We start from the raw sequence: 57,047 nt of genomic DNA, 5'->3' as shown, positions 1-57,047 counted from the left end.
GAGCAGCTCGACCGGCAGCCGGCCACCCCGGCCGCCGACATGTACGCGCTCGGCGTGCTGCTCTACTACTGCCTGACCGGCCGGCTGCCGTACGACGCCGCCAGCACCACCCAGTTGCTCGGCGCGCGCCGCCGCCGGCCGCCCCGGCCGCTGCCGGAGGTCCCCGGGCTGCCGGCCGAGGTGGCCGAGCTGTGCGAGCGCTGCCTCGACTCCGACCCCGCCGCGCGGCCGACCAGCCCGATGGCCGCGCTGCTGCTGGCCGAGGCGGTCGACGCCCGCATCTACGTGCCGATGACCGTGGTGCTGCCCCGGCAGCGGATCGGCGAGGTGTCCCCCTGGACCGGGCGGGCGGCCGCCGAGGCGACCGAGGCGATGGCCCTGGACGCCGCCACGAGCGGGCGGATCCGCTGAGCGTACTGCGGTTTCGCCCGTCGGCGGTCGGGAACGCGGGCCGGTGAGTGACGGGAGGAACGCGATGCCGGATCCGAGTTCCTGGCTGGCCGAGACGGCCACGGCGACCGCGGCGGGCGGTCACGTACGCACCGACGACGGCGGTCTCTCCTCCGCCCTGGCGTCCCCGCTGGCGCCGCACTGCTCCGGCCTGACGCCGGAGCAGCTCCTGGCCGCCGCGTTCGCCTCCTGCCTGCACCACGCCGCGGTGGAGGCGGCCGGCGAGATCACCGACGAGGCGCACACCGTGCAGGTGACCGCCGAGGCGACGCTGGGTCGCGACGACGACGGCCGCTACCGGGCCGACGTGCACGCCGAGATCTCCTCGGCCGGGCTCACCCGGAAGCAGTTGGCCGAGCTGGTCGCGTACGCCGACCGGCTCTGGCCGTTCACCAGCGGCGATCCGAGCCGGCACCGGCTCACTGTCACCCCGGCCGAGAACGGCCGGCACTGAGCGCTCGGCTCACCAGCGGAAGCCGGCGGTCACCGCGCGGTGGTCGGTGTCCGGCGTGTGCACCACGCCGGCGGCGGTCGGGGTGAGCCCCCGGTAGAGCACGTGGTCGGGGCGGGTCACCGGCACCTCCGCCGGCCAGGTGAAGCCGAACCCCTGCCCGGCCTCGGCCTGCGCGTCGCCGAGCAGTCTGGTCAGCGGGTCGAAGACCCGGTCGGTGGTGGCCGTGTTCAGGTCGCCGAGCACCACCAGCCGGTCGGCCGGGTCGGCCCGGACGATGCGGGCCAGCGCCGCCACCGTCTCGTCGCGGGTGGTGGTGTGGCCGGCGCGGGCGGAGCCGAGGTGGACGACGTAGACGGTCAGGTCGCCCTGCGGGGCGGCCACCACGGCGCGCAGGGCGCGGTCCCAGCCCAGCCCGGTGTCCACGCCGTGGGTCTCGCGGATCGGCCAGCGGCTCCACAGCGCGACGGTGGAGACCGCCGTCCGGTGCGGGTAGCGGCCGGCCAGGGTGGGCGCGACCCGTGCCCCGTCGTCGACCTCCTGCAACCCGATCAGGTCGGGGGCGCCGGCGGCCAGCGCGCCGACGGTGGCGGCCGGGTCGGGGTTGCCGGCCCGCAGGTTCTGGCTGGCCACCCGCACCGACGTGCCGTCGGCCCCGGCCGCCGGGGGCAGCCAGGCACGGCCATAGAGCGCGGCCCAGACCAGCGCCGGCACCAGCACCGCCAGCAGCGCCCGGCGGGAGCGGCGCAGCAGCGCCGCGAGCCCGAGCAGGGGTACGCCGAGACCGAGCAGCGGGGTGGCGCTGTCCACCAGGCTGCCCAGGCCGTGCACGTTGGGCACCGCCCGGTGCCCGACCAGGAGCACGGTGAGCAGCACGGCGCAGGAGATGACGATCGTGCCCCGCCGGCCGGCGCGCTCACCGGCGGGCCGCTCGTCGACCATCTGCTCCGTCACCGTCCGCATCGTATCGAGCGGCCGGGCACGCGGTCCGCCCGATTCCGCTACCGGCACACCCCCCGGGCTGGCGCCGGGTCACGTGCCACCACCCCCACCCCCACCCCCACCCCCACCCCCACGACAGGCCGGGCTGGGGGGCAGTGGTGGCTGAGCGGTGATCAAGAGGTTTGCGTCTGCCGGTGGGCCGTGGCGGACGCAAACTCCTTGATCACCGCCCTCGGCGGGCCGGATCGATCACGTGGCCGGGCGAACCGGCGGGTCCTCCCCCGTTCGGAGGAGGGCGCCGCGGCCGGCGCGGTCGCGGAAGGCGTGCCCGAATTGGCACTCCGAATCCGGCACGACCGACTTTACCGAGACGAGTGGCTCGCTCGGTTCATGATCGGCTGACGGTTATGCCGCCACGGATTCCGGCAAACTGTGGCGCATGCCACCAACCACCCCGATGGCAAGCGCCGAGAACCTTTCTAGCCTCGGCGGGTGCATCCCGACCACGCCGACCACCAGTCATCGCCCGCGAACCGCCCGGTTACCCGAACGATCGACCCGGCATCGGCCGAACGGCGGGTGGGGCGGCACCGCGCCCCCGAGCCGCCCCGACGCGGCGCGCCACGCACCGTCCCCGGCCGGATCGCGGTGGCCACCGGCGTCACCTGCTGCCTCGGCCTGATCGGCGTGGTCGGCGTCGGCGAGGCCGGGCAGCCACCCCGGGACGTCCACGAGGCGCTCGCCGAGCGGGCCGCCGTCGAGCAGCGCGCCTCCCGCGACTTCACCCGCGCCGTTCCGCCGGCCGCCGTTCCGGCGCCGCCCGCCCCGATCGCCACGCCGAGCCCGACGCCGGCGGCGAAGAAGCCGCCGAGGAAGGTGGTCCGCCCCCGGCACCCGCGCCCCGTCGCCGGCCTCGACCAGCGACAGATGGACAACGCGAAGGCCATCGTCGACGTCGGACGGGACATGCGGCTGCCGCGCCGGGCGATGGTGGTGGCGGTGGCCACCGCCATGCAGGAGAGCGACCTCTACAACCTGGCCAGCGACGTGCTGCCCGAGTCGTTCGACCAGCCGCACCAGGGCAGCGGCTCCGACCACGACTCGGTCGGGCTGTTCCAGCAGCGCCCGAGCAGCGGATGGGGCACGGTCGCCCAGCTCATGCGACCGGCGTACGCGGCCCGCGCGTTCTACACCGCGCTGGCCGACGTGCCGGGCTGGGCGGACATGAGCGTCACCGGCGCCGCCCAGGCGGTCCAGATCTCCGCGTTCCCCGACGCGTACGCGAAGCACGAGAAGCGGGCCACCGCGGTGGTGGCGGCGCTGTCCTGAGGCCGGAGGCCGGCTCAGCGGCCGGCGGCGGCGGTGGGGGTGTCGGCGGGCACCCGGGCGCCGGCGAGGATCTCGTCGACCCGGGCCTCGTGGCGGCGGCGGGCCAGCAGCGCGGCCTCGAACTCGCGGCGCGCCCGCACCGCCTCCGCGTACGCCTCATCCCGCACCCGGTGGGCCTCCGCCCGCGCGGCGTCCAACTCGGCGCGGGCCCGGGCCAGCAGGTCGGCGGCCTCCCGCGCGGCGGCCGACGGGCCGTCCAGGGCGGCGCCGTCGACCGGCGCGGCCCGACGCCGGAGATAGTCGCAGAGGTGCCCGGCGTCCAGCCGGATCCGGTCCCACTCCCGGCCCGCCCCCGCGGCGCCCTCCGCGCGCGCCGCCAGCCGGCGCAGCCGGAGATCCAGCTCGTCCAGGCAGGCATCCACCTGGCGCCGGTCGTAACCGGCCTCCACCACCGAGAACCTCATGCTGTCGCCCCCCAGGCAGCCGGCGTGCGTCCCCCACCGACGATCCTGCGGGGCGGGCGGGACCGCCGGCGGCCGTTCGCCGGAAATGTTCAGCATCCGGAGACCGGGACGGGCGGGTCGTCAGGAGTGCTTGGGGAGCACGACCACCCGGCCGAAGAACTCGTCGATGCGGCGCACCACGTCGTTGAAGTCGTCCAGGTCGATTGGCTTGGTCACGTAGGCGTTGGCCTGGAGCGTGTAGCTGCTCACCACGTCCGTGTCGGCGTTGGAGGTGGTCAGCACCACGATCGGGATGCTCCGGAGGTTCTCGTCCCGCTTGACCTCGCCGAGCACCTGCCGCCCGTCCATCCGGGGCATGTTGAGGTCGAGCAGGATGACGTCCGGTCGCTGCGCCTCGGTGTGCCGGCCCTCGCGACGGAGGAACTCCATCGCCTCCTCGCCGTCGGCGACCACGTCGATGACCTTCTCGACGTCCGACTCCTCCAGCGCCTCCTCGATCATCAGGACGTCACCCGGGTCGTCGTCCACCACCAGGATGCGGACGGGGCTCGAACTGGGCTGACCCATGGGGCTACCTGCTTCGTCTCGAGGAGGGCACCGGCGGCGCGGCCGGCTGCTGGCGGGGAAATCTATCCGATCAGGAGCTGCCCGACGGCGTCGGGTCGGCCGAGGCGCAGTCGTGGCGCAACACCTCGGCCAGCCCGGTCACCTGGAGCACCCGGGCCACCCGGCCGGTCGCCCCGGTGAGCCGCAGCCAGCCGCCGTCGGCGGCGACGAGGTTGTCCCCCCGGACGAAGGCGGCGATGCCGGTCGAGTCGCAGAACGTCAGGTCGGTGAGGTCGAGCAGCAGCTCGCGTCGGCCGTCGGCGACCAGCCGGTCGATCTCGGCGGTCAGCTCCCCGGCCGTGCTCAGGTCCAGTTCGCCGGCGAGCCGGAGGCGGGTGACGCCCCGGTCCGGCTGAGCGGACGTGACGCTGAACGTCACCGGGCCCCCTCTCGCTCCCACCGCAGGCGAATCCTTGCAGTGCAGCAAGTATAGGGGGTGTCCGGCGCCGAACGGCTCAGCGGCCCGCCGTCGCCGCCACCCGGCCACCCACCACGGCCCGCCCCCGCTCCAGGAAGCCGGCCGCGCGGGGGAAGTCGCGCAACTGCTGTCCATAGTGGTCGAGCGTGAGGCCGACCGCGCCCGCCGGCACGCCGCGGCTGACCAGGATCTCCACCAACCACTCGACGAACTCGACGAACAGCGTCCCGTCGTCGACGTAGAGCGCCGCGGCCAGGAAGTCGACGATGTAGCCGAGGTCGCCCACTGTCGAGTCGAGCTGCGCCGGCGTGTAGTCGGCCACCGCCGGCACCCGCTCCCGCAGGTCGGCCAATGCGCTGTCGATCAGCTCGCCCCGCCGCTTGACCAGGCTGGCGTACTCGTCGTCGGCGAGGTGGTCCAGCCGTGCGGGCGGCGTCGCGCGCAGCGCCCGGTCGTCGGCGACCAGGTCGGCCGCGGCCGGCGCGTCCGGCGCCCACGCCACGCCGAGCACCCGCGCCCAGCGGCCGTCCGCGCCGAAACCACGCCCGCCCACCACCACCGGCACGTCGGACCGGCGGCACGCCTCGATCATCCGGTGGGCGTGCGGCAGCCGCATCGGCAGCGCGCAGGCCAGCGCCACCGCGTCCGCGTCGTACCGGTGCAGGTAGGACACCAGGTGCGCGGCCGGCACGCTGGCGCCGAGAAAGACGACCTGCCAGCCGCGCAGCCGCAGCACCTCGGCGACCAGCCGGGCCGGCAGCGCGTGCCACTCACCGTCCATGCAGGCCATCACGATCCGGCCGCGGGTCGGACGGGGATCGGCGTACGCGGCGACCGCCGCCACCACCCGCTCGCTGATGTGGGTGGCGGCGTGCTCCTGGGCGACGCTCCACTCGTTGCGCGCCCACCGCTCGCCCACCTCGGCCTGCGCCGGGGCGACCAGGTCGAGCAGCACCCGCTCGGCCGGCACGCCCGCCTCCAGCAGCCCCCGGGCCACCGCCACCGCGCCCTGCTCGTCGGCCTCGGCCAGGCACTCCAGATAGCCGCCGAAGGCGTGCGCCGGGCCGGCTGCGGTCGTCGCGGTCACTCGGGCAGCTCCCTCGTCGGTTCGGCACTCGTCGGGCCCGGCACCGCGTGCAGGTGACGGGACGCGCGGCCGGCCGCGCCGGTCGCCCGCAACGCCAGCACCGCGATGTCGTCGTGGTCGCCGTGGGCGAGCCAGTCACAGGTCACCTGCTCGACCCGCTCGGCCAGCGCCGGGGCGGGCATCCGGTGACACCCGGTCACGGCGGTGAGCAGCCGGTCGGCGCCGAACTGCTCGTCGCCGCGCCACCCACCCCGCGCCTCGGTCACGCCGTCGCTGTAGAGCAGGCAGGTCTCGCCCGGCGCCAGGTGCACGGTGGCCTCGCCGATCCGCGGATCCGGCACCACGCCGATCAGCATGCCGCGCAACGGCACCACCTCGACCTCGCCGGACGCGCGCAACACCAGCGGCGGCAGATGACCGCCACCGGCCAGCGTCAGGGTCAGCCCGCCGTCACGGTGCGGCCGGGCCACGCCGAGCACCATGGTGGCGAACCGGCCCTGACCGTGGGCCTGGGTGGTCTCCAGCAACGCGTCGTTGAGCAGCTTCAGCAACCGCCCCGGCTGCGTCTCGACCCGGTGCAACGCGTGCAGGCACTGACGGAGCTGACCGGTGAAGACGGCCGCCTCCACCCCCTTGCCCGACACGTCGCCGAGGAAGAAGACCGAGCCGCCGTCGGCCAGTCGGTGCGAGCCGTAGAAGTCGCCGCCGATGCGCAGACCGGCCTGCGCCGGCCGGTAGGCAGTGCCCCACTGCACCCCCGCGGCCGCCGCCGGCTCGACCGGCACCAGGCTGGCCTGCAACGTGTCGGCGACCTCGGCCTGGTCGCGGTAGAGCATGGCGGTGGTCAGCGCCGCACCGGCCCGGGCCGCGAACGCGCGCACCAGGTCGACGTCGGCCTCGTCGTACCAGCGACCGGCCCGGCGGGCCACCAGCAGCACCCCGGCCGGGGCGTCCCGGCCCGGCAGCGGCACCACCCGGGCGGTGGCGCCGGCCACGTCCAGGCCGGGCAGCCAGCCCGCCTCGGCGGCCTGCTCGACCAGCCAGTCCAGCGCGTGCGGCTCGACCCCGTCGAGACCGGCCTCGATGGCCGCGGGCAACGCGGCGGCGGGCAGCACGCCGCTGTCCACGGCGGGCACCTCGTCCTCGGCGCGTACCGCCCGCCACCAGCGGGCCCGGCCGGAACGCGGCGCCAGCACCAGCACCGCCACGTCGGCCACCGTGGGCACCGCCAGCCGCGCCACCGCGGCGGCGGCCCGGTCGGGGTGCAGCGGGTTGCCGAGCTTCTCGCCGACCACGGCGAGGAACAGCGAGCGGGCCCGCTCGGCGAGCAGCGCGTCCGCCCGGCTGACGCTCTCGGTGACGTCCTCCACGTACCAGCAGCGCCGGGCGTGGGAGAGCGCGACCGGCCGCAGCCGCAGCCGCCGGCCGTGGTGGGTGAACTCGAACCGGCCATCGCCACGCAGCGCCGCCACGCCGGTGGCGGCCAGCACCTCGCCCGGCACGACCTCGGGGACGAGCCGCTCCGCGACCGGGCTCACGTGCCGCACCACGCCGTCGGCGTCGCAGACGATGAGACCCTCGCGGAAGTGCTCCACCACCTCGGACCAGTCGGGGACGGCCGGCGCGTCGCGGTCGGGAGCCAGCGGTGGGAGGGCAGACGCCGGGGGAGCGTCGGCGGACCACACCCGCGCCCGGTCGGCACTCGGCGTGGAGATCCGTCCGTCGCCCGGGTCGGAACCCCTGACGTCGGCAGCAGTCACCAGCTGAGCCCCACTCTCCTCGTCGACCCGCGTGGCGCCGAAAGCGGCGCCTATGGTCAAATCTCGTCACCCCACCCTACGCCGGTACGCCCGGAGCGCCACCCGACGGCGACCTGCGGCCGAGAACGCACGCCGAGCGGTCCGGCTCCGGGGTTGTTACGATCCGGGCGTCCCTACCGGCCGGCAGCCTGCGGAAAGGCGTGATGGTGGTTCCTCAACGGAGAAAGCCCGAAGCGACGCCGCTGAGCATCTCCGTGGACCGTTCCGACCCGAACGTCCCGGTCGTTCGCGTCGGCGGCGACCTGGCCTACGCCACCGCGGCGCCGCTGCGGGCCGAGATCGACCGCCTGCTCGCCACGCGCCCCGCCGCCCTGGTGCTGGACTTCGGCGAGCTGGTCTTCCTGGACAGCACCGGCCTGTCGGTGATCGTGCACGCCTGGCGCGAGGGTCAGCAGGCGGGCACCGGCATCGAGCTGCGGGCGGTGCCCCGCTTCCTGGAGACCATCCTCGACATGACCGGGGTGACCGGTCTGCTGGACCGCTCCCCGGTGGGCGGCCGGCCCGCGGCCGACTCCTCCGCGTCCGCCTGACCCCCGGGGGTTTCCGGACCACGGGCGACTGGGAACATGGTTCCCATGCCCTCCCCGCTGTTGACCATCGAGGTGGACCGGCGCGACGCCGGTTCCGCCCGGCTGCGGTTGGCCGGTGAGCTGGACTTCGACACCGCGCCCGAGCTCGTGGCGGCCGCGGCCGGGCTGCGTCGCGACGGTCACCAGGAGCTGTGGCTCGACTTCGCCGGCGTGACGCTCTGCGACTCCTCCGGCCTGAGCGCGCTGGTGCTGATCCACCGCGCCGGCACCGGCGCGGTGCATCTGCTCGGCCTGAACGCGCAGATCCGACAGCTGCTGGACCGCACCGGCCTGGCCGAGCTGCTCACCGCCCCGCCCCGCGCGGTGGCCGGCGACGCCCGCGAGGTGGGCTGACCGACCCGCGTCCCGCCGCCGGGCAGGGGGCGGCCCCCGACCCTGGGACCAGGGGCCGGGGGCCTGGAGGAGGGTTCAGGCGGCGGAGGCCACGGCCGACCGGCGCGGGCCGCCGTCGCGCGGCTCCCCCGCCGCCGACGCGTCGGCGTCCTCCGGCATACCGGAATCAGGCGTCTGGAACAGGTAACGGACGAAGTCTCCGGCCCCGTCGTCGTCCGCACCGGGCCACTGCCCGACGCAGTCGACGCCGACCACCTCGCGCTCGCCGCCGTCGGCACCCGCCAGCAGCGCCCAGAGCGTCACCGGGTAGCAACGGGTGGCATCCGGGCCGAGGCGCCAGCGGGCGTACCAACCGGGACGAGCGGGGACGATCTCCACGATCCGTTTCATGACGACCTGCCCTTCCGCGTGCGTCGGAAGTTGTCCGGTCCACCCGATCGTGCGGCCCCACCGGGTGAGCGCCCCTCACCCCCGGCGAGTGAAGCCGGCCGGTCCCGCGGCGTCCGTTAGCTTCCCGGCCGGGCCGGGAAGGCGACCGGCGCAGGCGCAACCGACCAGGAACGAGGTGCGACGATGCGCAAGCAGATGGAGGGCGACAACCAGCGCCGCCGGGCCCTCGCCCGCCAGGCCCGCGAGCAGGGGCGGCGGCCGAGCCAGACCGGTGCCAGCCTGAGCGCGTCCAAGCAGGTCACCTCGCTGGACCAGCACGAGCGGTCCGGCCCCCCGCCGGCCGGTCGGCACAAGCCGGACAGCACGCGGGGTGGGCCCGCGCCGCCGGCGGTCGGGGTGGCGGAGCGGCCGCGACCGCTGCCGGATCCGCCGCCCGGCCCGGGGGCCCGGCGCGGCTACCGGGATCTCGTCGACGACGTGAGCCGGCGCGCCGGAGTCGACTTCGCCGAGGCGAAGGTCGCGGCGGAGGCCACCGTGCTGGCCCTGGCCTGGGCGCTCGACGACGCGGCGCGGGAACGGCTGCTCGCGGCGGTGCCGGTGAAGCTGCACGACGTGGTGCCGGTGGACGGCATCGAGCGGCGGCAGGATCTGCCGGGCTTCCTGGCCGAGGTCGGGCGGCGCAGCCGACTCACCCCGGAACAGGCGCGCTACCAGGCGGAGGCGACGCTGGCCGCGCTCGCCGACGCGGACGCCGAGCTGGTCGGGTCGTTGCGCGTACCCGACGGGCTGCGGGACCTGCTCGCGCCGGCCGACTACGGCGGCGGCCTGGTGGGCGCCAGCTCCGCCACCGCGCCGCTGACCGAGTCGGAGCTGCGCGACGCGCTCGCCACGCTGCCCTACTGGTCCAGTGACCGGCGCTCGCTGGTGCGCACCATCGAGTTGCCCGGCGGCAACCTGGACCGGGTGCTGGACCGGCTGGACCGGCTCCGGGCCGAGGGCGGGCGCGGACCGCAGATCGGCCGGCCGGACCCGGACAACGCGGTGCTCACCGTCCGGACCCAGCAGGTCGACGGCGTGACCGCCGCGGACGTGGACCTGGCGCACCGCGTCGACGACGCCATCGACGCCGCCGGCGCCGGCATGGCCGCCGGCTGAGGTGCAAGGCGGGGGCCCCGCTTAACGCTTCTGGTAGAGGCGGGGGCCCCGCCTAACACCACAGCCGCGCCGGTAGCGTTCCGGAGGTGGAGCGCGACACCGAGGTGCTGGAGATCGTCGTGGACCCGTCCCGGCCCACCGGGCGTACGCTGCTCGCCGACGGCGTCGAGCAGTCCTACGTGGACGTGGCCGACGCCCGTCACCTGCACTTCGAGTACGTCCGGCGGATCGCCGCGGTGATCGAGCTGAGCGCGCCGCCCGGTCGGCCGCTGGCCGCCCTGCACCTGGGCGGCGGCGCGCTCACGCTGCCACGCTGGCTGGCCACCACCCGGCCGGGCTCGGCGCAGCGGGTGGTCGAGCGCGACCCGGGCGTGGTCGAGCTGGTCCGCCGGAAGCTGCCGCCGCTGCCGCCGGAGGTGGTGGTGGCGCTCGGCGACGCCCGCGACGCGGTCACCGCGGCGCCGGACGCCGCGTACGACCTGGTGGTGGGCGACGTCTACCGGGCGGCCCGGATGCCCGCGCACGTGGCGGCCGTCGAGTTCGCCGCCGAGGTGGCCCGGGTGCTCCGCCCGGACGGCGTCTACCTGGTCAACCTCACCGACCTGCCGCCGCTGGCGCACACCCGCGCGCAGGTGGCCACGCTGCGCGCGGTCTTCGCCGACGTCTGCCTGGTCACCGACCGGCGGATGCTGCGCGGCCGGCGGTACGGCAACGTGGTGCTCGCCGGCGCGCTCCGGCCGGGCCGGCTGCCGGCCCGCCGACTCGCCTCGCGGGTCGCCGGCGACCCGGTGCCCGGGACCGTGCTGCACGCGGCGGCCCTCGGCGCGTTCGCCGCGGACGCCTGGCCGGTCACCGACGCCGACCTGGGGTAACCGGCCGGCCGGGACGCCGCCGCGGCGCTGAGCCCGGGTTTTTCCGCCGACAGGACGGGTAGCCGCGCCGGATGAGCGTCGCCGACGACCGGTCCACCGCCCGCCGGACGCTGATCGTGATCGGTCTGGTGCTGGCCACCGTGGTCGGGTTGGCGCTGCTCTGGGCGACCCGGCGGGTGCTCGTCTGGGGGTTGGTCGCGGCGTTCCTCGCGGTGGCGCTCAAGCCGCTGGTCGACCGGCTGGAGCGTCGGGTACGCCGGCGGGCGGTGGCCACCCTGCTGGTCTTCCTGGCCACGTTCGTGCTGCTCGCGGCGCTGGGCACGGTGATCGTGCTGCCGCTGGCGGACGAGCTGGGCCGGCTCGCCGACCAGGTGCCGCAACTGGTGCACGAGGCGCAGGCCGGGCGGGGACCGGTCGGCCGGCTGCTGGACCGCCTGCACCTGCTCCGGTACGCCGAGCCCGGCCAGTTGCGCCGGTACGGCTCCCGGCTCGGCGAGCCCACCGTCGGGCTGGTCCGGGGCGTGGCGCAGGCCGTCGCCGCGCTGGTCACGGTGGTGGTGCTGGCGTACCTGATGGTGCTGGAGGCCCCCCGGATCGTGGCGGCGACGCTACGGCTGGTCGGGGACGGCCCGGCCGCACGGTTGCGGCGCATCGGCCGCGACTCCTCCCGGATCGTCACCGGCTACCTGAGCGGCAACCTGGTGATCAGCCTGATCTGCGGCGGCCTGACCTTCGTGGTGCTGCTCCTGCTCGGGGTGCCGTTCGCCGCGGTGATCGCGCTGGTGGTCGCCGTGTTCGACCTGATCCCGCTGGTCGGCGCCACGCTGGGGGCGATCGTCGCGGCCGGCGCGGGCTTCGTGCGCTCCCCCACCGCCGGTGTCGTGGTGCTGGTCTTCTTCGTGGTCTACCAGCAGGTGGAGAACCATCTGCTGCAACCGGTCATCATGGCCCGCGCGGTCCGGTTGAACCCGTTGACCGTGCTGGTCAGCGTGCTGCTGGCGGCCGAGTTGGCCGGCCTGGTGGGCGCGCTGCTGGCCATCCCGGCGGCCGGCATCGTGCAGGTGCTGCTGCGGGAGTTCGTCCCGGCCGGGCGGCTGGTGCTGGCCGCCCCCGCCGACGGGGAACAGACCCCGGCCGGCGGTCCGGGCCCCGGGGGCGGGGACCAGCCGCCGGCCGGCGGGTGAGTGCCGAGGTCAGGGCCGGCGGACGAGCTCCGGGGACTCGCTCTCCAGCGGCACCGCGTTGGCCGGGACGAGGCCGAGCTGCACGGCCGGCCGGGGCAGGGTCGCGTCGAGCGCCCAGTCCGCGGCGACGCGGGGCCGGTTGCCGGGCATGGCCAGCAGGTGGTAGCCGCGGGTGACCGCCTTGGCCGGGAGGCCGGACAGCGGCACGTGCAGCGGGTTCGCCGCCGCGTCCTTGCCACCCAGGTCCACCACCCAGCCCAGGTCGTGGTGCTGGTACGGCTTGCGGGTGCCCTGGCCGTACGACGCGGCGATGTTGCGCGCGGCCAGCTTGCCCTGCCGCTGGGCGTGCTGCGCCGTCATCGCGCACACCTGGCCGGGGCGGGTCGGGTCGGGCACCGCCGCCGCGTCGCCGCAGGCGAACACCTCCGGGTACCCGGGGACGTTGAGGAACTCGTCGACCACCAGCCGGCCCTTCTCGGTGCGCAGCCCCAGCTCGGCCACGAACGGGTCGGGGCGTACCCCGACGCACCAGATGAGGCTGCACGTCGGCACGTACTCGCCGTCGGTGAGCATCACGCCGTCCGGGGTGGCCTCGCCGACCGAGGTGCCCATCCGCACGTCCACGCCGCGGCGGCGCAGCACCCGGTCGGCGGTGACGGACATCCGCCGGTCCAGCTCGGGCAGCACGCGCGGGGCGACGTCGAGCAGCATCCAGCGGGGCCGGACGTTCAGGTGCGGACGCTGGGCCACCAGCCGGTCGGTGAACAACTGCCCGTGCGCGGCGACCTCGGTGCCGGTGTAGCCGGCGCCGACCACCACGAACGTGGTGCGGGCCCGCTGCTCGGCCGGGTCGTCGGTCAGCTCGGCCAGCTCGACCTGGCGGACCACGTGGTCGTGCAGGTAGAGCGCCTCGGGCAGACCGCGGAAGCCGTGCGCGTACTCGGTGACCCCGGGGATCGGCAGCAGCTTGTTGACGCTGCCGACGGAGAGGATCAGCCGGTCGTACGCGAGCTGGCCGTGCTCGCCCTCGGCGGAGCGGTAGCCGACCCAGCGGTTCTGCAGGTCCACGCGGTCCGCCTCGCCGACCACCACCCGGACGCCGTCGAGCGTGCCGGCGAGCGGCACCGAGATCCGGGTCGGCTCGACCACGCCGGCCGCGACCTCGGGCAGCAGCGGCAGGTAGAGGAAGTAGTCGGTCGTGTTCAGCAGGACGATCTCGGCCCGGTCGCGGGCCAGCCGGCGCAACGTCTTGGCCGCGTGGTACCCGGCGAACCCGGCCCCCACGATCACCACACGTGGTTTCGTCATGTCTGCTGCCGTTCCCGGGCAGACCTCCGACAAACGTCCCGGCAATCCATCCACCTCCACCGATATGGACATTCCTCGTGATCGGCGCGAGGATGCCGGGATGGGAAACCACGAGACCGCCGAGGGCCGACCCACGAGGTCGAGCCGGCGTACCTTCCTCACCGCGTCCGCCGCGGCCACCGCCGCCGCCGTCGCCACGCCGCTCGCCGCGGACCCGGCGTCCGCGGCGGCCGACGCGCCGCGCGGCCCCGGGCGACCGGCCCGGCCGCAGCCGCCGGACCGCGAGCTGACCGCGCTGCTGCGCGAGATCGACCGGGCCCGGATCGAGGCCACCGTCCGCCACCTGGCCGCGTTCGGCACCCGGCACACGCTCTCCAGCCAGACCGATCCGGTACGCGGCATCGGCGCCGCCCGCGACTGGCTCCACGCGCAACTGTCCGGGTACGCCGCCGCCTCCGGCGGCCGGATGACCGTGGAACTCCAGTCGTACGTGCAGGAGCCCGCCTCCCGGATCCCGACCGCCACCACCATCACCAACGTGGTGGCCACGCTGCGCGGCGACGTCACGCCCGAGCGGGTGTACGTGATCACCGGCCACTACGACTCCCGCGCCACCGACGTGATGGACGCGGTCGGCGACGCGCCGGGCGCCGACGACGACGCGTCCGGCGTGGCAGTGGTGCTGGAGCTGGCCCGGGTGCTGGCGAGCCGGCGCACCGAGGCGACGATCGTGCTCGCCGCCGTCGCCGGCGAGGAGCAGGGCCTGTACGGCTCGGCGTACCTGGCCGGCCGGTTGAAGGCGGCCGGCGTGGACGTGCAGGGCATGTTCAGCAACGACATCGTCGGCAGCAGCACCGCCGACGACGGCACCCGCGACCCGCGTACCGTCCGACTGTTCGCCGAGGGCGTGCCGACCGCCGAGACGCCGGCCGAGGCGAGCGTGCGGCAGTCCGTCGGCGGCGAGAACGACTCCCCGTCCCGGCAGCTCGCCCGGTTCGTCACCGACGTGGCGGACCACGGCGCGACCGGGATGGACGTCCGGGTGATCTACCGACGGGACCGCTACCTGCGCGGCAGCGACCACATCTCGTTCCTGCGGGAGGGCTGGCCGGCCGGCCGGTTCACCGAGCCCGCCGAGGACTTCGCCCACCAGCACCAAGACGTCCGGGTGGTCGACGGCGTGCAGTACGGCGACCTGCCGGAGTTCTGCGACTTCGACTACATCACCCGGGTGGCCCGGGTGAACGGCGCCGCGCTGTGGTCGCTCGCCCAGGCCCCGGGCACCCCGAAGGGCGCGATCGTGGTCACCACGAACCTGACCAACGACACCACGCTGCGCTGGCAGCGCGGCCCGGAGCCGGACCTGGCCGGCTACGAGGTGGTGTGGCGGGAGACCACTGCCGACCGGTGGCAGAAGGTGCTGGCCGTCGGCGACGTCACCGAGGTGACGATCGACCTGTCCAAGGACAACGTCTTCTTCGGCGTACGCGCGGTGGACCGGGCCGGGCACCGCAGCCCGGTCGCGTTCCCGAAGCCGGGCAGCTGAGGCGGGCCGCCGGTCAGGGTGTCGGCGGGGCGATGATCGCCCAACGCTCGTGGTCGCGCCACGCCCCGTCGACGAACAGGTAGTCCGGTGAGAAGCCCTCCAGCCGGAAGCCGAGCCGACGGGCCAGCCGCTTCGACGGCTCGTTGCCGGGCTGGATGTTCGCCTCCAACCGGTGCAGCCCGAGCGGGCCGAACGCGTACCCGAGCACCAGCCGCACCCCGGCCGAGGCGTGCCCGGTGCCGGCGTACGGGCGGAACGCCGCATACCCGAGGTAGCCGCCGCGCAGCGCGCCGAGCACGATGCCGCTGATGTTCGCGTACCCGGCGATCTCGCCGCTGGCCCGGTCGCAGATCAGGAACCCGGAGCTGTCCCGTCCCCGCATCCGGCGCAGGTACGCCGCGTAGCGCTCGGCGTCGTCCGGCGCGGTCAGCCACGGGTGGTGCAGGTCCCGGCTACGTCGGGCGGCGGCCACGAACTCCGCCTCGTCGTCGGCCCGGGGACGGCGGATGGCGACCCGCCCGTCACTGCGCAGATATCTCACGGTGCACCACTCTCACCCATCCGCCACCCCACCCCCCATCCACCCCCTCCCACCCCTCCCACCCCGCCGTCACCCCTAGATCACGCCCGGACCGGCAGGTCCACCTCGTGATCATGAAGTTGACTGCCTGGTTGTCGGCGTGCCGGCCGGTCAACCTCATGATCGGCGGATGGTGGATGAGTGGGCAGGATGGCGCCTGTCGGGGCTCTCGCTTGGCGGGATAGGCGTTTCACGCATTGGGATCGGTGGAGATCTTGGAAGGAATCGGCCCCCAGAGGGGCCTTCCGCTTCCAAGATCTCCCCGCGCTCGCCTCGGGCGGGCTCCCCGGATGGAGCACCTGGGGCGGGATGTGCGGTTTCGTCGGGTGTGGGGTGGTCGGGGTCACGGGCTCGGGGGAATCGGGGCCGGGGGCGGGGCGTTATAGCTGGCAGACCGCGTGCAGCCCGGCCCCCAGGCCGTCGACAGCCCCGGTCGGAATCACCGGCCACCGGCCCGTCGTTACACCCCCGCGAGGCCCGGCCGGCGTCGACGGAATGACCGGCCACCGGCCGTCGTTACACCCCCGAGCCGCCGAGCCCGGCCACCTGGAGTGGCCCGACCCGCGCCGACCCCCGGGCCCCGGGCCCCCGAGCACGCCACCCCCGTGGCCGCCAGGCCCACCCTTCGGACTTTCCCCCTCGCGGCACCCCCCCTTCGCCGCGTATCCCCCACCCCCCTGGGAGGCACCATCATGGCTACCACCCTGCTGCGTAAGACCGTGCTCACCGCTGCCGGTATCGCCGCCACCGCCGGCGGGATCGCCGGACCCGCCATCGCCGCCAACGCCGCCCCCGCCCAGAACACCACCACCGCCGTCGCCGACCGCAAGGGTCACGGCGAGCGGGAACTCGACGTGCGCTACGAAGCCCAGCCGAACTTCTACTACTGCGGCCCCGCCGCCGCCCGCAACGCCATCAGCGTCCTCGGCAAGAACATCGACGTCGACGCCATGGCCCGCGAGATGGGCACCACCGAGAACGGCACCAACAGCATCAACGACATCACCCCGGTCCTGAACAAGGAGACCGGCAAGCCCTACCGCTCCGTCGAGATCACCGACCGCAAGGCCGACACCAAGCAGACCGACACCCTGCGCGCCGACATCGTCAAGACCGTCGACGACGGCCGCGCCGTGGTCGCCAACATCGCCGGCACCGCCACCGACACCGACGGCACCACCCACTCCTTCGAAGGCGGCCACTACATCAGCGTCGTCGGCTACCAGAACAACGGCACCACCGTCACCATCGCCGACAGCGCCAACCCGAACACCGCCTCCTACCGCATCAGCGTCGACAACCTCGCCGACTGGATCGCCACCCGCGGCTACAGCACCCGCTGACACATACGCGACAAGGGCCCGACCCCACGAACGGGGTCGGGCCCTTGTCGCGTATCCAACGGCTGCCTGCCGGTCATCCGGCCGTCACGTCGGTGTCGTCACCCGGACGGGTCGCTCCACCACGCTGGGGCGCGTCGGACGAGCCGGGCGACCAACGGAGGATCAGCTGTGGCAGCCGAGGAGGCGACGGACCGCCCACCGACCACCCGCCCCGACGTGAGCGTGATCGTGCCGGTCTACAACACGCTGCGCTACCTGCGGCCCTGCCTCGAGTCGCTGCTGCGGCAGACCATCGGGCGCGACCGGATGGAGATCGTGGCGGTGGACGACGGGTCCACCGACGGCAGCGGTCGCCTGCTGGACCGGCTCGCCGCCCGGCACCCCGGCACGCTCCGGGTGGTGCACCAACCCAACTCGGGTGGGCCGGCCGCGCCCTGCAACCGGGGCCTGGAGCTGGCCACCGGCCGGTACGTCTTCTTCCTCGGCTCGGACGACCGGCTCGGCCCGGAGGCGCTGGAACGGCTGGTCGCCGCCGCCGACCGGTACGGCTCCGACGTGGTACTCGGCAAGGTCGTCGGGGTCAACGGCCGGCACGTCTTCTCCGACGTGTTCGCCGCCGGCAACGCGGTCGACGTGAGCCTGTTCGACTCGGCGCTGCCCTGGTCGCTGGCGAACACCAAGCTGTTCCGCCGCGACCTCGTCGACCGACTCGGGCTGCGGTTCCCGGTGGACATGCCGGTCCTCAGCGACCAGCCGTTCACGCTGGCGGCCTGCTACCACGCCCGCCGGATCTCGGTGCTGGCCGACTACGACTACTACCACGCGGTACGCCGGCTGGACGCCCGCAACATCACCTACCACAGCCGGGTCGAGCAGCGGCTGGTCAGCGTGGAGCGGCTGTTCGCGTTCGTCGCCGATCTGATCCCCGCCGGTCCCCGCCGGGACGCCGTGCTGAGCCGGCACGTCGGGCTGGAGCTGGCCAACCTGGTCGGCGACGACTTCCGCCGGCTGGACCGGGCCACCCGGGAACGGGTGCACGCGACGGTCCGCCGGCTGGTCGACGAGCACCTCACCGACGGCATCCGGGACCGGCTAGACATCGAGGCCCGGCTGCGCCTGGGCGCGGTGACCGCCGGCGGCGTCGACGAGTTGCTGGCCGTCATCGCGCAGGACACGGAACGCGGCGTACCGGCCACGGTGGTGGAGGCCGGGCGGTGGCATGCCGGCTACCCGGGTGCCCCGGCCGGGTGGACCGACGTCACCGACGTCCGCGCGGACTGGCTGGCCCGACTGGACACCGTCGAGGTGAGCTGGGCCGACGGGCAGACCGTGACGGTGACCGCGCGCAGCCCGTACCCCCGCTTCGCCGCGGAGGCCGGGCCGGTCCGGCTGGTGGCCGGCCCGGTCGCCGGCGCCACCCGCCTGGACGCCACCGATCCGACCGGGCGGACCGTACGCACCGACTTCCCGGTCGACCGGCTGCTCGCCGCCAGCGCGGCCAGCGGCCAGCGGCATCCGGTACGCGCCGACGTGGACGGCGGGCACGGCCGCGGCGGCGCGCCGGTCCGTGCGCCCCGGCTGGCCGCCGGCCGGCCCCGGCTGCTCCGGCACGGCACCCGCCTGTACGGGGTGGCGGCGACCGTCGACCCGCGCAACGGGCAGCTCGTCCTGTCGGTGGTGCCGGTGACCGTGGGGCAGCTGGTCAGCCGGCTGCGCCGTCGCTTCTCCGGGGCGGGGCGGCCGGCTCCGGCCGGTGTGCCGCCCCGGGTCGGGGTGACCCCGGCCGGGAGCGTCCCCGAACGGGCGGGCCACCACGCCGAGCCCGCGCCGGCGACGCTGGACCACCTGAGCGTCGCGTCCTGAGGCCCGGCGCGCGACCGGTCAGGGGGCCGGGCGGAGGCGCTGGTCCGGCGGCATGGGGACCTGGAGGTAGGTGGTGCCGCGCAGGTCCAGCCAGGCCCGCTCCGGCGCGCGGACCAGGCGCACCATCACCCCGGTGCACGCCGGGCACCGCCCGACCAGGCCGGGGGCGTGCGAGTAGACGTGCAGGCCGGCCATCGGGCCGGTCATGCCGCAGGTGTCGCACCGCCCGGTGGTGGCGCTCAGGTCGACCGCGAGGAGTTCCCGCAGCGGCCCGTCGAGCATGTTGCCGTCCAGGTACGACAGTTCGGTCATGCGCCCTCCTCGGGTGGTCAGCCGGTCGGACCGAACCGTTCGGTCCGCACCCGCCGCGTCGGGTGGCCGAGCCCCACCAGCAGGTCGGCCACGGTCTCCACGAACCCGGTCGGCCCGCAGACGTAGCAGAGCGGCTCCAACGCCGGCGGCCAGCCATGGCTGTTCACGTCGGCCAGCCCGATCCGGTGCGGCTCGCCCCGCCAGCCCTCGGGCGCCCGCCGGGTGTAGACGTACGCGACGTCCAGGCCCTGGTCGTCGCGGGCCCGGCGGCGCAGCTCGTCGGCGTAGATCACGTCGTCGGGGGTCCGCACCGAGTAGATGAGCCGGAACGGCGTCCGGCTGCCGGCCGCCCGGCGGGCCCGGACCATGGCCATCAACGGCACCACCCCGGAACCGCCGGCCACCAGCAGCACCGGCGCGGTCCCGTCGGTCCGCCAGACGAACCAGCCGCCGACCGGGCCGCGGACCTCCACCGGGTCGCCCTCGGCCCAGGTGTCGACCAGGTACGGCGACACCTCGCCGTCGGTCACCCGCTGCACGGTCACCTCGATCCGCTCGCCCTGCGCCGGGCCGGCGAGCGAGTACGAGCGGGCCGCCTGGTAGCCGTCCTCAGCGGTCAGGCGCAGGTCGACGTGCTGGCCGGGCAGGTGCCCCGGCCAACCCGGCACGTCCAGCACGAGGGTCTGGGCGGTCGGCGTCTCGACCCGCCGCTCGACCAGTCGGGCCACCCGCCAGGTCAGCGGCGCCACCCGGCCGCCGGCGGTCGGCGCGGTCACCTCAGTCGCCCTGGTAGCGCTGCTCGCGCCACGGGTCGCCGTAGTCGTGGTAGCCGGCCGTCTCCCAGAAGCCCGGCCGGTCGTCGACGAGCAGCCGGATCCCACGCACCCACTTGGCGGACTTCCACAGGTAGAGGTGCGGCACGAGCAGCCGGGCCGGGCCGCCGTGCTCGGCCGGCAGCGGGCCACCGTCGTACGTGTGCACCACCCAGGCCCGCCCGCCGCGCAGGTCGTCCAGCGGCAGGTTGGTGGTGTAGCCGCCGTACGAGTGCGCCAGCGCGTAGCGCGCGTCGGTGTCCACGCCGTCGAGCAGCGTGTCCAGCGAGACGCCCTGCCAGGTGGTGCCGAGCTTGGACCAGCGGGTGACGCAATGCAGGTCCACCGTGGGCGTGTCCTGCGGCAGGCGCATCAGCTCGTCCCAGGACCAGCGGTGTTCCGCGCCGGTCTCGCTGGTCAGCACGAACTCCCAGGTGTCGAGCGCCACGCGCGGCGTCGGGCCGGCGGAGAGCACCGGGAAGTCCTCGGTGAGGTACTGCCCCGGCGGCAGGTCCGGCGCGGACGAACGGGGCCGGCCCTGGAAGCCCGGCGAGACGATTCCCACCCGTCAGTCCTACCACCCCGGCCGCGCTCTTCGGGGCCCCGGGCGTTAAGCGGGGCCCCCGCCTCTACCGAAAGCGTTAAGCGGGGGCCCCTCCTTTCACTGGTGCACGACGGTGCGGTCGCCGTCGCCGCTGTTGCGGGTGGCCCGGAGGCTGGTGATGGTGACGATCACCAGGACGCCGATGATCACGCCGAGCGAGGCCAGCGTCGGGATCTCCGGCACGCCCTTCCAGATGCCGTGCGCCCAGTGCAGGCCGAGCTTGAGCCCGATGAACGCCAGGATGACGGCGAGGCCGTAGCTGAGGTGCACCAGCCGGCTGAGCGCCGCGTGCAGCACGAAGTAGAGCGCCCGCAGGCCCAGCAGCGCGAACGCGTTGGTGGCGAAGACGAGGTAGGGGTCCTCGGTGATGCCGTAGACGGCGGGCACCGAGTCGACCGCGAAGACGATGTCGGTGGCCAGCACCGCGACGACGACCAGCGCGAACGGGGTGAGCGCCCGGCGGCCGTGCTGCCGGATCGTCATCCGGGTGCCGTGGTACTCCTCGACCACCGGCATGACCTTGCGCAGCAGCCGCACGGACCGCATCTTGTTGATGTCGACCTCCTGCTCGTGCCCGGAGAGGGCGTCGCGCAGCAGCTTGACCGCGGTGGCGATCAGGATGAGCGCGAAGAGCAGGAAGGCGAAGTCGAGCGTCTGGAGGGCGGCGGCGCCGAGCGCGATGAAGATCGCGCGCAGCACCAGCGCGCCGGCGATGCCGTAGAGCAGCACCCGCTGGGCGAGCACGGCGGGCACCGCGAACGCGGCCAGCAGCAGCATGAAGACGAACAGGTTGTCGACCGAGAGCGACTTCTCGACCAGGTAACCGGTGAGGTACTCGACGCCCTGCTGGCTGCCGTAGCGGGACCAGATCCACGCGCCGAAGGCGAGCGGCAGGGCGATGTAGAAGGCCGACCAGCCGAGCGCCTCCCGGATGGAGACCTCGTGCGGCTTGCGGGTGACCAGGAAGTCCAGCACCAGCAGTGCGAGCACGCCGGCGATCGTCACCGCCCAGAGCGTGGGCGTGCCGACCGACGACAGGCCGGCGGCGGACAGGTAGGACACTTCGGTCATGGGGCCTCCTCGAACACCGTGTCATGTTCGAGGTCTCCTTCACCCACAATTTCGTGGGCAACCACCCGAGGCTCGCCCCGGGGGCTCGCCGTACTGACCGGAATGGTTCGTGGGAAGTACTCCCCTCGCGCTTCCAAGGCTAGGCCACGCGGGGCCGGACGCCAAGTCGAGGGGCGGGTGATTGCCCTGGTCAACCGCTGTGGGGGTGGTCGGGCCGTGACGTCGCGGGTTCGGACACCTAGGGTGACGCGGGTGACCAACTCCGGACCGCTGACCGGCGTACGGGTGATCGAGCTGGCCGGCATCGGGCCGGGGCCGTTCGCCGCCATGATGCTGGCCGACCTGGGCGCCGACGTGGTACGGGTGGACCGGCCGGGCGGCGGCGGGTTCGGCGCGTTCCCCGGCGACCTGCTGAACCGCAACCGGCGCTCGATCGCGCTGGACCTCAAGCACCCGGACGGCCGGGACGTGCTGCTGTCGCTGGTGGCCGGCGCGGACGCGTTGGTCGAGGGCTTCCGGCCGGGGGTGGCCGAGCGGCTCACCCTCGGTCCGCGGGAGTGCCTCGCCGTCAACCCGCGACTGGTGTACGGGCGGATGACCGGCTGGGGGCAGGACGGGCCGCTCGCCCGGACGGCCGGTCACGACATCGACTACCTGGCGCTGACCGGCGCGCTGCACGGGGTGGGCCGGGCCGGTGAGCGTCCGGTGCCCCCGATGAACCTGCTCGGCGACTTCGGCGGCGGCGGCATGATGCTGGCCCTGGGCGTGGTCGCGGCGGTGTACGCGGTGCGCGGCGGCGCGCCCGGCCAGGTGGTCGACGCGGCCATCGTGGACGGCGTGTCGGTGCTGGCCACCCAGATCCACGCGTTGCGCGGCCTCGGCCTGTGGCAGGACCCGCGGGGCGTGAACCTGCTCGACGGCGGCGCGCCGTTCTACGACACGTACGAGTGCGCCGACGGGCGCCACGTGGCGGTGGGCGCGCTGGAGCCGCAGTTCTACGCCGAACTGGTCCGGCTCACCGGCTTCCCGCTCGACGGCGACGACGCCCCGGACCGGGACGACCCGGCGAACTGGCCGGCGTTGCGGGCGGCCTGGGCGCGGCTGTTCCGCACCCGGACCCGGGACGAGTGGGCGGAGCTGCTGGCCGGCACGGACGCCTGCGTGGCGCCGGTGCTCGACTGGGCGGAGGCGCCCCGGCATCCGCACCTGGCCGCCCGGGACGTCTTCGTCGCGCCGGACGGGGTGGTCCAGCCGGCCCCGGCGCCCCGCTTCTCGGCCACGCCGACCGCGGTACGCCGGCCGCCGCCACAACCGGGTGAGCACACCGACGAGGTGCTGGCCGAGGCCGGTGTGGACGCGGCGCGGATCGCCGCGCTGCGCGCCGCCGGCGCGATCGGTTGAGCGGGCGCCGCGCCGATCTCACTCACGGTAGCTCCCACTGCGGTCACCCTCCGTGGCGGCGCGGCGCGGGCGGCGGGTGTCGCCGTCGACGCCTTTGCTCTGCAGCCATCAACGCACCGGGGCATTGAGCTGGCCGCGAAGGCGTGCGGGTGCGGCGACGGTCGAGTCGGCATCGTGACTCCCCGTGCGTGATGCGCCCGTGGCTGCAGAGCAAAGGCGGTTCCGGGGGACCGCGCCGGCCCCGGCCTTCGTGACGGAAGGTATCCGCCTTCGTCGCGACCGGATCCCGCGCCGGCGGGTGCGACCCGCGTCAGCGCCGGCGGGTGGCGGCCGGCGCGAGGGCCGGCTCCACCATGTCCCGGTAGTCGCGGGGCAACTGCACCACCACGTCGGTGAACTCGCCACCGCTGATCGCCTCGCGCAGCGTGGCGAACACCGCCCGCGCCGCGCCTCGGGCGGTGTGCTCGTCGCAGTCGGCCCGCCGAGCGACCCGGGCGACGAACTCGGCCGCCCCGAACCGCTCGGCCGCCTCGGTGTGCGGATGCGGGCTGAGCATCCCCCACAGCGGCTTCGGCAGTTGCGCGGCGAGGTCCAGCACCTCGCCGCCGGTCAGCCGCTCGGCCAGCGTCTCCAACGTGGCGGCGGTGAGTGTCGCGGCCCGGTCCCCGGCGGTCCCGGTGAGCCGGGCGACCCGGGCCACGAACGTGTGGTGGTCCATCGGTGGTACCCCCTTCGGTGCGCGCAGGGCGGCTACCCGTCCCGACGCGCCGGAAACAGCGGGAGATCGGGGGCGTGAGCCCCCGCGCTACGGGTAACCGCCGCGCGGTCATGACCCGACGACTGGCGCGAGGAGCCCGACCCATGGCGAGCTATTCGGACGTCCTTGAGTACCTGTCCGCGCTGGACTACCCGGCGGGCAAGGACGACGTCATCCGGGAGGCGGAACGGGAGGGCGCGCCGCCGGACGTGTTGCGGGCGTTGCGCGCGTTGCCGCCGGTGGACTACGCCAACGGCGCCGAGGTGGCCCGGTCCGCCGGGATCGACGCGGCCCCCGAGGTGGACCGGTCACAGCGGGCGGCACAGGCCCGCGACCAGCACGAACGCGTCGCGCAGCACCTGCGCGGCATCTGAGGCCGGGGCCGCCCGACGTCGACAGCGGCGGCCTTCGACAGGCGGGCGCCCCGGGTCACGAACCGCGACCTGGGGCGCCACGCAACACCTGGCCCTGACGGTGCGCGCCCGAACCGGGTCGCGATCACCAGGCGGTGGATGTTCGCCCGAACCGGGCGGGCATCACTGCCACGATCATCATACGACGTACCATCAGCCGAACGGATGAGATTCGGAAAAGTGTGTCCGGGGGCACGTCGCTCAGCCGCGGAGACCACCGCTGCGGTCGCGGGCCTTGAGCCGGGTGGTGGGCAGCGCGGGCGCGGGCAGCGGCGGCGCCGCGTCGTCGGCGACCGTGCCGAACCGGCGACCGGCCATCCAGTCCTCCCGCGCGGCGGCGACCTCCTCGTGCGACCGGCCGACGAAGTTCCACCACATCACCAGCGGCTCGTCGAACGGCACGCCGCCGAGCAGCAGCAGCCGGCTGCCGGGCGCGGCACGCAGTGTCAACGCCGTCCGGCCGGCACCCAGGTAGAGCAACGCTCCGGGAGCCAACGCCACCCCGTCGACCTCGGCCGAGCCGGACATCGCCAGCAGCCCGTACTCGAAGTCGGGGCGCAACCGCAGCGTGGCCGGCGCCGGACCGCGCGCCTCGAGCTGCGCGCCGAGCAGCGGGGTGTGCGCGACGGCCGGCGAGCGTTCCCCGCCGAACGCCCCGACCAGCAGCGTCAGGTCCAGGTCGCCGTCGCGCCAGCGGGGCAGCTCGGCGTGGTGGGCGAAGCCCGGGTCACCGGCCCGGGCCGGGTCGGGCAGCGCCACCCAGAGCTGCACACCGTGCATCAGCGGCGGGTGGACCAGCGGCGAGCGCTCCGAGTGGGCGATGCCCCGGCCCGAGGTCATCACGTTGAGCTGGCCGGGACGGATCGGCTGCACGTTGCCGAGGCTGTCCCGGTGCAGGATCTCGCCGTCGAGCAGCCAGGTGACGGTCTGCAGCCCGGTGTGCGGGTGCGGCGGCACCTCCATGCCCGGCCGCTGCGCCACGTCGTCCGGGCCGAAGTGGTCCACGAAACACCACGCGCCGACCATCCGGCGCTGCCGCTGCGGCAGCAGCCGACGCACCGTGGTGTAGCGGCCGAGCGGGACGTCGTGGCCCGGCAGCAGCACGCTGCCCGGGTCGGTGGCGCCGACGCCGGGTGGGAGCGTCTGCGCCGGCAGCGATTCGGTACGGTCCACCGCCCGAACTGTACGCTCAGTCCGCGGTGACGCTCACCGCGTTCGCGCCGGCCACCAGGTCGAGGTAGAGCCGGTCCGCCGCCCGGTCCCAGCCCGGCGAGCTGACCACTTCCCCGGCGGCGATGCCGGCGCGGCGCTCGTCGTACACGGCCAGTGAGCCGGCGCCGGACGCCACCCGCACCCGGGCCGGCGGCCCGCCCGGCACGGCCACGGTCAGGTCGCCGACCCCGCCCGCCATCCGCACGGTCAGCGTGCCGTCGAGCGGGGGCAACCGCAACCGGGTACGCGACGCGCCGCCGATCAGCTCGACCCCGGCGAGCCGGGCCGCGCCCAGGTCGAGCCGCTGCTCACGGACACCGCCGACCAGCCGGACCCGCCAGGTCAGCCGGGCGTTGAGCACCACCTCGACGGCGGACGGCCCGGAGCGGCCGTTCTCGGTGATCCGCAGCCGGACCCGGTCGCCGGTCACCTGCGGGCGGGGCGTCACCCCGGCGTCGTCCGGCGCGCCGATCCGGTAGAGGTCGTCGCCGAGGTCGGCGGCCCGCAGCGTGAAGCTGGTCAGGCCGTCGACCAGCTCGAAGTCGGCCTGCCGCCGGTCACCACGCGGCGCGGTGAGCGTCTCGGCGGCGGCCACCTCGGCGCCGCCCACGCCACCCGAGCCCGCGGCGTCGGTGGCCGGCGAGGGCGGCGGACCGCCGGAGAAGACCACGCCGAGGCGGGCCGGGTTGGACAGCGTGACCGCGACCGCCACCGCGCCGAGCACGACCACCAGCACGGCGGCCGCGGACAGCCAGCGGGCGGCGCCGGACCAGCGTGTGTCGGTCAGGTCGGAATCGTCCCCGGATGCCGTCATGGTCGTCCCCTCTCGCCGGTCCCCACTGGCTCATACGTCTCCGTTTCCGCCACGGTTCATTCCGGCCGCATCCGGTCGGTCGGTGATTGACAGGTCTCGACCTCCGGCCTAGGTTCAGGTCCCTACCGGCCGGTAGGCACCCGTCCCCCGGGGAGCCGCGATGCAGACCTCACCCACCCGCCGGCTGGTCGCCGCCGGCGCCGCGCTCGCGCTCGCGCTCGGCCTGGCCGCCGCGGCGCCCGCCGCAGCCACCGGTCGGGACGACGGCGGCCAGCCGCTACCCGGCTACACCATCGTCAACCCACCGCTGCCGCCGCTGGTCGTGGACGGCGCCACCACCACCGTCCGGCAGGGCGTGCACGCGCACGCCGGCTACGTCGTCGAGGTCCCCGCGAGGTGGAACGGCGACCTGGTGATGTGGGCGCACGGCTACCGCGGCCAGGGCACCGAACTCTCCCCCGAACCGCCCGCGTTCGACCTGCGGCAACGTCTGCTGACCCAGGGGTACGCCTGGGCGTCCTCCTCGTACGACCGCAACGGCTACGACGTCCGCTCCGGCGTGCGCGGCACCCGGGCCCTGGCCGACCTGTTCGCGCGCACCGTGCGGCGGCCGCACCGGGTGCTCATCGCCGGCGTCTCCATGGGCGGGCACGTCATCGGCCGCTCGCTGGAGCAGTACCCGGGCTACTACGCCGGCGCGCTGCCGATGTGCGGGGTGCTCGGCGACCAGGAGCTGTTCGACTACTTCCTGGACTACAACCTGGTCGCGCAGGCGCTGGCCGGGGTGCGCGCCTACCCGACGCCGGCCGACTACCTGACCGACGCGGTCCCCCGGATCCAGGTGGCGACCGGGCTGGCCGGCCTCACGCCCACCGGCCCGGACACCACAAACGCCCTCGGCAAGCAGTTGCGCGCGGTCACCGTGGCCCGCTCCGGCGGGACCCGGCCGGGCGCCGACGCCGCGTTCGCGGTGTGGAAGGACTTCCTGTTCGGCATCGCCACCACCGACGGGGGCGACTCCCCGGCCGGGCGCCCCGGCCAGCTCGCCACCAACCTGTTCACCCGGTACGCCCCGAACCAGCCGGTGGACCTGAACGCCACCGTGCAGCGGGTCGCGCCGGAGAACCTGCGCCAGCGGCTCTCTCCCGGCCTGACCGAGGTGCCCCGGATCGCCGGCAGGCCGACCGTGCCGGTGCTCAGCCTGCACGGCCTCGGTGACCTGTTCGTGCCGTTGCGCATGGAGCAGGCGTACGCCCGCGACGTGGCCCGGCACGGCCGGTCCCGGCTGCTGGTGCAGCGGGCGGTCCGGACCGCGCAGCACTGCGAGTTCAGCCCCGCCGAGGCCGGCGCCGCCTGGGACGACCTGACCCGCTGGGTACGCACCGGCAAGCACCCGGCCGGCGACCCGGTCACCGACCCCCGGTCGGTGGCCGCCCCGGACTTCGGCTGCCGGTTCAGCGACCCGGCTGCCTGGGCCGCCGGCACCGGCACCCGCCGGCTCTACCCGGCCTGCTGATCGTCGTCGGTCCCGTACCAGCCGCCCCGGTAGACCGTGCCCGGCCGGGGCGGCGTGTCCGGGGTGGACCGACGGGCCCGGCGGACCCGGCTCACCACGAACCAGCCGACGCCGGCCACGACCGCCAGGATGACGACGTTCTGGAGCGTGCCGACGTACGACTCGACCACGTGCCAGTTCTCCCCCAGCAGATAGCCGGCGAGCACGAACGCGGTGTTCCAGATCAGGCTGCCCAGCGCGGTGAAGAGCAGGAACACCGGCACCGGCATCCGTTCCACGCCGGCCGGGATCGAGATCAGGCTGCGGAAGATCGGAATCATCCGGCCGAAGAACACCGCCTTGACGCCGTGCCGGAGGAACCACGCCTCGGTGCGGTCCACGTCCGCCAGCTTGACCAGCGGCAACCGGCCGGCCAGGGCGCGCATCCGGTCCCGCCCGAGCGCCGCGCCGACATAGTAGAGCGCCAGCGCGCCCAGCACCGACCCCAGCGTGGTCCAGGCGATCGCCCCGAACAGGCTCATCCGGCCCTGGCTGGCGGTGAACCCGGCCAGTGGCAGGATCACCTCGCTGGGAATGGGCGGGAACAGGTTCTCCAGGGCCACCGCGAGCCCGGCCCCGGGGCCGCCGAGGCGTTCCACCAGGCCGGTGACCCAGCCGACGGGTCCCTCGCCGGCCGGCTCCGCGGCCCGCGCGGCACTCACCCGGGGGCCGGCGAGCAGCTGTGCGTTTCCGATCATCCGACCACGTTACGGGGCGACCCGGCCGACGACCACGAAAAGCGTTCAGCCGCCGCCACCACGCAGCCGGTCGTAGGCGTCGAGCAGCCGGCGCAGCGCGGCGGCGGTGGCGCCGTCGAGCTTGTCCTCGTCGGCCGCGTCCTCGATCCGCTCGTGCAGGTCCTCGACCCGCTTGGCGCGGTCCTTCACCTTGCCCCGGTCCAGCTCGGCCGCCTTCTTCCGTAGGTCGTCGGCGGTCTTGCGGTCGATCAGCCGGGCCGCTTCGGCCCGGTCCAGCAGGTCGGTGAAGCGGTCCGCGAGCTGCCGGGCGGTGACCGGCTCGGCCGCCGCCGTCGACGGCGCGGCGCGGGTCGGCGCCGGGCGGGCGCTGCTCGACGCGGGCGCGGCCGGCGGGGCGGCGGCCGGCGGGACGGTGGCCGACGGCGTCCCGGAGCGGCCGTCGAACACCAGCGCGCCGACCAGCGCGAGCAGCAGCACCACCGCGCCGGCGACCAGCACGCCGGTCAGCCGGTTCGGCGGGACCTCCGGGCGCACCGGCGGGACCGGGCGGGCCGGGGCGGCCCGCTCGACCAGCGTGGCGGGGTGCGCCACCCGGGACACCGTGGGCAGGATCGCGGTCGGCGGGTCGACCGGTCGGCCGGCGCCGAGCCGGTCGGCGACCTGAGCGGCGGTGGGCCGCCGGGCCGGGTCCAGGGCCAGGCAGGCCAGCGTCAGCTCGGCGACGTCGGCGGGCAGCCCGGGCACCCGCAGCGGCGGCACCGGGGGTCGCCGGTCCCGCAGGTCCACCACGTCGTCCCAGGTCCGCACCGGCAGCGGGGGCCGCCCGGTGAGGCTGCGGTAGAGCAGCGCGCCGAGCGCGTACACGTCGCCGGCCGGGTGGGTGGGGCCGGGATCGAGTCGTTCCGGGGCGAAGTAGGCAGGGGTGCCGGCCAGCGGTTCCCCGGCCGGCCCGGTGGTCGGCTGGCGCGGGCCGGCCGGCGCGGCGATGCCGAAGTCGAGCACCTTGGCGCCGGTCTCGGTGAGCATCACGTTGGCCGGCTTGACGTCCCGGTGCACCACGCCGATCCGGTGCGCGGCGGCCAGCGCGGCGGCGACCTGCCCGGCCGTCCGGACCGCGTCCGGCCAGGCCAGCGGCCCGCCGGCCAGCCGGTCGGCGAGCGTCTGACCCGCCACCAGCTCCATCACCAGGTACGGCGTGACCACACCGCCGGGCAGCGTGGCCTCGCCGTAGTCGTACACCTGGGTCACGTGCGGGTGGGTGAGCCGCGCCGCGGCGCGGGCCTCGCGCTGGATGGTGGCGCGCAGCTGCGGGTCGGCGGCGAGCCGGCCGGCGAGCGCCTTGACCGCGACCGGGCGGTGCAGCACCTCGTCGTCGGCACGCCACACCTCGGACATCCCGCCGAGCCCGATGCGCTCGCGCAGGACGTAGCGGTCGTGCAGCCGGAGGTCGGACGTGAACGGCGACATGATGCCCCAGTCTGCCCGCCTACCCCCGGACCGCACCAACCCGGTCCCGGTTCGTGCCGGTCGCGCGCCGGTCAGGGCTTGCGGGCCACCCCGCCGTACATGCTGACGTCGACGACGGAGGGACGCGGCTCGGGTTCGGCGTCGGCGCGCCACTCGGCCACCGAGCAGACCCCGGGCTCGACCAGCTCGAGGCCGTCGAAGAAGCGCACGAACTCGTCCCGGCCGCGCAGGTGGATCAACCCGTGCGGGCCACCGCGGGCCGCCGCCTTCGCCTCGGTCGCGAGCTGGGCCGGGAGGTGGTCGTGGGTGGCGTGCGAGGCGGCCAGGTAACTGCCGGCCGGCAGCGCGTCCAGCAGCCGGGTGACCGTCGCGTAGGGGTCGTCCGTGTCCGGCACGAAGTGCAGCACCGCCACCAGCATCAGCGCGACCGGCTCGGACAGGTCCAGGGTGCGACGCAGCTCGGGGTGGCCGAGGATCTTCTCCGGGTCGCGCAGGTCGGCGTCGAGGTAGGCGGTGGCGCCCTCGGGCGAGCTGGTGAGCAGCGCCCGGGCGTGGGCCAGCACGATCGGGTCGTTGTCGACGTAGACCACCCGGGCGCGTGGGTCCGCGGCCTGCGCCACCTCGTGCGTGTTGTCAGCGGTCGGGATGCCGGTGCCGATGTCGAGGAACTGACGGATCCCCGCCTCGGCGGCCAGGTACCGGACCGCACGGCGCAGGAACCGCCGGTTCTCCAGCGCGCTGAGCCGGATGGTCGGGAAGGCGGCGGCCATCGCGTCGCCGGACTCGCGGTCGGCCTGGAAGTTGTCCTTGCCGCCGAGCCAGTAGTTGTACCGCCGGGCCGGGTGGGCCACCGAGGTGTCGATCCGGTCGGCCGGGTGGGCCGGCGCGGTCGCCGTGCCGCTCGTATCGCTGGTCAAGGCCGCCTCCACGACTCGCACGCCACCGTTGCGGGGAGGACGTGCGTCCACTGTCTCCGGTATGCGGGTCATGGTATAGCCCGCCGCGGCGTCGGTCAGGCCGGGTAGAGCTCGTCGCGGATGCGGGCGAGCAGCTCCCGGGTGCGCTCCGGCGGCGCGGCCTCGACGCACAGCCGCTCCATCGCCTCGGCGTAGTAGTCGAGGTCGTCCCGCTTGTCGAGGTAGATCGCGCTGGTCAGCTGCTCGATGTAGACGATGTCCGGCAGGTCCTCGTCGCCGAAGCGCAGGATGCTGAAGGCTCCGCTGGCGGCCGCGTGCCCGCCCGCGGTGAACGGGACGATCTGGAGCCGCACGTTCGGCGCGGTGGTCGCCTCGATCAGCGCGTCCAGCTGTTCACGCATCACCGCGGCGCCGCCGATCGGCCGGCGCAGCACCGCCTCGTCCAGCACCGCCCACACCTGCGGCGAGTCGGCGCGACGCAGCAGCCCCTGGCGCTCCATCCGCAGGTCGACCCGCCGGTCCAGCTCCGCCGGCGTCGCGCCGCGGTGCCCGAGCAGGATCACCTCCCGCGCGTACGCGGCGGTCTGCAGCAGGCCGGGCACGAACTGCACCTCGTACGTGCGGATCATCGCGGCGGCGGCCTCCAGCCCCAGGTAGGACTGGAACCAGGCGGGCAGCACGTCGCCGTAGCGGTGCCACCAGCCCGGACTGTTCGCGTCCCGGGCCAGCTTGAGCAGCGCGGCGCGCTCGTCGGGCGCGGTGACGCCGTAGAGCGTGAGCAGGTCGGCGACGTCGCGTTCCTTGAAGCCGACCCGGCCCAGCTCCATCCGGCTGATCTTGGACTCGGAGGAGCGGATCTCCCACCCGGCGCTCTCCCGGCTGACCCCGGCGCCTTCCCGCAGGCGACGCAACTGCGCGCCGAGCAGCATGCGCAGCACCGTGGGACCACTTGTCGGTCCACCCTCGACGGGCACCGCCACCACTTGACCGCCCTCGCATCCCGGCTGCTCCCGGCCGGGTGCCCTCCCCGGCCGACGAGTAAGCATGCCATGGACCGACAGTGAGGTGAACTCCCCCGGACGGTCGAATCAGTCCCGTGTACGGGACGGCGGAATGAGGTGGTCGAAGTCCCCGTCCCGGGCGCCGAGCACGAACGCCTCGATCTCGTCCACCGTGTAGATCAGCGCCGGCCCGTCCGGGTGCCGGGAGTTGCGTACCGCGATGCCGCCGCCGGGCAGCTCGGCCAGCTCGACGCAGTTGCCACTGGGATTGCTGCGGCGACTCTTCAACCATCGCATCGGGGGCAACTCGGTCACGGGTACGCCGTTCGGGGGCGGTTTCATGGGCGTCCTTCGGGAAGAGCCAGCCGAGGCCGCGGGGAGGAGCGGTGGGTGGCGACGTCTGTCGACTGAGGAGTGAGATGCACGTGCATCTGCTATTGCATCTGCAATGGACAGCGAGCATGATAGCCGAACGTACGGTGTGCCGGGTCGCTCACGTTCGGTGACCCGAACCCGGCCCCCGGAACCCGCCGTGCGCGGCCGGGGACTGGTGAGGAGGGCGCGTGCCGGATCCGATGACCGTCGCCTCCGGCATCTCCGCCGCCGGCGCGCTGCTCTCCGCCTGGCAGCTACGGCGCCGGGCCCTACGCGCCGAGACCGAACTCGAGCTGCTCCAGGCGGAGCTGGCCGCCGAACGACACGCCGCCAGCCACGACCCGCTGACCGGGCTGCCCAACCGCCGGGCCTTCTTCCGACTGGCCGCCGCCCTGCTCACCGACCCCGCCGGCCAGCCCCTGGTGGCGGTGGTGCTCGACCTGAACGGCTTCAAGCAGATCAACGACCGCTACGGGCACGCCGCCGGGGACCAGGTGCTGGTCAGCGTGGCCCAGCGGCTGGCCGCCTTCGCCGGCAACAACCTGGTGGCCCGGCTCGGCGGCGACGAGTTCGCCGGCCTGCTGGCCAGCCCCACACCCGACCGGCGCTGGATCGAGCACGCCACCCGCCGGCTCTGCGAGGCGCTGGCCGCGCCGATCCCGCTCGGCGGGCGCAGCATCCGGGTCACCGCGTCGGTCGGGCTCGCCCCGGTGCACGGCCCCGCCCAGCTCACCGACGCGCTGTGCCGCGCCGACGCCGCCATGTACGAGGCGAAGACGCTCGGCGTCGCCCGCGCACCCCGCCAACTCGTCGCCGAGCACTGACCCGGGCGACGGTCGGGCGGGCGTGGCCTCCGGCCCGGTGGCTCAGCGCCAGCCGTAGCCGGCCCGCAGCGCCTGGCCCACCCGGTCGAACCGGGGCCGGTCCAGCACCGCCCCCTCCCGGCGGATGCCGTCCTCGCGCATGGTGAGCACCCGGTCCAGGCGGACCCAACTGGGCCGCTGGTCCCGGTCCCACTCCCCCGGCCCGAGCGACAGCCAGTGCCGCTGGCCGTCCCGCTCGCTCTGGCTGGACAGCATCAGCCCGAACAGCGTGCGGCTCTGCCGGCCCACCACCAGCACCGGCCGGTCCTTGCCCTGCCGGGGGTCGTCCTCGTAGGGCACCCAGGTCCAGACGATCTCCCCCGGGTCGGCCTGCCCGTCCGGCTCCGGCGCGTACGACAGCTCGCGGCGCTGCAGCGCACTGACCTGACGCCGGCGCGCGACCTGGGCCGGGATCGCCCCACCCGGACGGGCGGGCGCGGCGGCGCCTCCGGTGATCCGACCGAGCCGGGACGCCACGTTCCTCAACAGACCTGCCACGGCCGGCAGCCTAGCGGGTCGGCGCGCGGGGGAATCCGGTGGCGGCCCCGTCGCCCGGTCCGCCACCATGCGGCGGTGACCGTTCCCCGCCACCAGATCCGGGCCGCCTTCACCGACCGCACCCTCACCGTCTACCAGGCGTACCCGGCGGAGATCGCCGACCCGGCGCTGGCCGCCGGTCGGTTCGTGCCGCCGTTCAAGCGGGAGCGGATGACGTGGATCAAGCCCTCGTTCCGGTGGATGATGTACCGCTGCGGCTGGGCGCTCAAGCCCGGGCAGGAACGGGTGCTCGCGGTCGAGATCAGCCGGGCCGGGTTCGAGTGGGCGCTCCGGCACGCCTGCCCCAGCGGCCACGACCCGCGACTGCACCCCGACCGGGACGCCTGGCGTCGGGCGCTGCGGGCCAGCCCCGTCCGGGTGCAGTGGGACCCGGAACGGTCGCTGCGGCTGACCCCGCTGTCCCACCGGTCGGTGCAGGTGGGACTCTCCGGCGAGGCGGTCCGGCGGTACGTCGACGAGTGGCTGGTCGGGCTCACCGACGTCACGGCGCTGGCCCGGTCGGTGCACGACCGGCTCGCCGCCGGTGACGAGGACGGCGCGGCGGCGCTGCTCCCGCGGGAGCGACCGTACCCGCTGCCGCCGGCGGTGGCCCGGGCGATCGACGCCGACTGACACGCGGGACCGACGCGGGGCGGGCGGCCCGGCGACGGCCCAGGCGCGCGGTCGCGGCGGGCGGCTCGGCGACGGGCCGAGGCGCGCGGTCGCGGCGGGCGGCTCGGGCGGACGGGCCCGGCGGGCGGTCAGGCCGGGCGGCGGGCCAGCACGAGCGTGGTGCGCAGGTCCAGCACGACCGTGCCGCCGAAGCCGTCGACCGCGGCGCCGACCGCGGCACGAACCCGCCGGCGCAGCTCCGGCGGGCGGCGCAGCTGCGGCGAGAACGTGTCGACCAGGCGCAGGTAGGCGGCGGTGTCCAGCGGCACCGACCGGCGGAACCGGGACAGGCGCAGGTCGGTGAAGCAGCCGCTGTCGGCGATGTCGTCGTGGAACCAGCCGTCGACGCGGTCACCCCGGTCGTCCGGGTCGGCGGCGGCGAACGCGGCCCGGATCGCCTCGGCCTGCGTCTGGTCGACGTAGGCGTAACGGTGGCTGAGGACGGCGAGCGTGCCGCCGGGACGCAACGCGTCGTGCGCGCGCCGGTTGCGGGTGGCCGGGTCGAGCCAGTGCCAGGCCATCGCGCAGGCCAGCACGTCGACGCCGCCGGCCGGCGGCCGCCACTGCTCGAAGGCGTCGGTCACCACGTGGACGCCCGGGAAGCGTTGGGCGAGCACGCCGGCCATCCGCGCGTCCGGCTCGACGCAGGTCGTGGTCGCGCCGAGGGCGAGCAGCACGGTGGTGGCCAGGCCGGTGCCGGCGCCGATCTCGACCAGGGTGCCGGGCGGGCCGCCGTGATAGGCCCGGATCACGTCCGCGAGCTCGGCCGGGTAGCCCGGTCGCGCCTCGTGGTAGGTGCCGGCCGTCTCGCCGAACAACTGCGACATGGCCACCATCCTCCCAGATCCGGACGGTGTCGGATGCCCGTCACGCGGCACGCTCGGTCCACTCGCCTCCGGTCGCCACGATGACAGGGGGTGAGGGGGACGACAGTGGGTGGATTCCTTCAGGCGCTGGTCACGAAGCTGGCCGAGGAGCTGCTGAAGCTGCTTCTCGGGTGGCTCGCCCCGAAGGTGCTGCGGTCCGTGCCGCACCCGGCCCCGCCGGACTGTCCGCGCTGCGGCGGTTACGGCGTGGCCCGGTGGGCGCCGCGGCGGGCCACTGCGGTGTTCGTGCTCGGCCTGATCGCGTTCGGGTGGGGGTTCACCGCGACCGTGCTCGGCCTACCCGCGGTCGTGCTGCTCGTCGCGGTCGGGGTGCGTACCGCGTGGGCGGGTGACCTGGCGGCGGCGCTGCCGGCCCTGGCCGCGCCGCTGGGCCTGGCGGTGTCCGGGACGGTGATGCTCGCGGGCGCCGTCGCGATGGCCTGGTATCACCGCTTCCCGCCGCGACTGTGCCGGCGCTGCCACGGCCGGTGGCCCCGGCGGGACCGGGCGGAGTACCTGCGGATGGTGCGGTCGGTGGTGTTCGCCTGCCGGTGCGGCCAGCGCCTGCGTGCGCCGGGACGGCCGCCGGGGGTACGCGTGCGCTGCCCCCGTTGCGGCGCCGAACAGGCCGCGCCAATCGTGGAGGCACCCGACACCGGGGTTCCCTTCCGCTCCCGGAAGCGCTGAACGGGACCCCTGTCTACGCTGCCGGGCATGGACCTGCCGCACGATCTGCCCCTGTTCGAGCGCAGCGCCGTACGGCTGGTGGTGCTCGACACCGCCGACCGGGTGCTGCTGTTCCACACCCGCGATCCGGACCATCCGGACCTGGGCGTGTGGTGGGAACTGCCGGGCGGTGGCCTGGACCCGGGCGAGACGTACCGGGAGGCGGCGGTGCGCGAGCTGCGCGAGGAGACGGGCATCGTGGTCGCGCCGGTTGAGATCGGCGCGCCCACCTGGCGGCGGCGGGCCAGCTTCCGGCACCGGCAGCGCCGACACCTCCAGGACGAGGTGGTGGTGCCGGTCCGGCTGGCCGGGCCGGGGCCGGACGTGGACGGCGCACAGCGGATGGACTACGAGGTGGAGGACTACTTCGGATTCCGCTGGTGGCCGGTGGCCGAGGTGCTCGCGGAGCGCCCGCGCTGCTATCCCGGCCGGTTGCCGGAGCTGCTGCCGGCGTTCCTGGCCGGCGAGGAGATCGACGAACCGTTCGAACTGTGGTCCTGAGCCGGCGTGCCGGCGGGCACGCCAACCGGCAGAGTGGGAGGGGTGAATCCACTCCACGCACCCCTGGCCCACTACGCCGCACGGCTGCACGGCGCCGCCGGTGACACCCACCACGTCGCGTCGCCGTTGGGCGCCTGGCTGCTGCTGGCGCTCACCGGTCCGGCCGCCACCGGGCAGGCCCGGGCGACGCTGACCGAGGCGCTCGGTGTCGACCCGGACGACGCCGCCGCGGCGGCCCGGGCGTTGCTGGTCGCACCGCATCCGATGGTCGCCGCGGCCACCGCGCTGTGGGAGCGGACGCCGTTCGAGGAGCTGACCGAGTGGCGGGCCGGGCTGCCCGGGCCGACCGAGCGCGGCCCGCTGCCCGACCAGGCGGCGCTGGACGCGTGGGCCCGGGAGCGCACCGGCGGCCTGGTCGAGCGGTTCCCGGTCGACGTCGCGCCGGAGACGCTGCTCATCCTGGCGAACGCGCTGGCCACCCGGGTGTCCTGGGCCGACCCGTTCGAGGTGGCGCCAGCCGCGGAGCTGGGCGCGGAGAGCGCCTGGGCCGGCCGGTTGCGGCAGGTGCTGCGGACACCCCCGTTCGGGCACCGCTGCGCCGTGGTGGCCACCGGGCATGCCGGCGACGTCGCGGTGCACGTGGCGCCGGCGCGCGCGGGCGACGACGGCGCCGGGATGCTGGTGGTCTCCGTGGCCGCCGCGCCCCAGGTGCCGGCCGGCACGGTGCTGGCCGCCGCCCAGCAGCTGGCCGTGACCGCCGCCGCCGTGCCGGACGGGCCGGTGCCCGGGCAGCGGTCGTTGTTCGACCTGCCGCTGGGCGAGAGCCCACTCTGGACGGTGCGCGAGGAGCCGACGCGCACGTTCGCCCGGGACGGCCGGGAGGAACGCGCCACCGCCGTGCTGCCGTGCTGGTCGGCGGCGAGCCGACACGACCTGACACCGGCCGGCTTCGGTTTCGACGCGGCGGCACGGGCGCTGGGCGGGCTGCTCGGGTTGGCCGAGCCACCGTTCGAGGCGGCGCAGTCGGCGGTGGCCCGGTTCGGCCGCTACGGCTTCGAGGCCGCCGCGGTGACCGCGTTCGGGATGGTGGCCGGGCTGCCTCCGGAGGGCGTCGCCCGCGTCGCCGACCTGCGCTTCGGCCACCCGTACGCGGTGGTGGCGGTGGCCACGGACGCCGCGGGCGGCCCGTGGCACGCCCTCCCCGTCTACTCCGCGTGGGTCGCGGACCCGGCGGAGGTGCCCGCCGACGAGGCCGCGTGACGCGGCCCCGGGTCGGACGCGCGGCGGATCGGCTCAGGACGCCGTCCGCGGCCCGTACCGTTCGGCGGCACGCGCCCTGGCCTTCGCGGCCTCCACCTCGCGGTCCCGCGAGGGCGCCTTCGTCACGAGGCTGTCCAGCAGCGTCCGGGTGGCCGCGGTGACGGCGCGGACCGCCTCGTCGAACGCCGCCTCGTTGGCCGCGGACGGTCGGGTCGCGCCGCTGACCTTGCGTACGTACTGCACGGCGGCGGCTTCGATCTCGTCGTCGGTCGCGGGCGGCTCGAAGTTGTGGAGCACGCGAATGTTCCGGCACATGCCTCCACCATGCCAGCCCGCACCGACACCCCGCACCGACCGAGGCTTGACAGGCCGCCGCCGGGTGCGGCACCGTTGCTCCGACCACGCGTTCGGCGTGGCACTCCGCATGAGGGAATGACGCCTGTGATCCGGGTAGGCCGCGCGGCCGCCTGAGTGTCGACCGCGCGACGGATGACCCGTCGCGCCGCACGGCCACGGTTCGGCGGTCCGACGCATCGCCCGTCAATCGTCGTCTTTCTCATGCATCGAGGTTCTTACGTTGATCATGGATGCTCGCGTCCAACAGTGCGTCGTCGCCACCCTGTCGACGCGACCCGCGGCCCTGGAAGTGGGGCCGTTCGTGGTGGGTATCGATCCGACCACGGCCAGCCCGCACATCAACTACGCCACGCCGCGCCCGGGCGCCGCCGTCACCGCGGCTGACGTCGCCGCGCTGATCGGCGCCTTCCGGGCGGCCGGTCGCAAACCCCGCCTGGAGTACGTCGCCAGGTGCGCCCCCGGCCTGGAGACGCTTCTGACCGCCGCCGGGTTCGTCGTGGAGGCCCGGCACACGTACCTGCTCTGTGTGCCCGACAGCCTGCGGACACCGCCCGCGCCCGACGACGTCGATCTGATCGAACCGGGCACCGATGGTCAGCGCGCCGCGCTGATCGACGCGCAGAACGACGCCTTCGGCGAGCCCGCGGCGGCCTCCGCGGCGGACGTCGCCCGACTCCGGAGCCGCCAGCAGGCCGGCGGCGTGGCCGTCATGGCGGTCGCCGGGTCCGGCACCTGCGTGGGCGGCGGTGGGGCGACCCCGCCCGCCGACGCGGTGAGCGAGGTGGCCGGCATCGCCGTCCGCGAGCCCTACCGCCGCCGGGGACTGGCCGGCGCGATCACCGCCGAGACGACCCGGCGACTCTTCGGCGCGGGCACGGAGGTCACCTGGCTGGAAGCCAGCGGTGCGGAGTCGTGGCGGGTGTACCAGCGCGTCGGCTACCAACCCGCCGGTGAGCGTCTCTACCTCGCCCTGAACTGACCGACCCGACGATCAAGGAGTTCGCGTCGGCCCCGGGCTCGGGAACCGACGCGAACTCCTTGATCAACCGCGTGGGGGGTGGGGTCAGACCGGGACGGCCTCCCGGGTCTCCGCCTTGGCGGCCAGGCGCTTCTCCCGCTCCTGGGCGCCGATCAGGTCGTCCGGCAGGGAGTCCTCGACCTCCAGGTCGAAGCGGCGCAGCAACCGGATCGCGAAGCCGCCCAGGGTGATCAGGATCAGGATCACCCCGAAGCAGACGTACGCGAAGCCGATGCCGCGGCCCGGACCGGTGCCGATCACCGCGCCCACGGTGCCGGCCAGCGACCCGCCCGGGGCGAGCATCGGCTCGAACACGGCGGTGGCGGCCGGCGCGAGCACCGCGAAGCCGATCGGCAGCGTGGACCAGGCGATGGTCTGGTTCAGGCTGAACACCCGGCCGTGGAAGCGCTGCGGCACCTTCACCTGGACGATGGTCGCGTAGATCGACTGCGCGGTGGTCATCGCCATGGCCAGCCAGCAGAAGCCGATGCAGATCATCACGATCGACGCGTCCAGGCCGATCAGCACGCAGCCGATCGCGGTGCCCAGGTTGCCGATCAGCACGCCGATCATCCGGCGCTTGCGCGGCCCGCCCCAGAGCGACATCAGCACGCCGCCGAGCACCGCGCCCACCGCCTCGGCGAGCGCTACCTGCGCCACCTGCGTCGGACTGCCGAACGACAGCACCAGCGGGGTGGTGAGCACCAGCGCCGGCGCCAGGAAGATGTTGCCCAGCGCGAAGTAGCCGAGCATCAGCCGGAACCCGCGGTGCTGCCAGGAGTAGCGCATGCCGTTCGCGATGGCCACCAGCAGCCGTTCCCGGGGGCGCCAGCCGAGCAGGTCCGGGAAGCGGACCACGGCCAGCGTGAGCACCGCGACCACGTAGCTGGCCACGTCCACGATCAGGATGCCCTTGAGTTCGATGGCGGCGAGCAGGCCGGCGGCGAACGCCGGCATGAGCAGCGTGGCCACACCGGTGGAGAGCTGGGTGATGCCCATCGCGTGCCCGAGATAGCGCTTCGGCACGAGCTGCGGCACCGCCGACTGGAACGCGATCCGTTGGAACGACCCGGCCACCGAACTGAACGCCACCAGCAGGTAGATGTGCCAGAGCACCAGGTTGTCGGTCCACAGCAGGGCGGCCAGCACCAGCTGCACCGAGCCGGCCACGGAGCTGGCCAGCATCATGATCCGGCGCCGGCTGACCCGGTCCACCAGCGCGCCGGCCACCGGCAGCATGAGCACGCCGCAGATCAGCGCCAGCGCCCAGAGCAGGCCCAGGTCGGCCACCGAACCGGTGCGGTTGAACAGCCAGATCGGCAACGCGAACGCGGTCAGCGCCGACCCGGTGCTGGAGACGAGCTGCCCGATCGTGACCGCCAGGAACCGGCCCATGCTCGGCTTGACCGTGGTGGTCGGCTTGCGGTCCGCGCCGACCCGGAGCATGTCGTGCACCGCCCAGCCGGCGTCCTCGCCCCGGGCCTCCGGGTCCAGGCCGGTGAGGTCACCGGCCACCACCGCGGGGTGGGTGCGGGTGACGATCTCGGCCAGCTCCTCGGCGCGGTACTTGAGGAAGAAGTGCCCGGCCTGGTCGAGCACCACCAACCCGAGCGTGTCGCTGAGGAACTGCCACTCGGCGTACCGCTCGCGGTAGTAGTCGGTGACCGGGTCCTCGGAGCCGACCACCGAGATGATCGGCGCGCGCAGCTTCGTCGCCTGCCGGTCCAGCAGCCGGGTGAAGTACTCCTCCGAGGCGCGGGAGTCGGCCCGCATGTTGCTGATGATCCGGTCGGCCTGCTCCGGGTCCAGCTCGTCGGTGTCCACGCCCATCGACTTGAGCCAGCTCGCGTAGTGCTTGTTGCTGCGGAGCTGCTCCAACCGGTTGCGGGCGGCGGCGAACGGGCCCTTCGGCCGGGCGAACGGGAACATCGCGCCGATGTAGACGGCGGCCAGGTCCCGGCCGGCCGCCTCCACCTTGCGGGCCACCTCGGCGACGATCGCGCTGCCCACGCCGCAGTGGCCGTAGAGCGCGATCGGGCCCTCGACCCGCTCCACGATCTCGTCCGCGACGCGGGTGGTCAGCTCGTCGAACGGCACCGCGTCCTCGCTGAGACCGACGTCGTGGCCGGGGATGGCGAGCGACCACAGCCCGTACCCGGCCGGCAGCGCGTCCGCGAGCGGCTGGTAGACGATGGCGCTCCCGCCGCCGTACGGGACGCAGACGTACGTCAGCACCCGCTTGGCCACCGGGATCGGCTTGGTCAGCTCGTAGAGCAGCCGGCGCGGCCCCTCCTGGGTGGCGTCGCCGGAGATGAACGCGGCCAGGTCCCGGATGGTGCGCTGCTGGAACAGGTCCATCACGCCGACCGCCCGGCCGCCCAGCTCCGCCTTGCGGATCTTGGCGACCACCTGGGTGGCGAGCATGGAGTGCCCGCCCAGGTCGAAGAAGTCGTCGTCGATGCCGAGCGTCTCCACGCCGAGCACCTCCGACCAGATCGCCGCGAGCGCCCGCTCGGTGTCGTCGCGCGGCTCGACAAGCGCCACCGACGCCTCGCGGGTGACCACCGGCGCGGGCAGCGCCTTGCGGTCGAGTTTGCCGTTCGGGGTCAGCGGCAGCGCGTCGAGCGTGACGAACGCGGCCGGCACCATGTACTCCGGCAGCGTGTCCTTCAGCGCCGCCTTCAGTGCGGCGTGCTCGGCCGGCCCGACCAGGTACGCGGTGAGCCGCTTGTCGCCCGGGCTGTCCTCGCGGACGATCACCGTGGCCTCGGTGACGCCGGGCTGCTCGCGCAGCGCGCTCTCGATCTCGCCCAGCTCGATGCGCAAGCCGCGCAGCTTGACCTGGTGGTCGATCCGGCCGAGGAACTCGATCACCCCGGCGCCGTCCGGCCCGACGACCCAGCGGGCCAGGTCGCCGGTGCGGTAGAGCCGGGCCCCCGGCTCGCCGCAGAACGGGTCGGGAACGAACTTCTCCGCGGTCAGCGCCGGCCTGCGGTGGTAGCCACGGGCCAGCCCGACGCCGCCGATGTGCAGCTCACCGGCGACGCCGACCGGGCACTGCGCCCCGGCCGCGTCGAGCACGTGCAGCCGCAGGTTCGCGATCGGCGCGCCGATCGGCACGCTCGTCACCTGCGCCAGCCGGTCCGGCTCACACACCCAGGAGGTGACGTCGATGGCCGCCTCGGTCGGGCCGTACAGGTTGTGCAGGCCGCACCAGGGCAGTCGGGCGGTGAAGTCGACAGCCGACGCCAGCGGCAGCTCCTCGCCGGAACAGATCACCCGGCGCAGCGCGGTGGCCGCCTCGACGCCCTCCTCGGCCAGGAAGACGGTCAGCATCGACGGGACGAAGTGGGCGGTGGTGATCCGCTCGGACACCAGCAGGTCGCGCAGGTAGCCGGCGTCCTTGTGCCCGCCCGGCTTCGCCAGCACCAGGCGGGCGCCGGTGCGCAGCGGCCAGAAGAACTCCCAGACCGACACGTCGAAGCTGGCCGGCGTCTTCTGGAGCACCGCGTCGTCGGCGCCGAGGCGGTACGTCTTCTGCATCCAGTCGAGCCGGTTGACGATGCCCCGGTGGGTGTTCGGCACCCCCTTCGGGCGGCCGGTGGAGCCGGAGGTGTAGATGACGTATGCCAGGTGTTCCGGGCCGGCCAGCGGCGTCGGGTCGGTGGTCGGCTGGTCGGCCCAGACCGTCGCGTCGTCGAGGTCGAGCACGGTCGCCGAGGTGGCCGGCAGCACGTCGCGCAGGTGCGACTGGACCAGCACCACCGGCGCGTCCGCGTCGGTGACCATGAAGGCCAGCCGGTCCGCCGGGTACTCCGGGTCCAGCGGCAGGTAGGCGCCGCCGGCCTTGAGCACGCCGAGCAGGCCGGCGACCAGCTCGACCGAGCGTTCCGCGCACACCCCGACCAGCGTCTCCGGGCCCACGCCGGCCGCGCGCAGCCGGTGCGCGATCCGGTTGGCGTCGGCGTTCAGCTCCGCGTACGTGCGGCTGTGCCCGTCGATGGTGACGGCGACCGCGTCCGGGGTGGCGGCGGCGCGCTCCTCGATCGGGCCGTGCAGCGTCTCGGCGCGCGGGAAGTCCGCCGCGGTGTCGTTCCAGCCGGCGAGCAGCTCCCGCTCGACGTCGGGCAGCAGCGGCAGCCGGGACACCGGAGTGTCCGGCGCGGCGACGATCGCGTCCAGCAGCGCGGTCCACCGCCGCGCCATCCGCTCGACAGTGGCCCGGTCGAACAGGTCGGTGTTGAAGACCAGCTTGCCCCAGAGCCCGTCCACGGTCTCCACCGCGTGCAGCTCGAAGTCGAACCGGGTGGCCTTCAGCTCCATCGGGGTCCACTCGAAGGTGACCTCGTCGCTGCGGGACACGCCGCGGAACCGGCCCATCTCGTAGTTCTGGAGCACGAACATGGTCTGGAACACCGGGGAGCGGCTGACGTCACGCGGCAGGCCCAGCTCGTGCACCACCTTGGCGAACGGCACGTCGGCGTGCTCGAAGCCGTCGAGCACGCCGCGCCGGGTGCGGGCCAGCAGCTCGGTGAAGGTCGGGTCGCCGGCCAGCTCGGACCGCAGCGGCAACATGTTGATGAACATGCCGACGACGTTCTCCAGCTCCGGCGCGGACCGGCCGGCCACCGACGCGCCGACCGCGAAGTCGTCCTGGCCGGCGTGCCGGGCCAGCAGCACCTGGTAGGCCGACAGCAACGTCATGAACAGCGTGCCGCCGCTGTCGCGGGTGAGCGCGTTGAGCGCCTCGGTGGCCGCCGGGTCGAGCTGGAACTCGACGAAGTCACCCCGGTAGGTCTGGGTGGCCGGGCGGGGCCGGTCCAGCGGCAGCTCCAGCGGCGTGATGCCGGCGAGGCGCTGCTTCCAGTAGTCGACGTGCGCGCGGGCCTGCGGCCCGTCCAGCTCCCGGGCCTCCCAGGCGGCGAAGTCGCCGTACTGGATCGGCAGGGCCGGCGGCTCGCCGCCCCGGTAGAGCGTGATCAGGTCGCGCAGCAGCACGTCCACCGACCAGCCGTCGCCGACGATGTGGTGCTGGCCGAGGAAGAGCACGTGGTCGGAGGGGGTCAGCCGGATCAGCAGCGCCCGCAGCAGCGGGCCGTGCGCCAGGTCGAACGGCTCGGCCGCCGCGGCGTCGACGAGCGCCTGCGCGGCGGCCTCGTCGGGCGTCTCCACCACGGTCAGCGGCACGTCCGGGGTGTCGGCGACGACCACTGTGGGACGGCCGTCGGCGTCGGCCGGGAAGCGGGTACGTTGCGACTCGTGCCGGGCGGCGAGCGCGGCCAGGGCCGCGCGCAGCGCGTCGACGTCGAGCGGTCCGCGCACCCGCAGCGGCACAGCGATGTGGTAGGCGGCCTCGCCCGGGGCGAGCTGGTCCATGAACCAGACCCGCTCCTGGGCGTAGGACAGCGGCACCTGCGCGCCGTCGGGCCGGGGGGTGATCCGGGCCGTGGGGGCGGACTGGCGGGCGCGCAACCGCTTGGCGATCAGCGCCTGCCGGGCCGCCTCGCGGGCCGGATCCTTCAGGTCGGTCATCAGTTGGTTCCCTCTTCCGCCGCGAGCAGCGCGGCGACCTCGGTGTCGGAGAGGCCGTCGAGTTCGGCGGCGATCCGCTGTTCGATCTGGCCGGCCAGGTCGGCCACCACGGGGCTGGAGAACAGCGCCCGCATGGGCAGGTCGACGTCCACCTCGGCGCGGATCCGGGCCATCGCCCGCATGCCGCGCAGCGAGTTGCCGCCGAGGGCGAAGAAGTCGTCCAGCGCGCCGACCTTCTCCACCTGGAGGATGTCGGCGTAGACCTCGGCGACCAGCGCCTCGGCCTCGGTGCGCGGGGCGACGTAGCTGTCCTCGGTCGGCTCGGTGGCCGCCGGGGCGGGCAGCGCGGCGCGGTCCAGCTTGCCGTTCGGGGTCAGCGGCAGCGCGTCCAGCCGGACCAGGGCGGCCGGCACCAGGTGTGCGGGCAGCTCGCGGGCCAGCTCGGCACGGACCGAGTCGGAGTGGGCCGGGCCGACCAGGTAGCCGACCAGCGTCGGCTCGCCGCCGTCGGTGCGTACCGCCGCGGCGGCGGCCCGCACGTCCGGGTGGGCCAGCAGCGCGGCCTCGACCTCGCCCAGCTCGATCCGCATGCCGCGCACCTTGACCTGGTCGTCGCGGCGGCCCAGGTAGTCCAGCGTCCCGTCGGGACGCCAGCGGGCCAGGTCGCCGGTGGCGTACATGCGCGTGCCGGGCGGGCCGTACGGGCCGGGCCGGAACCGCTCGGCGGTGAGGCCGGGCCGGTCGTGGTAGCCGCGGGCGACCTGCGCGCCGGTGACGTACAGTTCGCCGACCACGCCCGGCGGGACCGGCTGGCCCGCGGCGTCGAGCAGCAGCGCGCCGGTGTTCCAGGTGGGCGTGCCGATCGGCACCGGACCGGGGGCGACCGGCTCGCCGGGGGCGATCCGGGCCGCGACGCAGCCGACGGTGGCCTCGGTCGGGCCGTACTCGTTGACCACCGCCACCTCGGGGTGCGCGGCCCGCCAGGCGGTGAGCTGCTCGCCGCTGAGTGCCTCGCCACCGATCACCAGGTCGACCGTCGGCGACAGCTCGCCGTCGAGCAGCGGCAGGTGACTCGGGGTGACCTTGAGGAAGGCCGGCCGGCCACCGGCCCGCGCGGCCGGCGAGTCGATCGCGGCCAGCCGTACCGTGCCGCCGGCGGTGAGCGTGCCGAGCAGGCCGGTGACGGTGAGGTCGAAGGAGACCGGCGAGTGCAGCAGCGCGACGCCGGCCAGCCCCGGGTAGGTGGCCCGGGCCCAGGCCAGGTAGGCGGCCACCGCCCGGTGCTCGACCACCACGCCCTTGGGGCGGCCGGTGGAGCCGGAGGTGTACAGCACGTACGCCGGGTGGTCGGGGCGCAGCGGGGCGACCCGGTCGGCGTCGGTCAGGTCGTCGCCGGGCTGGTCCGCGCCGACCTCCCCGTCGAGCACCAGCGCGTCGCCGGGCACCAGCGCGGCGGTGTCCGCGGTGGCCACCACCAGCGCCGGAGCGGCGTCGGTCAGCAGGTAGCCGATCCGCCCGGCCGGGTACGCGGTGTCCACCGGCACGTACGCGGCGCCGGACTTGAGCACCGCGAGCATCGCCACCACCAGCTCGCAGGAGCGGGGCAGGGCGAGCGCGACCCGGGTCTCCGGGCCGGCCCCGCGCGCCACCAGCAGCCGGGCCAGCCGGTTCGCGGCGGTGTTCAGCTCGGCGTAGCTGAGCGTCACGCCGTCGCAGACCAACGCCGGCGCGTCCGGGGTGGCGGCGGCCTGCCGCTGCACCTCGTCGGCCACGGTGGTCGCCGGCAGCTCGTGCGCGGCGCCGGTCCCGGCGCGGAGCACCAGGTCCCGCTCGTCGTCGGTGAGCAGCGGCAGCGCGCCGACCGGACGCTCCGGCTCGGCCACCGCGGCGGCGAGCAGCCGCACGTAGCGCCGCGTCACCGTCTCCGCGGTCGCCCGGTCGAACAGCGCCGTCCGGTAGACCAGGCGGCACTCCCCGGTGGTGATGTCGAACGCCAGGTCGTCCTTGGTGGTGCCCAGCTCGACCGGGTCGAGCCCGGAGTCCGGGATCCAGTTCAGCGCGGTCTGGAAGATCGGCTGCACGGACGGGTCGCGCTGCGGGTCCACCGCCTCGACGATCTTCTGGAACGGGGTCTGCCCGTGCTCCATGGCGTCGATCAGGCCGTTGCGCACCCGGCCGAGCAGGTCGGCGAAGGTCGGGTCGCCGGAGACGTCGCAGCGCAGCGCCACCGGGTTGACGAACATCCCGATCAGCGACGCCAGCTCCGGGTTGTCACGGCCCGCGGTGGAGACGCCGACCACCACGTCGGGGTCGCCGGAGATCCGGGACAGCAGCGCCGCGAAGCCGGCCAGCAGCACCATGTACGGCGTGGCCTGCGCGCCGACGGCCAGCGCGCCGACCCGGTCGAGCAGCCCGTCGGGCAGCGTGAACCGCACCTCGTCGCCGGCGAAGCCGAGCTGCGCCGGGCGGGGCCGGTCCAGCGGCAGGCCGGTGACCGCCGGGGCGCCGGCCAGGTGACCGGTCCAGAACGCGAGCTGCCGGTCCAGTTCGTCGCCGGTGAGCTGCTGGCGCTGCCAGACCGCGAAGTCGGCGTACTGGATGGGCAGCTCGGGCACGGCGGGCTCGGCGCCGGTGCGCGCGGCCTCGCAGAACGCGGCCAGCTCGGCGTGGAACAGCACCGCCGAGTGGCTGTCGAAGACCGCGTGGTGCGCCACGAACGCCAGCGCCCAGGCGTCGTCGAGGCGGATCAGCCGGGCCCGCCACGGCGGCGGCGCGTCCAGCGGGATCGGGGTGCGGGCCAGCTCGGTGCGGAGCCGCTCGAACTCGGCCAGCCGCTCACCGGCCGGCAGGTGACTCAGGTCGGTGGTGGGCAGCGGCGTCGGCTCGTGGGCGCGCACCACCTGCACCAGCGCGCCGTCGTCGACGCGCAGGTGGGTACGCAGCGCCTCGTGCCGGGCCACCACCCGGTTGACCACGTCGCTCGCCGCCTCGGCGTCCACGCCGGCCGGGAAGGCCCACGGTATGGAGACGTTGAACACCGGCGAGCCGGCGTCGAGCTGGTTGGCCATCCACACCCGCTCCTGGGCGTAGGAGGCCGGGAACGTCCACTCGCGCTGGCTCATGAGAGCGTCTCGCGTACCGAGCGGGGACGCATGTCGGTCCAGACCTCGTCCACGTGGGCGAGGCACTCCTCGCGGCTGCCGGCGAAGCCGGTGTCGTGCCAGCCGGCGGGCAGCTCCCGGTCGGCCGACCAGATCGAGTACTGCTCCTCGTCGTTGCGGACGACCAGGAATCGGGGTTCGGCCATGTCAGTTCGCTCCAGCGGTGTCGGGGGTGTACGCCTCGGCCATCGCCACGGCGATCTTGCGGGGGCCGGTGAACGGCTCCCGGCCGTGCGCGGCGGTCATGTTGTCGACCACCAGCACGTCGTCGCGCTGGTAGTCGAAGCGGACCGTGGCCGCCCGGTAGGCGGCCCGCAGGTGGTCCATGACGTCGGCGGGGATCTCGCCGCCGTCGCCGTAGTAGGTGTTCGACGGCAGCCCGTCCGCGCCGAACATGGCCAGCAGCCCTTCCTGGTAGTCCGCCGGCAGCGTGCTGAGGTGGAAGAACGTGGCGTGGTTGAACCAGCGCGGCGTGTCCGAGCCGGGCCGGTGATGCACCGCGTCGCGGACCGCGCGGGTGCGCAGGCCGTCCTTGCCGACCCACTCCACGGTGATGCCGTTGGCCGCCGCGTACGCCTCGACCTCGGCGCGGCTCTCCGTGTTGAACACCTCCTGCCAGCGGGTGCCGAAGTCGCCGTGGAAGTTGCGCACCAGCATCCAGCGCCGCCGGACGAACTCCTCCCGGACCGCCGGGTCGATCAGCTCGTACACCCGGCGCACGTCGGCCAGCGGCGTGGCGCCCTTCGTCTCCGGCGGGGTGACGCAGTAGAAGAACAACGTCAGCGGCCACCGCGCCTGGTACGAGTTCTCGTTGTGCAGGAAGATCTCCTCGTCCGGCGGGTAGTCGGTCGAGGTGTAGACCCGGCCCTTGATGGAGTGCCGGGGCGAGGACCGCTCGGTGTAGGTCAGCGGCTCGCCGGCCAGCGCGCGGACGGCGGCGTCGAAGCCGTCCACACCGCCGGTGTCGAAGCCCCGGAACAGCAGCCCGCCGTGCGCGACGAGGGTGTCCCGCAGCTCGGCGCGCCGGGCCGTGATCAGCTCGGTCAGCGCCCGGCCGTCGTTCTCGACGACCACCGGGAGGGTGGCGGTTGTCTCGCTCATGGTGCGGTGTCTCCTTGATTCCGTGTCGGGGGGTGTCAGCCGCGGGGCAGCCGCGGAATGGCCGGGATCGCCGCCGGGGCGGGCGGCTGGTCGGCGGGGGCCTCGGCGCGCAACTCCTCGATCCGGGCCGCCAGACCGGCCACGGTGGGGGTCTCGAAGAGACTGCGCATCGGCAGCCGCACCCCGGTCGCCTTGCGCATCGCGGCGATGAGCTGCACGGCGACCAGCGAGTTGCCGCCGAGCGCGAAGAAGTCGTCGTCCACGCCGACGTCGGTGACGCCGAGGCCGTCGCGCCACACCTGGGCGACGGTCCTCTCCAGCTCGGTGCGCGGGGCGGCCGAGCCGCCGCCGGCAGCGGCCGGCGCGCCGGCCGGGGCGTCGGTCTCCTCGGCCAGGCTGTCCGTGGTGACCCGGGCGGCCCGGTGCCGGATGTCGGCCACCGTGCGGGTCGCGATCACCACCTGCGCGCCCAGGCCCGCGCCGAGGCTGCGACGGAACGCCTCCGCGCCGTCCACCGGCCGGATGTCCTCGGTGACCGTGGCCGGCGCGTCGGCCGCCGGGGCCTCGGCGAGATTGCCGGTGACCGCGCTCTGGTCCACCCGGCGCAGCACGAAGTCGCTGATCGCGACCAGTTCCCGGCCGTCCGGGTCGCGCAGCGACAGGTCGGCGGCGACCACCTCGTCGGTGGCGGCCGGCCGGTGCCGCAGGTGACTGTGGAACGTCGCCGGCAGCGTCCCGCGCACCACGATCCGGCCGTACGACAGCGGCAGGTAGGTGCCGTCGCCCTGGCCCCGGCCGAACGCGGTCGCCACGTCGAGCAGCGCCGGGTGCAGCCCCCAGGACGGCAGGTCGGCCCGGGCCGCTTCGGGCGCCTCCACCCGGGCCAGCTCCTCCCCGTCGGCGAGGTGGTGCTCGGCCAGCGCGGCCCAGCGCGGCCCGAACGTGAGCATGCTGGTACGCCCCCGGCCGAACGACGCGTCGTCGTCGACCCGCCGGCCGGCCACAGCGGCCGGGGCGGCCGGCGGCGCGGCCTCGGTGGTCCAGCCGGCGGTGCCGCGCACGTGGGCGCGCAGCCGGCCGGCGGCGAGGCTGGCCACGGTGAAGTCCACACCGTCCTCGGTCGGGGCCAGCTCCACCCGGTACTGCGCGACGGTGCCGTCCGGCACCGAGAACGGCTCCAGGAACACCACGTCGCGCAGCTCCACCGCGGCGTCCGGCGCCGGCGCGGGCAGCGCGGCGACCACCGCGGCGCGCACCGACTCCAGGTGGGCGGTGCCCGGCACCACCGGCACCCCGCCGATCCGGTGCTCGTCGAGCAGCCAGTGCGTGTCGGCCGCGACCAGGCCGTGCAGCACGGCGCCGTCCGGGCCGGTGACCATGGTGGTCAGCACCGGGTGGGTGACCGGGCTGGTCAGCGTGTCCCGCCCGGCGGCCCGGAACGCGGCCGGCGCGGCCGTCTCCACGGCCATGCCCACCTCGGCCCAGCCGCCCCAGTTCTGCGACACCACAGGCGCGCGGAACCCGACGCCGGAGCGGGCGAACGCGTCCAGCACGTTGTTCGCGGCGCAGTAGTCGACCTGACCGAACCCGCCGATCACCGCCGTGATCGACGAGCAGAGCACCACGAAGTCCAGCGGCAGGTCGCCGAAGACCTGGGCCAGCGCCAGCGTGCCGGCCAGCTTCGGCGCGAGCACCCGCTCCGCCTCGGCCCGCTCCTTCACCTCGGCCATGCCGCCACCGGGCAGGCCGGCGGCGTGCACGATGCCGTCCAGACCGCCGAACCGGCGCTCCGCCTCCTCCCGGACCCGGCGCAGGTCGTCGGCGTCGGTGACGTCGGCGGCGAGCACCAGCACCTCCGCGCCGGCCGCCTCCATCCGGCGGATCGCCGCGATGGCCCGGCCGGCCCGGTCCGCGCCGCCGTGCACCGCCAGGTGCGCGTCCCAGTCGTCCCGCCCGGGCAGGCCGGAACGGGCCAGCAACACCAGCTTGGCGCGGGCCCGGCGGGCGAAGTCCTCGGCCAGCGTGACGCCGATGCCGCCGAGACCACCGGTGATCAGGTAGCGGCCCTCCTCCCGCAGCACGCCCGGCTCGTCCTCGGCGGCCACTGTCACCTGCTCGTAGCCGCCCACCCAACGCCGGTCGCGGCGCAACGCCACCTCCGGGTGCTCCGGGTCGACCGGGCTGCGCAGCTCCACCGCGAGAGCGGCCACGCCGCGCGCGGCCGGGTCGGCGTCGAGCAGCCGGACCGTCAGGCCGGGCAGCTCGGCCGGGAGCACCCGGGCCAGGCCGGCCAGCGTGGCGTGCTCCGGCCGGACCAGGTCGTCGCCGCGCACGTCGCCGATGCCGGCGGTGACCAGGTCCAGCCGGACACCCGCCTCGTCGGCGGTCAGGCCGGCGCCGGCGAGCGCCTGCACCAGGTGCAGCGCGCCGAAGAAGCCGCGCTCCTGGGCGGCCCAGGCGGCGGCGACGTCGGTGCCGGCCGGCTCGCCGTCCAGCGCGAACGCGTGCACGATCCGCCGGGGCAGGTCCGCGCCGAGCGCGGCGACCAGCGCCTCGGCGTCCTCCCGCGCGCCGGGGCGCAGCCGGAAACCGTTCGGGGTGGCGGCGAACACGCCGCCGGCGCGTACCTCGACCGGGTCGTCGCCGGCGGCCCGCAGCGCCGCGACGAGCGCCTCGCCGCGCGGACCGTCGGCCAGCACCAGGCACCGGCCCAGCGGCTCGACCGTCCGGGCCGGCCCGGCCTGCCGCCACACCGGCACCGCGAACCACTCCGGCAGCGGACGCGGGCCGGTCTCGACCGGGGCCGCCGCCGCCTGCTCCACCGGGTCCGGCTCGACCCAGTAGCGGCGACGCTCGAACGGGTACGTGGGCAGCGGCACCCGCCGCGCGTCGGGGTCGACGGCGAGCGTCACCGGCACCCCGACGCACCACAGCGCGCCCGCGGTGCCGAGCAGCGTGGCCAGGTCACCGACCGGCTCCCCCGGGCCGGGCAGGCTGCCCAGCGGGGTGAGCGCGCGCTGCGCCTCGCCGGCCTTCGCGACCTGCATCCGGGCCAGGTTGGCCAATTGCCGGCCCGGGCCGCACTCGACGAGCGCCCAGGTGCCCTCGGCGAGCAGCGTGGCCACGCACGCCCCGAAGCGGACCGGGCGGCGCAGGTGGGCGGCCCAGTACGCCGGATCGGTGGCCTGCGCCTCGGTGATCCAGGTGCCGGTCACGTTTGACACGAACGGCACCGTCGGCGCGCGCAGCGGCACGGTCGCCATCAGCGCGGTGAACTCGTCCAGGATCGGGTCCATCATCGGCGAGTGGAACGCGTGCGAGGTGCGCAGCAGCTTCGACTTCTGCTTGCTGCCCAGGCTCTCCGCGAACGCCTCCACCAGCGCGGTCTCGCCGGCCACCACACAGGTGCCGGGGCCGTTCACGGTCGCCACCGACAGGCCCTCGGGCAGCCGCTCGGCCACCGCCGACTCGTCCAGCGTGACGGCCAGCATGGACCCGGCCGGCAGGGCGTGCATGAGCCGGCCCCGGGCGGCCACCACCCGCAGCGCGTCGGCCAGGTCGAGCACGCCGGCGAGCGTCGCGGCCACGTACTCGCCGATCGAGTGGCCGACCATCGCGGCCGGGGTGACGCCGGCAGCCCGCCAGGCGGCGGCCAGCGCGTACTCGACGGTGAACAGGGCCGGCTGGGTCCAGCGGGTCTCGGTGAGCTTCGTCGCCGCCTCCGGGTCCCGGCCCAGGATCAGGTCCCGGATGTCCAGGCCCAGCTCACCGCGGAGCAGCTCGGCGCACTCGTCGACGGCGGCGGCGAACGCCGGGTCCTCGGCGTACAGCTCGGCGCCCATCCCGGCGTACTGCGAGCCCTGCCCGCTGAACAGGAACGCCACCCGGGGAGCCGGACCGTCGGCGACGCCCCGGTGCGCCTTGCGCTTGTCCCGCAGCGCGGCGGCGGCGGTCTGCGGGTCGCCGGCGACCACGGCGGCGCGGTGGGCGTACCGCTGCCGGCCGACGCGCAGCGTGTGCGCGACGTCGGCGAGCAGGTCCGGGCTGCCGGCGGTGGCGCGCTCCAGGTGGTCGGCGAGGTCCCGCACGGCGGCGTCCAGCGCGGTAGGGGTCTTCGCCGACACCTGGAGCAGGTGCGCCGGGCGGACCCGCCGCTCGGCCCGGTACGCGGCCGGCGCCTCCTCCAGCACCACGTGCGCGTTGGTGCCGCCGATGCCGAACGAGCTGACCCCGGCCCGGCGCGGCCCGCCGTCGGCGTCCCACTTGGTCAGCGTGTTCGCCACGTAGAACGGGGTGTCGGCGAAGTCGATGGCCGGGTTCGGCGTCTCGTAGTTGATGGTCGGCGGGATCAGGCCGTGCTCCATCGCGAGCACCGCCTTGATCACGCTGACGATGCCGGAGGGCTGGCTGAGGTGGCCGATGTTGGACTTCACCGAGCCGATGCCGCACCAACCCCGGTCGTCGGTGTCCTTCGTGTAGACGGCGGAGAGCGCGGCGACCTCGATCGGGTCACCGAGCGCGGTGCCGGTGCCGTGCGCCTCGACGTAGCTGATGGTGCGCGGGTCGATCCCGGCCAGCCCGACGGCCTGGGCCACGGCCTCCATCTGCCCGTCGATGCTGGGCGCGGTGAAGCCGACCTTCCCGGCACCGTCGTTGTTGATCGCGTTGCCGAGCACCACCGCGCGGATCGTGTCGCCGTCGGCGATCGCGTCGGAGAGGCGCTTGAGCAGGGTGACGCCGACGCCGCTGCCCCACACCGTGCCGTTGGCGTCGGCGTCGAACGGCCGGCACCGCCCGTCCGGCGAGGTGAAGCCGTCCATGCCCAGGTAGCCGGCGTGCGGCAGCTCGATGTTGACGCCACCGGCCAGCGCCATGTCGCACTCGCCGTTGCGCAGCGCCTCGCAGGCCAGGTGGAACGCGACCAGCGAGGTGGAGCAGGCGGTGTGCACGGTCATGCTCGGCCCGCGCAGGTCCAGCCGGTACGAGACGTTGGTCGCCACGTAGTTCGGCGAGTTGCCGGTGGCGATGGAGACCGCGCCGTGCGGGTTGCCGCCGACGCGCTTGTTGCGCAGCACGTAGCGGTTCAGGTAGGTGGTGCCGCCGCTGCCGGCGTAGACGCCGACCGCGCCCTCGTAGCGGCCCGGGTCGTAGCCGGCGTCCTGCAACGCGGTGTAGCAGGTCTCCAGGAACAGCCGGTGCTGCGGGTCGGTGGTCTCGGCCTCGCGGGCGGTCATCCCGAACAGGCCGGCGTCGAACTCGTCGTAGCCGTCGACCAGCGGAGCCCGGTTCACCCAGCTCGGGTCGTCGACCTCGTCGACGCTGACGCCGCGGGCGAGCTGCTCCTCGCGGGTCAGCTCGGTCGTCGACTCCACGCCGTCGACCAGGTTGCGCCAGAACTCGCCGATGTCGGCCGCGCCGGGCAGGCGGGCGGCCAGCCCGACGATCGCGATGGGCTCGATGCCGTCGTCGGCGGCGGAAATATCGTTCTGCATGGGAGGTCCTTCATTCACAAGGGGTTGCGGCATCACTGCTGGTGAGGTCGGCGAGGTGGCGGGGTACGGCGGGCGCGGCCCCGCCGGGCGGCGGCGCGCATCGCGGCGCGGGCCAGCTCCGGCCGGTCGGCGGCGCCGTCGAGGCTGGCGGCGAGCGCGCGCACGGTCGGGTGGCGGAACAGGTCGAGCATGGTGATCGAGCGGCCGGTGGCCTCGGTGAGCCGGGCGTGCACCGCGGCGAGCGCCATCGAGTGGCCGCCGATGTCGAAGAAGTTGTCAGTGACGCCGACCGTCTCCCGGCCGAGCACCTCCCGCCAGATGCCGGCGATCAGCTCCTCGGTCGTGGTCAGCGCGTCCGACCCGACGGGCAGCGGCGCCCGGGCCGGCTCGGCGGCGGCCACCGTCATCGCGCCCAGCGCGGCCACCCGGACCGCCGGGCGGGGCAGCTCGGGGGCCACCCCGTCGGCCGGCGCGTCCGGGTCGGCGGCGAGCGCGCCGACCAGCGCGGCCAGGTCGGCCAGGAGCGCGGCGATCCGGTCGCCGTCGAACAGGTCCGGGTTGTGCACCACCTCGACGCCGGCCCGCCCGTCCCGCTCCACCACGTAGACGGTCAGGTCGAACGGCGACCCGGGCTTCGGCACCGGCACCGGCTCCACGGTCAGGTCGGCCAACGCCAGCCGGGGCGGGACGAAGTTGAGCACGTTGAACAGCACCTGCACCAGCGGGGCACGGGAGGTGTCCCGGCCGACGCCGAGCGCCTCGACGAGGCGTTCCAGCGGTGCGCCCGGATGCGCGGTGACCTCGTGCAGCTCCGCGGCGGCCCGGTCGACCTGCGCGGCGAAGCTGCCGCCGGCGCGCACCCGCACCGGCACGGTGTCGATGAAGAAGCCGATCACCTCGTCGAACGCGGCCAGCCGCCGGTCCGCGACGATCGCGCCGAGCACGTGGTCGTCACCGCCGGTGAGCCGGCGCAGCAGCTCACCGAAGCCGGCCAGCAGCACGGCCGCGACAGTGGTGCCGCGCCGGGCGGCCAGGTCACGGACCGCCCGGTCGGCGGCGGCGTCCAGCCGGACCGCGGCCTCCGCGCCGGCGTACGTCTGCACGGCCGGGCGGGGCCGGTCGCGGGGCAGCTCCAGCACGGTCGGCGCGCCGGCCAGGTGCCCGGTCCACCAGGCCAGGTCGGCGTCACCCCGACGCCGGTCACGTTCTTCCCGCCAGACCGCGTAGTCGGCGTACGTGGCGGGCAGCGGCGGGCGGCCCGGCACCGGCCGGCCGAGCGCGCGGGCGTACGCGGCGGCCAGCTCGTCGTAGAGCAGCGCCTCGGACCAGCCGTCGAAGACGGCGTGGTGCACGGTCACCGCGAGCACGTGCTCCTCGGCGGCGAGCCGGTAGGCGGTGACCTGCCAGGGCGGGCCGGTGGCCAGGTCGAACGCGTGCCCGGCGCCGGCCGTGAGCATGGTGGCCAGCTCGGTGTCCGGGTCGGCGGCGGTGGTCAGGTCGACCACCGGCACCGCCACGTCGGTCGGTTCCTCGCGCACCGCGTACGGCACGCCGCCCTGCTGCGGGATGCGCCAGCGCAGCACGTCGTGCCGCTCGGCCACGGCGCGCAGCGCGGCGCCGAGCGCGGCGGTGTCCAACGGCCCGCGCAGCCGGTGCGCGACCGCGATGTTGTAGGGCGCGCTGGACGGCGCGAGCTGGTCCATGAACCACAGCCGCCGCTGCGGCGGGGACAGCGTGGGCGGGTTGCCGGTGGTCAGCCCGTCGCCGCCGGCCGGGTCGGCGGCCCGGACCCGCGCCACCAGCGCGGCGAACGTGCGGTCGGTGAACAGCACCCGGGTGTCCACCTGCCGGCCGGTCTCCGCGCGCAGCGCGGCCACCAGCCGCATCGCGGCGATCGAGTTGCCGCCGGCGGCGAGGAAGTCGGCGTCCGGGGCGGGGGCCGTGCCGAGCAGCCGCGTCCAGATCCGCCGGACCGCGGTCTCCACCGGGTCGTCGCCGTCGGGCGTGTCGTCGGCCGGCGCGGCGGCCGTGGCCAGCTCGCGCAACGCGGGCCGGTCCAGCTTGCCGGTGGTCGGGCTGACCGGCAGCGCGGCCAGCCGCACCGTCCGGGCCGGCAGCATCGCGGTGGTCAGCCGCTGCTCGGCGTACGCCCGCAGCTCGTCGTCGTCCGGCGCGTCGGCCGGGGTGAGGAACGCGACCAGCTCGGTGCCGGCCGGGCCGGGCACCGCCTCCACGGCGGCCCGCGCGACGCCGGGGTGGGCGGCCAGCACCGCCTCGATCTCGCCCGGCTCGATGCGCTGGCCGCGCACCTTGACCTGCCGGTCGGTCCGGCCGAGGTAGACGATCCGGCCGTCCGGCGCCTGCCGGACCAGGTCGCCGGTGCGGTAGAGCCGCTCGCCGGGAACGGCACCGAACGCGTCGGGCACGAACCGCTCGGCGGTCAGGCCGGGCCGGTTGAGGTAGCCGTCGGCCAGGCCCGGCCCGCCGATCAGCAGCTCGCCGGCCTCCCCCGGCGGCACCGGCCGCAGGTCGGCGTCGACCACGTAGGCGCGGTGGTTGGGCAGCGGCCGGCCGATCGGCACCGGGTCGGCGTCGGCCGGCGTGAGGTCGCCGCTGACCGCCAGCACGGTGGTCTCGGTGGGGCCGTAGCCGTTGAGGAACCGCCGGCCCGGCGCCCAGCGGGCGACCAGCTCGGCCGGGACCGCCTCGCCGCCGCAGAGCAGCACCCGCCACGACGGCAGCTCCGCCGGGTCGAGCAGGGCGAGCACGGTGGGGGTGATGAACCCCCAGCTCACCTCGTGTTCCGCGACGAACCGGGCGA

At 75.1% G+C, this 57,047-nt stretch carries 50 protein-coding genes (2 of these 50 only partly in view); 20 read left to right on the top strand and 30 right to left on the bottom strand.

The features are described from left to right. A protein-coding gene (locus tag ACH495_RS26360) for a serine/threonine-protein kinase (protein WP_396860392.1) crosses the window boundary here: on the top strand, positions 1–411 show its 3' portion. It extends 537 nt beyond the left edge of the window; the window shows 411 of its 948 coding nt (coding positions 538–948); its start codon lies off the left edge, out of view; the stop codon is at positions 409–411. Between the two features lie 64 nt (positions 412–475). After that, entirely contained in the window at positions 476–904 is a 429-nt protein-coding gene (locus tag ACH495_RS26355; protein ID WP_396860391.1) for an OsmC family protein, read from the top strand. Between the two features lie 9 nt (positions 905–913). On the opposite strand, the gene ACH495_RS26350 is transcribed toward ACH495_RS26355, so the two are convergent. Then, complete coding sequence (locus ACH495_RS26350) at positions 914–1,855, bottom strand: endonuclease/exonuclease/phosphatase family protein (RefSeq protein WP_396860390.1); 942 nt, start codon at positions 1,853–1,855, stop codon at positions 914–916. A gap of 480 nt (positions 1,856–2,335) precedes the next feature. On the opposite strand from ACH495_RS26350, the gene ACH495_RS26345 reads away from it, so the two are divergent. Then, positions 2,336–3,172 carry a hypothetical protein gene (locus ACH495_RS26345; protein ID WP_396860389.1) on the top strand — a complete coding sequence of 279 codons (837 nt, stop codon included), beginning with the start codon at positions 2,336–2,338 and terminating at the stop codon, positions 3,170–3,172. A 14-nt stretch (positions 3,173–3,186) separates the two neighbouring features. On the opposite strand, the gene ACH495_RS26340 is transcribed toward ACH495_RS26345, so the two are convergent. The 5 genes from ACH495_RS26340 to ACH495_RS26320 form a co-directional block, all read right to left on the bottom strand. After that, positions 3,187–3,636 carry an ATPase gene (locus ACH495_RS26340; RefSeq protein ID WP_396860388.1) on the bottom strand — a complete coding sequence of 150 codons (450 nt, stop codon included), beginning with the start codon at positions 3,634–3,636 and terminating at the stop codon, positions 3,187–3,189. 120 nt (positions 3,637–3,756) lie between these two features. Beyond that, the gene (locus tag ACH495_RS26335) at positions 3,757–4,203 is read right to left on the bottom strand and encodes a response regulator (RefSeq protein WP_396860387.1); all 447 of its coding nucleotides are present in this window, start codon (positions 4,201–4,203) and stop codon (positions 3,757–3,759) included. Between the two features lie 70 nt (positions 4,204–4,273). After that, positions 4,274–4,621, bottom strand: coding sequence for an STAS domain-containing protein (locus tag ACH495_RS26330; protein ID WP_396860386.1), 348 nt, complete (start codon positions 4,619–4,621; stop codon positions 4,274–4,276). Positions 4,622–4,697: 76 nt separating this feature from the next. Then, the gene (locus ACH495_RS26325; RefSeq protein ID WP_396860385.1) at positions 4,698–5,747 is read right to left on the bottom strand and encodes a B12-binding domain-containing protein; all 1,050 of its coding nucleotides are present in this window, start codon (positions 5,745–5,747) and stop codon (positions 4,698–4,700) included. Next, entirely contained in the window at positions 5,744–7,507 is a 1,764-nt protein-coding gene (locus ACH495_RS26320) for a SpoIIE family protein phosphatase (RefSeq protein WP_396860384.1), read from the bottom strand. The genes ACH495_RS26325 and ACH495_RS26320 overlap by 4 nt, the downstream gene beginning before the upstream one ends. A gap of 254 nt (positions 7,508–7,761) precedes the next feature. Here ACH495_RS26320 and ACH495_RS26315 point away from each other — a divergent pair, with 254 nt between their 5' ends. Together ACH495_RS26315 and ACH495_RS26310 are read left to right on the top strand one after the other, a co-directional pair. Further along, complete coding sequence (locus ACH495_RS26315) at positions 7,762–8,097, top strand: STAS domain-containing protein (protein ID WP_396860383.1); 336 nt, start codon at positions 7,762–7,764, stop codon at positions 8,095–8,097. 45 nt (positions 8,098–8,142) lie between these two features. Next, entirely contained in the window at positions 8,143–8,490 is a 348-nt protein-coding gene (locus ACH495_RS26310; protein ID WP_396860382.1) for an STAS domain-containing protein, read from the top strand. Between the two features lie 75 nt (positions 8,491–8,565). On the opposite strand, the gene ACH495_RS26305 is transcribed toward ACH495_RS26310, so the two are convergent. After that, positions 8,566–8,880, bottom strand: coding sequence for a hypothetical protein (locus tag ACH495_RS26305; RefSeq protein WP_396860381.1), 315 nt, complete (start codon positions 8,878–8,880; stop codon positions 8,566–8,568). 183 nt (positions 8,881–9,063) lie between these two features. Here ACH495_RS26305 and ACH495_RS26300 point away from each other — a divergent pair, with 183 nt between their 5' ends. The 3 genes from ACH495_RS26300 to ACH495_RS26290 all read left to right on the top strand — a co-directional run bounded on the left by ACH495_RS26300 (position 9,064) and on the right by ACH495_RS26290 (position 12,091). Next, positions 9,064–10,035, top strand: a complete 972-nt coding sequence (locus tag ACH495_RS26300; RefSeq protein ID WP_396860380.1) for a 4a-hydroxytetrahydrobiopterin dehydratase — start codon at positions 9,064–9,066, stop codon at positions 10,033–10,035. A gap of 86 nt (positions 10,036–10,121) precedes the next feature. Next, a complete protein-coding gene (locus ACH495_RS26295; RefSeq protein ID WP_396860379.1) occupies positions 10,122–10,907 on the top strand; it encodes a spermidine synthase in 786 nt (261 codons plus the stop codon). 71 nt (positions 10,908–10,978) lie between these two features. Then, complete coding sequence (locus ACH495_RS26290; RefSeq protein WP_396860378.1) at positions 10,979–12,091, top strand: AI-2E family transporter; 1,113 nt, start codon at positions 10,979–10,981, stop codon at positions 12,089–12,091. A 9-nt stretch (positions 12,092–12,100) separates the two neighbouring features. Here ACH495_RS26290 and ACH495_RS26285 read toward each other — a convergent pair whose 3' ends face one another. Further along, complete coding sequence (locus ACH495_RS26285; RefSeq protein WP_396860377.1) at positions 12,101–13,399, bottom strand: NAD(P)/FAD-dependent oxidoreductase; 1,299 nt, start codon at positions 13,397–13,399, stop codon at positions 12,101–12,103. A 100-nt stretch (positions 13,400–13,499) separates the two neighbouring features. Here ACH495_RS26285 and ACH495_RS26280 point away from each other — a divergent pair, with 100 nt between their 5' ends. Continuing rightward, positions 13,500–14,945 carry a M20/M25/M40 family metallo-hydrolase gene (locus tag ACH495_RS26280; RefSeq protein ID WP_396860376.1) on the top strand — a complete coding sequence of 482 codons (1,446 nt, stop codon included), beginning with the start codon at positions 13,500–13,502 and terminating at the stop codon, positions 14,943–14,945. Between the two features lie 13 nt (positions 14,946–14,958). Here the strand turns inward: ACH495_RS26280 and ACH495_RS26275 are convergent, their stop codons facing one another. After that, positions 14,959–15,486 carry a GNAT family N-acetyltransferase gene (locus ACH495_RS26275; RefSeq protein ID WP_396860375.1) on the bottom strand — a complete coding sequence of 176 codons (528 nt, stop codon included), beginning with the start codon at positions 15,484–15,486 and terminating at the stop codon, positions 14,959–14,961. Positions 15,487–16,217: 731 nt separating this feature from the next. Here ACH495_RS26275 and ACH495_RS26270 point away from each other — a divergent pair. Together ACH495_RS26270 and ACH495_RS26265 are read left to right on the top strand one after the other, a co-directional pair. Then, positions 16,218–16,868, top strand: a complete 651-nt coding sequence (locus ACH495_RS26270) for a C39 family peptidase (RefSeq protein ID WP_396860374.1) — start codon at positions 16,218–16,220, stop codon at positions 16,866–16,868. A 168-nt stretch (positions 16,869–17,036) separates the two neighbouring features. Then, entirely contained in the window at positions 17,037–18,731 is a 1,695-nt protein-coding gene (locus ACH495_RS26265) for a glycosyltransferase (protein WP_396860373.1), read from the top strand. An 18-nt stretch (positions 18,732–18,749) separates the two neighbouring features. Here ACH495_RS26265 and ACH495_RS26260 read toward each other — a convergent pair whose 3' ends face one another. The 4 genes from ACH495_RS26260 to ACH495_RS26245 form a co-directional block, all read right to left on the bottom strand. Next, positions 18,750–19,043 (bottom strand): DUF6510 family protein, encoded by a 294-nt coding sequence (locus ACH495_RS26260; RefSeq protein ID WP_396860372.1) that lies wholly within the window; start codon positions 19,041–19,043, stop codon positions 18,750–18,752. A 17-nt stretch (positions 19,044–19,060) separates the two neighbouring features. Further along, positions 19,061–19,819, bottom strand: coding sequence for a ferredoxin reductase (locus ACH495_RS26255; protein WP_396860371.1), 759 nt, complete (start codon positions 19,817–19,819; stop codon positions 19,061–19,063). A 1-nt stretch (position 19,820) separates the two neighbouring features. Then, positions 19,821–20,420, bottom strand: coding sequence for a sulfite oxidase-like oxidoreductase (locus tag ACH495_RS26250; RefSeq protein WP_396860370.1), 600 nt, complete (start codon positions 20,418–20,420; stop codon positions 19,821–19,823). 96 nt (positions 20,421–20,516) lie between these two features. Beyond that, positions 20,517–21,530, bottom strand: coding sequence for a TerC family protein (locus ACH495_RS26245; protein ID WP_396860369.1), 1,014 nt, complete (start codon positions 21,528–21,530; stop codon positions 20,517–20,519). A gap of 243 nt (positions 21,531–21,773) precedes the next feature. Here ACH495_RS26245 and ACH495_RS26240 point away from each other — a divergent pair, with 243 nt between their 5' ends. Further along, positions 21,774–22,931 carry a CaiB/BaiF CoA transferase family protein gene (locus ACH495_RS26240; protein WP_396860368.1) on the top strand — a complete coding sequence of 386 codons (1,158 nt, stop codon included), beginning with the start codon at positions 21,774–21,776 and terminating at the stop codon, positions 22,929–22,931. Between the two features lie 310 nt (positions 22,932–23,241). Here ACH495_RS26240 and ACH495_RS26235 read toward each other — a convergent pair whose 3' ends face one another. Continuing rightward, a complete protein-coding gene (locus ACH495_RS26235; RefSeq protein WP_396860367.1) occupies positions 23,242–23,649 on the bottom strand; it encodes a DUF2267 domain-containing protein in 408 nt (135 codons plus the stop codon). A 143-nt stretch (positions 23,650–23,792) separates the two neighbouring features. On the opposite strand from ACH495_RS26235, the gene ACH495_RS26230 reads away from it, so the two are divergent. Continuing rightward, on the top strand, positions 23,793–24,062 hold the full coding sequence (locus ACH495_RS26230; protein ID WP_396860366.1) for a DUF2795 domain-containing protein: 270 nt from the start codon (positions 23,793–23,795) through the stop codon (positions 24,060–24,062). A 240-nt stretch (positions 24,063–24,302) separates the two neighbouring features. Here the strand turns inward: ACH495_RS26230 and ACH495_RS26225 are convergent, their stop codons facing one another. Continuing rightward, positions 24,303–25,274: a pirin family protein gene (locus ACH495_RS26225; RefSeq protein WP_396860365.1), complete on the bottom strand. Its 972-nt coding sequence runs from the start codon at positions 25,272–25,274 to the stop codon at positions 24,303–24,305. Positions 25,275–25,290: 16 nt separating this feature from the next. Beyond that, positions 25,291–26,127 carry a hypothetical protein gene (locus tag ACH495_RS26220; protein ID WP_396860364.1) on the bottom strand — a complete coding sequence of 279 codons (837 nt, stop codon included), beginning with the start codon at positions 26,125–26,127 and terminating at the stop codon, positions 25,291–25,293. 160 nt (positions 26,128–26,287) lie between these two features. Between ACH495_RS26220 and ACH495_RS26215 the strand changes: the two genes are divergently transcribed. After that, on the top strand, positions 26,288–27,643 hold the full coding sequence (locus tag ACH495_RS26215; protein ID WP_396860363.1) for a hypothetical protein: 1,356 nt from the start codon (positions 26,288–26,290) through the stop codon (positions 27,641–27,643). Here ACH495_RS26215 and ACH495_RS26210 read toward each other — a convergent pair. From ACH495_RS26210 to ACH495_RS26190, 5 genes are all read right to left on the bottom strand, one after another. Continuing rightward, complete coding sequence (locus ACH495_RS26210; RefSeq protein WP_396860362.1) at positions 27,628–28,380, bottom strand: DedA family protein; 753 nt, start codon at positions 28,378–28,380, stop codon at positions 27,628–27,630. The two genes, ACH495_RS26215 and ACH495_RS26210, sit on opposite strands and share 16 nt — an antisense overlap. Positions 28,381–28,425: 45 nt before the next feature. Further along, entirely contained in the window at positions 28,426–29,847 is a 1,422-nt protein-coding gene (locus ACH495_RS26205) for a serine/threonine-protein kinase (RefSeq protein WP_396860361.1), read from the bottom strand. 71 nt (positions 29,848–29,918) lie between these two features. Continuing rightward, positions 29,919–30,764, bottom strand: a complete 846-nt coding sequence (locus ACH495_RS26200; protein WP_396860360.1) for an SAM-dependent methyltransferase — start codon at positions 30,762–30,764, stop codon at positions 29,919–29,921. Positions 30,765–30,859: 95 nt separating this feature from the next. Then, positions 30,860–31,693: a helix-turn-helix domain-containing protein gene (locus ACH495_RS26195; protein ID WP_396860483.1), complete on the bottom strand. Its 834-nt coding sequence runs from the start codon at positions 31,691–31,693 to the stop codon at positions 30,860–30,862. Positions 31,694–31,852: 159 nt separating this feature from the next. Then, the gene (locus tag ACH495_RS26190) at positions 31,853–32,107 is read right to left on the bottom strand and encodes a DUF397 domain-containing protein (RefSeq protein WP_396860359.1); all 255 of its coding nucleotides are present in this window, start codon (positions 32,105–32,107) and stop codon (positions 31,853–31,855) included. A gap of 221 nt (positions 32,108–32,328) precedes the next feature. Between ACH495_RS26190 and ACH495_RS26185 the strand changes: the two genes are divergently transcribed. Beyond that, entirely contained in the window at positions 32,329–32,964 is a 636-nt protein-coding gene (locus ACH495_RS26185) for a GGDEF domain-containing protein (protein ID WP_396860358.1), read from the top strand. A 42-nt stretch (positions 32,965–33,006) separates the two neighbouring features. Here the strand turns inward: ACH495_RS26185 and ACH495_RS26180 are convergent, their stop codons facing one another. Beyond that, complete coding sequence (locus tag ACH495_RS26180) at positions 33,007–33,501, bottom strand: type II toxin-antitoxin system PemK/MazF family toxin (protein WP_396860357.1); 495 nt, start codon at positions 33,499–33,501, stop codon at positions 33,007–33,009. Between the two features lie 75 nt (positions 33,502–33,576). On the opposite strand from ACH495_RS26180, the gene ACH495_RS26175 reads away from it, so the two are divergent. After that, positions 33,577–34,173 (top strand): DUF4291 domain-containing protein, encoded by a 597-nt coding sequence (locus ACH495_RS26175; RefSeq protein WP_396860356.1) that lies wholly within the window; start codon positions 33,577–33,579, stop codon positions 34,171–34,173. 128 nt (positions 34,174–34,301) lie between these two features. On the opposite strand, the gene ACH495_RS26170 is transcribed toward ACH495_RS26175, so the two are convergent. After that, positions 34,302–35,039, bottom strand: a complete 738-nt coding sequence (locus ACH495_RS26170; protein WP_396860355.1) for a methyltransferase domain-containing protein — start codon at positions 35,037–35,039, stop codon at positions 34,302–34,304. 105 nt (positions 35,040–35,144) lie between these two features. Between ACH495_RS26170 and ACH495_RS26165 the strand changes: the two genes are divergently transcribed. The 3 genes from ACH495_RS26165 to ACH495_RS26155 are packed head-to-tail and all read left to right on the top strand — an operon-like array spanning position 35,145 to position 37,565. Next, complete coding sequence (locus ACH495_RS26165) at positions 35,145–35,765, top strand: hypothetical protein (RefSeq protein WP_396860354.1); 621 nt, start codon at positions 35,145–35,147, stop codon at positions 35,763–35,765. 27 nt (positions 35,766–35,792) lie between these two features. Beyond that, complete coding sequence (locus tag ACH495_RS26160; protein ID WP_396860353.1) at positions 35,793–36,305, top strand: NUDIX hydrolase; 513 nt, start codon at positions 35,793–35,795, stop codon at positions 36,303–36,305. 42 nt (positions 36,306–36,347) lie between these two features. Continuing rightward, a complete protein-coding gene (locus tag ACH495_RS26155) occupies positions 36,348–37,565 on the top strand; it encodes a hypothetical protein (RefSeq protein WP_396860352.1) in 1,218 nt (405 codons plus the stop codon). 33 nt (positions 37,566–37,598) lie between these two features. Here ACH495_RS26155 and ACH495_RS26150 read toward each other — a convergent pair whose 3' ends face one another. Continuing rightward, positions 37,599–37,880, bottom strand: coding sequence for a DUF2277 domain-containing protein (locus ACH495_RS26150; protein ID WP_396860351.1), 282 nt, complete (start codon positions 37,878–37,880; stop codon positions 37,599–37,601). 268 nt (positions 37,881–38,148) lie between these two features. Here ACH495_RS26150 and ACH495_RS26145 point away from each other — a divergent pair, with 268 nt between their 5' ends. Continuing rightward, entirely contained in the window at positions 38,149–38,901 is a 753-nt protein-coding gene (locus ACH495_RS26145) for a GNAT family N-acetyltransferase (RefSeq protein WP_396860350.1), read from the top strand. Between the two features lie 84 nt (positions 38,902–38,985). Here the strand turns inward: ACH495_RS26145 and ACH495_RS26140 are convergent, their stop codons facing one another. The 6 genes in view from ACH495_RS26140 to ACH495_RS26115 are tightly spaced (at most 35 nt apart) and all read right to left on the bottom strand, a layout consistent with a single transcriptional unit that may run on beyond the window. Beyond that, the gene (locus ACH495_RS26140; RefSeq protein WP_396860349.1) at positions 38,986–44,472 is read right to left on the bottom strand and encodes an amino acid adenylation domain-containing protein; all 5,487 of its coding nucleotides are present in this window, start codon (positions 44,470–44,472) and stop codon (positions 38,986–38,988) included. Then, positions 44,472–47,594 (bottom strand): amino acid adenylation domain-containing protein, encoded by a 3,123-nt coding sequence (locus ACH495_RS26135; RefSeq protein WP_396860348.1) that lies wholly within the window; start codon positions 47,592–47,594, stop codon positions 44,472–44,474. Before ACH495_RS26135 ends, ACH495_RS26140 begins: the two co-directional genes overlap by 1 nt. Then, the gene (locus ACH495_RS26130) at positions 47,591–47,779 is read right to left on the bottom strand and encodes an MbtH family protein (protein ID WP_396860347.1); all 189 of its coding nucleotides are present in this window, start codon (positions 47,777–47,779) and stop codon (positions 47,591–47,593) included. Before ACH495_RS26130 ends, ACH495_RS26135 begins: the two co-directional genes overlap by 4 nt. Position 47,780: 1 nt before the next feature. Then, positions 47,781–48,734, bottom strand: coding sequence for a TauD/TfdA family dioxygenase (locus tag ACH495_RS26125; RefSeq protein ID WP_396860346.1), 954 nt, complete (start codon positions 48,732–48,734; stop codon positions 47,781–47,783). A 35-nt stretch (positions 48,735–48,769) separates the two neighbouring features. After that, positions 48,770–54,226, bottom strand: coding sequence for an SDR family NAD(P)-dependent oxidoreductase (locus ACH495_RS26120; protein WP_396860345.1), 5,457 nt, complete (start codon positions 54,224–54,226; stop codon positions 48,770–48,772). Between the two features lie 32 nt (positions 54,227–54,258). Next, positions 54,259–57,047, bottom strand: partial view of an amino acid adenylation domain-containing protein gene (locus tag ACH495_RS26115; protein WP_396860344.1) — the 3' portion only. 712 nt of this gene lie beyond the right edge of the window; only the last 2,789 of its 3,501 coding nucleotides appear in the window; its start codon lies beyond the right edge, outside the window; the stop codon is at positions 54,259–54,261.

Source organism: Micromonospora sp. NPDC018662 (assembly GCF_044391475.1).
In the GTDB taxonomy this organism is placed as follows: Bacteria; Actinomycetota; Actinomycetes; order Mycobacteriales; family Micromonosporaceae; genus Micromonospora.
This window is presented reverse-complemented; position numbering and strand designations above follow the sequence as displayed.

Bases quoted from the DNA above. Each gene is read 5' to 3' on its own strand.
- ACH495_RS26355 (WP_396860391.1), top strand. From the start codon at position 476: ATGCCGGATCCGAGTTCCTGGCTGGCCGAGACGGCCACGGCGACCGCG.
- ACH495_RS26340 (WP_396860388.1), bottom strand. From the start codon at position 3,636: ATGAGGTTCTCGGTGGTGGAGGCCGGTTACGACCGGCGCCAGGTGGAT.
- ACH495_RS26335 (WP_396860387.1), bottom strand. From the start codon at position 4,203: ATGGGTCAGCCCAGTTCGAGCCCCGTCCGCATCCTGGTGGTGGACGAC.
- ACH495_RS26310 (WP_396860382.1), top strand. From the start codon at position 8,143: ATGCCCTCCCCGCTGTTGACCATCGAGGTGGACCGGCGCGACGCCGGT.
- ACH495_RS26305 (WP_396860381.1), bottom strand. From the start codon at position 8,880: ATGAAACGGATCGTGGAGATCGTCCCCGCTCGTCCCGGTTGGTACGCC.
- ACH495_RS26300 (WP_396860380.1), top strand. From the start codon at position 9,064: ATGCGCAAGCAGATGGAGGGCGACAACCAGCGCCGCCGGGCCCTCGCC.
- ACH495_RS26290 (WP_396860378.1), top strand. From the start codon at position 10,979: ATGAGCGTCGCCGACGACCGGTCCACCGCCCGCCGGACGCTGATCGTG.
- ACH495_RS26285 (WP_396860377.1), bottom strand. From the start codon at position 13,399: ATGACGAAACCACGTGTGGTGATCGTGGGGGCCGGGTTCGCCGGGTAC.
- ACH495_RS26280 (WP_396860376.1), top strand. From the start codon at position 13,500: ATGGGAAACCACGAGACCGCCGAGGGCCGACCCACGAGGTCGAGCCGG.
- ACH495_RS26270 (WP_396860374.1), top strand. From the start codon at position 16,218: ATGGCTACCACCCTGCTGCGTAAGACCGTGCTCACCGCTGCCGGTATC.
- ACH495_RS26260 (WP_396860372.1), bottom strand. From the start codon at position 19,043: ATGACCGAACTGTCGTACCTGGACGGCAACATGCTCGACGGGCCGCTG.
- ACH495_RS26245 (WP_396860369.1), bottom strand. From the start codon at position 21,530: ATGACCGAAGTGTCCTACCTGTCCGCCGCCGGCCTGTCGTCGGTCGGC.
- ACH495_RS26235 (WP_396860367.1), bottom strand. From the start codon at position 23,649: ATGGACCACCACACGTTCGTGGCCCGGGTCGCCCGGCTCACCGGGACC.
- ACH495_RS26230 (WP_396860366.1), top strand. From the start codon at position 23,793: ATGGCGAGCTATTCGGACGTCCTTGAGTACCTGTCCGCGCTGGACTAC.
- ACH495_RS26220 (WP_396860364.1), bottom strand. From the start codon at position 26,127: ATGACGGCATCCGGGGACGATTCCGACCTGACCGACACACGCTGGTCC.
- ACH495_RS26215 (WP_396860363.1), top strand. From the start codon at position 26,288: ATGCAGACCTCACCCACCCGCCGGCTGGTCGCCGCCGGCGCCGCGCTC.
- ACH495_RS26210 (WP_396860362.1), bottom strand. From the start codon at position 28,380: ATGATCGGAAACGCACAGCTGCTCGCCGGCCCCCGGGTGAGTGCCGCG.
- ACH495_RS26205 (WP_396860361.1), bottom strand. From the start codon at position 29,847: ATGTCGCCGTTCACGTCCGACCTCCGGCTGCACGACCGCTACGTCCTG.
- ACH495_RS26195 (WP_396860483.1), bottom strand. From the start codon at position 31,693: ATGCTGCTCGGCGCGCAGTTGCGTCGCCTGCGGGAAGGCGCCGGGGTC.
- ACH495_RS26190 (WP_396860359.1), bottom strand. From the start codon at position 32,107: ATGAAACCGCCCCCGAACGGCGTACCCGTGACCGAGTTGCCCCCGATG.
- ACH495_RS26170 (WP_396860355.1), bottom strand. From the start codon at position 35,039: ATGTCGCAGTTGTTCGGCGAGACGGCCGGCACCTACCACGAGGCGCGA.
- ACH495_RS26160 (WP_396860353.1), top strand. From the start codon at position 35,793: ATGGACCTGCCGCACGATCTGCCCCTGTTCGAGCGCAGCGCCGTACGG.
- ACH495_RS26150 (WP_396860351.1), bottom strand. From the start codon at position 37,880: ATGTGCCGGAACATTCGCGTGCTCCACAACTTCGAGCCGCCCGCGACC.
- ACH495_RS26145 (WP_396860350.1), top strand. From the start codon at position 38,149: ATGGATGCTCGCGTCCAACAGTGCGTCGTCGCCACCCTGTCGACGCGA.
- ACH495_RS26140 (WP_396860349.1), bottom strand. From the start codon at position 44,472: ATGACCGACCTGAAGGATCCGGCCCGCGAGGCGGCCCGGCAGGCGCTG.
- ACH495_RS26135 (WP_396860348.1), bottom strand. From the start codon at position 47,594: ATGAGCCAGCGCGAGTGGACGTTCCCGGCCTCCTACGCCCAGGAGCGG.
- ACH495_RS26130 (WP_396860347.1), bottom strand. From the start codon at position 47,779: ATGGCCGAACCCCGATTCCTGGTCGTCCGCAACGACGAGGAGCAGTAC.
- ACH495_RS26125 (WP_396860346.1), bottom strand. From the start codon at position 48,734: ATGAGCGAGACAACCGCCACCCTCCCGGTGGTCGTCGAGAACGACGGC.
- ACH495_RS26120 (WP_396860345.1), bottom strand. From the start codon at position 54,226: ATGCAGAACGATATTTCCGCCGCCGACGACGGCATCGAGCCCATCGCG.